Annotated in this window: 49 protein-coding genes and 2 tRNA genes (2 of these 51 running past the window's edge); 33 read left to right on the plus strand and 18 right to left on the minus strand. The window is 32.9% G+C overall.

Translation table 11 applies throughout. The features are described from left to right. A protein-coding gene (locus tag ABD730_RS01100) for a T9SS type B sorting domain-containing protein (protein WP_344711968.1) crosses the window boundary here: on the plus strand, positions 1-2,637 show its 3' portion. The gene continues 2,361 nt to the left of window position 1, outside the view; 2,637 of the gene's 4,998 nt are visible here — the last part of the coding sequence; its start codon lies off the left edge, out of view; the stop codon is at positions 2,635-2,637. A gap of 6 nt (positions 2,638-2,643) precedes the next feature. After that, positions 2,644-3,660, plus strand: a complete 1,017-nt coding sequence (locus tag ABD730_RS01105) for a PorP/SprF family type IX secretion system membrane protein (protein WP_215928322.1) — start codon at positions 2,644-2,646, stop codon at positions 3,658-3,660. A 61-nt stretch (positions 3,661-3,721) separates the two neighbouring features. Here ABD730_RS01105 and ABD730_RS01110 read toward each other — a convergent pair whose 3' ends face one another. Next, positions 3,722-4,888 carry a VWA domain-containing protein gene (locus ABD730_RS01110; protein WP_344711971.1) on the minus strand — a complete coding sequence of 389 codons (1,167 nt, stop codon included), beginning with the start codon at positions 4,886-4,888 and terminating at the stop codon, positions 3,722-3,724. A 5-nt stretch (positions 4,889-4,893) separates the two neighbouring features. Beyond that, entirely contained in the window at positions 4,894-5,925 is a 1,032-nt protein-coding gene (locus tag ABD730_RS01115; RefSeq protein WP_344711973.1) for an SIMPL domain-containing protein, read from the minus strand. A 214-nt stretch (positions 5,926-6,139) separates the two neighbouring features. On the opposite strand from ABD730_RS01115, the gene ABD730_RS01120 reads away from it, so the two are divergent. After that, on the plus strand, positions 6,140-8,308 hold the full coding sequence (locus ABD730_RS01120; protein ID WP_344711975.1) for a tetratricopeptide repeat-containing sensor histidine kinase: 2,169 nt from the start codon (positions 6,140-6,142) through the stop codon (positions 8,306-8,308). A gap of 81 nt (positions 8,309-8,389) precedes the next feature. Continuing rightward, complete coding sequence (locus ABD730_RS01125; protein WP_334467903.1) at positions 8,390-9,124, plus strand: LytR/AlgR family response regulator transcription factor; 735 nt, start codon at positions 8,390-8,392, stop codon at positions 9,122-9,124. Between the two features lie 86 nt (positions 9,125-9,210). Here the strand turns inward: ABD730_RS01125 and ABD730_RS01130 are convergent, their stop codons facing one another. Next, positions 9,211-10,002, minus strand: coding sequence for a DUF2797 domain-containing protein (locus ABD730_RS01130; protein WP_215928329.1), 792 nt, complete (start codon positions 10,000-10,002; stop codon positions 9,211-9,213). A 53-nt stretch (positions 10,003-10,055) separates the two neighbouring features. On the opposite strand from ABD730_RS01130, the gene ABD730_RS01135 reads away from it, so the two are divergent. Then, the gene (locus ABD730_RS01135; protein WP_334467900.1) at positions 10,056-11,573 is read left to right on the plus strand and encodes a GH3 auxin-responsive promoter family protein; all 1,518 of its coding nucleotides are present in this window, start codon (positions 10,056-10,058) and stop codon (positions 11,571-11,573) included. 282 nt (positions 11,574-11,855) lie between these two features. Here ABD730_RS01135 and clpX read toward each other — a convergent pair whose 3' ends face one another. From clpX to ABD730_RS01165, 6 genes are all read right to left on the minus strand, one after another. Beyond that, on the minus strand, positions 11,856-13,085 hold the full coding sequence (clpX, locus tag ABD730_RS01140; protein ID WP_215928333.1) for an ATP-dependent Clp protease ATP-binding subunit ClpX: 1,230 nt from the start codon (positions 13,083-13,085) through the stop codon (positions 11,856-11,858). A 76-nt stretch (positions 13,086-13,161) separates the two neighbouring features. Then, positions 13,162-13,836: a ClpP family protease gene (locus ABD730_RS01145; protein WP_215928340.1), complete on the minus strand. Its 675-nt coding sequence runs from the start codon at positions 13,834-13,836 to the stop codon at positions 13,162-13,164. Positions 13,837-14,045: 209 nt separating this feature from the next. Next, entirely contained in the window at positions 14,046-15,368 is a 1,323-nt protein-coding gene (gene tig / locus ABD730_RS01150) for a trigger factor (RefSeq protein WP_215928342.1), read from the minus strand. A 79-nt stretch (positions 15,369-15,447) separates the two neighbouring features. Continuing rightward, entirely contained in the window at positions 15,448-15,795 is a 348-nt protein-coding gene (locus ABD730_RS01155) for a phage holin family protein (protein ID WP_334467896.1), read from the minus strand. Positions 15,796-15,820: 25 nt separating this feature from the next. After that, positions 15,821-16,585 (minus strand): alpha/beta fold hydrolase, encoded by a 765-nt coding sequence (locus ABD730_RS01160; RefSeq protein WP_344711981.1) that lies wholly within the window; start codon positions 16,583-16,585, stop codon positions 15,821-15,823. 46 nt (positions 16,586-16,631) lie between these two features. Beyond that, positions 16,632-17,345, minus strand: coding sequence for a pyridoxine 5'-phosphate synthase (locus tag ABD730_RS01165; RefSeq protein WP_215928348.1), 714 nt, complete (start codon positions 17,343-17,345; stop codon positions 16,632-16,634). A 247-nt stretch (positions 17,346-17,592) separates the two neighbouring features. Between ABD730_RS01165 and ABD730_RS01170 the strand changes: the two genes are divergently transcribed. The 9 genes from ABD730_RS01170 (at position 17,593) to ABD730_RS01210 (ending at position 26,305) form a co-directional block, all read left to right on the plus strand. Continuing rightward, on the plus strand, positions 17,593-18,249 hold the full coding sequence (locus ABD730_RS01170) for a CBS domain-containing protein (protein ID WP_334467890.1): 657 nt from the start codon (positions 17,593-17,595) through the stop codon (positions 18,247-18,249). A gap of 2 nt (positions 18,250-18,251) precedes the next feature. Then, entirely contained in the window at positions 18,252-19,130 is an 879-nt protein-coding gene (locus tag ABD730_RS01175) for an NAD kinase (RefSeq protein WP_334467888.1), read from the plus strand. 110 nt (positions 19,131-19,240) lie between these two features. Further along, on the plus strand, positions 19,241-19,930 hold the full coding sequence (porG, locus tag ABD730_RS01180; protein WP_344711986.1) for a type IX secretion system protein PorG: 690 nt from the start codon (positions 19,241-19,243) through the stop codon (positions 19,928-19,930). Beyond that, positions 19,931-20,671, plus strand: coding sequence for an undecaprenyl pyrophosphate synthase (gene uppS / locus ABD730_RS01185; RefSeq protein ID WP_215928354.1), 741 nt, complete (start codon positions 19,931-19,933; stop codon positions 20,669-20,671). Further along, positions 20,643-23,267, plus strand: a complete 2,625-nt coding sequence (gene bamA / locus ABD730_RS01190) for an outer membrane protein assembly factor BamA (protein ID WP_344711988.1) — start codon at positions 20,643-20,645, stop codon at positions 23,265-23,267. Before uppS ends, bamA begins: the two co-directional genes overlap by 29 nt. Before the next feature lie 153 nt (positions 23,268-23,420). Further along, on the plus strand, positions 23,421-24,530 hold the full coding sequence (locus ABD730_RS01195) for an OmpH/Skp family outer membrane protein (RefSeq protein ID WP_334467880.1): 1,110 nt from the start codon (positions 23,421-23,423) through the stop codon (positions 24,528-24,530). Between the two features lie 46 nt (positions 24,531-24,576). After that, positions 24,577-25,077: an OmpH/Skp family outer membrane protein gene (locus tag ABD730_RS01200; protein ID WP_334467878.1), complete on the plus strand. Its 501-nt coding sequence runs from the start codon at positions 24,577-24,579 to the stop codon at positions 25,075-25,077. A gap of 67 nt (positions 25,078-25,144) precedes the next feature. Further along, on the plus strand, positions 25,145-25,924 hold the full coding sequence (gene murI / locus ABD730_RS01205; protein ID WP_344711991.1) for a glutamate racemase: 780 nt from the start codon (positions 25,145-25,147) through the stop codon (positions 25,922-25,924). 33 nt (positions 25,925-25,957) lie between these two features. Next, positions 25,958-26,305: a GTPase gene (locus tag ABD730_RS01210; protein ID WP_344711993.1), complete on the plus strand. Its 348-nt coding sequence runs from the start codon at positions 25,958-25,960 to the stop codon at positions 26,303-26,305. A 36-nt stretch (positions 26,306-26,341) separates the two neighbouring features. On the opposite strand, the gene ABD730_RS01215 is transcribed toward ABD730_RS01210, so the two are convergent. From ABD730_RS01215 to ABD730_RS01235, 5 genes are all read right to left on the minus strand, one after another. Beyond that, positions 26,342-26,857: a gamma carbonic anhydrase family protein gene (locus ABD730_RS01215; RefSeq protein WP_344711995.1), complete on the minus strand. Its 516-nt coding sequence runs from the start codon at positions 26,855-26,857 to the stop codon at positions 26,342-26,344. A 129-nt stretch (positions 26,858-26,986) separates the two neighbouring features. Beyond that, a complete protein-coding gene (rpsU, locus tag ABD730_RS01220; protein ID WP_195871527.1) occupies positions 26,987-27,181 on the minus strand; it encodes a 30S ribosomal protein S21 in 195 nt (64 codons plus the stop codon). 101 nt (positions 27,182-27,282) lie between these two features. After that, positions 27,283-28,146 carry a sigma-70 family RNA polymerase sigma factor gene (locus ABD730_RS01225; RefSeq protein WP_215928363.1) on the minus strand — a complete coding sequence of 288 codons (864 nt, stop codon included), beginning with the start codon at positions 28,144-28,146 and terminating at the stop codon, positions 27,283-27,285. Between the two features lie 115 nt (positions 28,147-28,261). After that, on the minus strand, positions 28,262-30,922 hold the full coding sequence (locus tag ABD730_RS01230; RefSeq protein ID WP_344712001.1) for an AsmA-like C-terminal region-containing protein: 2,661 nt from the start codon (positions 30,920-30,922) through the stop codon (positions 28,262-28,264). Positions 30,923-31,032: 110 nt separating this feature from the next. After that, entirely contained in the window at positions 31,033-31,737 is a 705-nt protein-coding gene (locus ABD730_RS01235; protein WP_334467866.1) for a queuosine precursor transporter, read from the minus strand. 71 nt (positions 31,738-31,808) lie between these two features. On the opposite strand from ABD730_RS01235, the gene folK reads away from it, so the two are divergent. Further along, positions 31,809-32,957 (plus strand): 2-amino-4-hydroxy-6-hydroxymethyldihydropteridine diphosphokinase, encoded by a 1,149-nt coding sequence (folK, locus tag ABD730_RS01240; protein WP_344712004.1) that lies wholly within the window; start codon positions 31,809-31,811, stop codon positions 32,955-32,957. A 51-nt stretch (positions 32,958-33,008) separates the two neighbouring features. Here folK and ABD730_RS01245 read toward each other — a convergent pair whose 3' ends face one another. Continuing rightward, complete coding sequence (locus tag ABD730_RS01245; protein ID WP_344712318.1) at positions 33,009-33,623, minus strand: class I SAM-dependent methyltransferase; 615 nt, start codon at positions 33,621-33,623, stop codon at positions 33,009-33,011. A 39-nt stretch (positions 33,624-33,662) separates the two neighbouring features. Further along, complete coding sequence (locus tag ABD730_RS01250; RefSeq protein WP_334467862.1) at positions 33,663-34,199, minus strand: RNA methyltransferase; 537 nt, start codon at positions 34,197-34,199, stop codon at positions 33,663-33,665. A 312-nt stretch (positions 34,200-34,511) separates the two neighbouring features. On the opposite strand from ABD730_RS01250, the gene mutS reads away from it, so the two are divergent. The 4 genes from mutS to ABD730_RS01270 all read left to right on the plus strand — a co-directional run bounded on the left by mutS (position 34,512) and on the right by ABD730_RS01270 (position 38,568). Continuing rightward, a complete protein-coding gene (gene mutS, locus ABD730_RS01255) occupies positions 34,512-37,124 on the plus strand; it encodes a DNA mismatch repair protein MutS (RefSeq protein ID WP_344712006.1) in 2,613 nt (870 codons plus the stop codon). Positions 37,125-37,219: 95 nt separating this feature from the next. After that, positions 37,220-37,291: transfer RNA gene (locus tag ABD730_RS01260), tRNA-Gly, on the plus strand. A gap of 46 nt (positions 37,292-37,337) precedes the next feature. After that, positions 37,338-37,421, plus strand: a tRNA-Leu gene (locus ABD730_RS01265). A gap of 142 nt (positions 37,422-37,563) precedes the next feature. After that, complete coding sequence (locus tag ABD730_RS01270; RefSeq protein WP_334467859.1) at positions 37,564-38,568, plus strand: LacI family DNA-binding transcriptional regulator; 1,005 nt, start codon at positions 37,564-37,566, stop codon at positions 38,566-38,568. Between the two features lie 66 nt (positions 38,569-38,634). Here ABD730_RS01270 and ABD730_RS01275 read toward each other — a convergent pair whose 3' ends face one another. Beyond that, on the minus strand, positions 38,635-39,081 hold the full coding sequence (locus ABD730_RS01275) for a hypothetical protein (RefSeq protein ID WP_334467857.1): 447 nt from the start codon (positions 39,079-39,081) through the stop codon (positions 38,635-38,637). Between the two features lie 351 nt (positions 39,082-39,432). Here ABD730_RS01275 and ABD730_RS01280 point away from each other — a divergent pair, with 351 nt between their 5' ends. The 10 genes from ABD730_RS01280 to ABD730_RS01325 all read left to right on the plus strand — a co-directional run bounded on the left by ABD730_RS01280 (position 39,433) and on the right by ABD730_RS01325 (position 52,627). Beyond that, complete coding sequence (locus ABD730_RS01280) at positions 39,433-40,020, plus strand: RNA polymerase sigma factor (protein ID WP_344712008.1); 588 nt, start codon at positions 39,433-39,435, stop codon at positions 40,018-40,020. 117 nt (positions 40,021-40,137) lie between these two features. After that, the gene (locus tag ABD730_RS01285) at positions 40,138-41,196 is read left to right on the plus strand and encodes a FecR family protein (protein WP_334467852.1); all 1,059 of its coding nucleotides are present in this window, start codon (positions 40,138-40,140) and stop codon (positions 41,194-41,196) included. A gap of 120 nt (positions 41,197-41,316) precedes the next feature. After that, entirely contained in the window at positions 41,317-44,616 is a 3,300-nt protein-coding gene (locus ABD730_RS01290) for a TonB-dependent receptor (RefSeq protein WP_344712010.1), read from the plus strand. A 3-nt stretch (positions 44,617-44,619) separates the two neighbouring features. After that, complete coding sequence (locus tag ABD730_RS01295; protein ID WP_344712012.1) at positions 44,620-45,948, plus strand: RagB/SusD family nutrient uptake outer membrane protein; 1,329 nt, start codon at positions 44,620-44,622, stop codon at positions 45,946-45,948. Positions 45,949-45,978: 30 nt separating this feature from the next. After that, complete coding sequence (locus ABD730_RS01300) at positions 45,979-47,325, plus strand: PKD domain-containing protein (RefSeq protein WP_344712013.1); 1,347 nt, start codon at positions 45,979-45,981, stop codon at positions 47,323-47,325. A gap of 12 nt (positions 47,326-47,337) precedes the next feature. Further along, positions 47,338-48,471: a PKD domain-containing protein gene (locus tag ABD730_RS01305; protein WP_334467844.1), complete on the plus strand. Its 1,134-nt coding sequence runs from the start codon at positions 47,338-47,340 to the stop codon at positions 48,469-48,471. A gap of 1 nt (position 48,472) precedes the next feature. Further along, complete coding sequence (locus ABD730_RS01310) at positions 48,473-49,318, plus strand: cyanophycinase (RefSeq protein ID WP_334467842.1); 846 nt, start codon at positions 48,473-48,475, stop codon at positions 49,316-49,318. Positions 49,319-49,320: 2 nt separating this feature from the next. Beyond that, positions 49,321-50,643 carry a M20/M25/M40 family metallo-hydrolase gene (locus ABD730_RS01315; protein WP_344712015.1) on the plus strand — a complete coding sequence of 441 codons (1,323 nt, stop codon included), beginning with the start codon at positions 49,321-49,323 and terminating at the stop codon, positions 50,641-50,643. Positions 50,644-50,706: 63 nt separating this feature from the next. Next, complete coding sequence (locus tag ABD730_RS01320) at positions 50,707-51,996, plus strand: T9SS type A sorting domain-containing protein (protein WP_334467838.1); 1,290 nt, start codon at positions 50,707-50,709, stop codon at positions 51,994-51,996. A gap of 28 nt (positions 51,997-52,024) precedes the next feature. Further along, positions 52,025-52,627 carry an alpha-ketoglutarate-dependent dioxygenase AlkB family protein gene (locus ABD730_RS01325; RefSeq protein ID WP_344712320.1) on the plus strand — a complete coding sequence of 201 codons (603 nt, stop codon included), beginning with the start codon at positions 52,025-52,027 and terminating at the stop codon, positions 52,625-52,627. On the opposite strand, the gene ABD730_RS01330 is transcribed toward ABD730_RS01325, so the two are convergent. Continuing rightward, positions 52,628-53,866 (minus strand): 3-deoxy-D-manno-octulosonic acid transferase, encoded by a 1,239-nt coding sequence (locus ABD730_RS01330; protein ID WP_344712018.1) that lies wholly within the window; start codon positions 53,864-53,866, stop codon positions 52,628-52,630. Positions 53,867-53,989: 123 nt separating this feature from the next. On the opposite strand from ABD730_RS01330, the gene ABD730_RS01335 reads away from it, so the two are divergent. The 4 genes from ABD730_RS01335 to ABD730_RS01350 all read left to right on the plus strand — a co-directional run. Next, positions 53,990-55,138, plus strand: coding sequence for a DegT/DnrJ/EryC1/StrS family aminotransferase (locus ABD730_RS01335; RefSeq protein ID WP_334467832.1), 1,149 nt, complete (start codon positions 53,990-53,992; stop codon positions 55,136-55,138). A gap of 1 nt (position 55,139) precedes the next feature. After that, a complete protein-coding gene (gene galE / locus ABD730_RS01340; protein WP_215928405.1) occupies positions 55,140-56,159 on the plus strand; it encodes a UDP-glucose 4-epimerase GalE in 1,020 nt (339 codons plus the stop codon). A gap of 2 nt (positions 56,160-56,161) precedes the next feature. Then, a complete protein-coding gene (locus tag ABD730_RS01345; RefSeq protein WP_344712021.1) occupies positions 56,162-57,439 on the plus strand; it encodes a metal-dependent hydrolase family protein in 1,278 nt (425 codons plus the stop codon). 189 nt (positions 57,440-57,628) lie between these two features. Then, positions 57,629-57,671, plus strand: the 5' portion of a protein-coding gene (locus tag ABD730_RS01350; RefSeq protein WP_334467826.1) for a hypothetical protein. The gene runs 149 nt beyond the window's last position; 43 of the gene's 192 nt are visible here — the first part of the coding sequence; its start codon is at positions 57,629-57,631; the stop codon falls past the right edge of the window.

The raw sequence follows: 57,671 nt of genomic DNA on the forward strand, positions 1-57,671 counted from the left end.
TTTGTAAGAGCTCAAAACGATATTACGGGTTGTTACAATACGGTAACCGTAACCCTAAGAGTTAACCCAATACCATCACCAGAAGCATCACCAGACCCAATAGAGGTTTGTGACGAAGACAATGATGGATTTGCTGAGTTTGATTTAGAGATTCGTACCGTAGAAATCACTAACGGAGAATCGGATGTTGTAATTACTTATCACGAAACTCAGACCGATGCGGAAATGGGGGATAATCCAATTACGGGATTATACACAAACATCGTTGCAAACAATCAAATCATTTATGTGCGTTCAGAGAACACTATAACAGGTTGTTATAGTCTCACAGAAAACACACTAGAGCTTATTGTACATCCAGCACCAGAAGTGCCAATAGATATAGCACCTTATATCATATGCGATAGCGATAACGATGGTTTAGCCCAGTTTGATCTTACAACAAAGGATGCCGAAATTCTTAACGGTCAAGACCCAACTGCAGTAGTGTTAACGTATCATGTAAGTGCAGCAAATGCAGAAGACGGTAGTAACCCAATTATCAATGTTGGTAACTATACCAATAATGGTAATCCACAAGTTATTTATGTACGCTTATATGATCCAATTACAGAATGTTTCGATACAGGAATGTTTGAATTGAATGTAGCATTACCACCAGAGGCTATACAGCCAACACAGTTAAATGCCTGTGATGATTTAGGAGAAGTACCAGGTGATGAGATCACGGAATTTGACCTTACCTTAAAAGATGCAGAAATCACAGGCGGTAATGCGAGCTGGTCAGTTGCGTATTACGAAACGGCAGCAGATGCACAAGCTCAGGAAAATGTTATTCCAGACCCAACACAATACACCAATACGGCAATAAATGGATTAGCAGCCAATCCACAGACGCTTTATGCTGTAGTAACCGATACGGATACAGGTTGTGTAGATTTTGTGACTTTAACCATAAGAGTATTACCAAACCCAACGCCAACAGCGAGCGATTTATTACCAAACTTAGAGTTGTGTGATGATGTTAATACAGGAGACGGCTTAGAAGTGTTTGATTTAACAGAAAACGAAACACTAATACGTAACGGAGAAGCAGGAGTAAGTATAACGTACCATGAGACTGCAGAAGATGCCGATTCAGGAACCAACCCAATTCCAGATCCAACACAGTATACTAATACAAGTACACCAGAACAAGAGATCTATGTAAGGATGACTAAGGATGCTACCGGTTGTTATGCCTTAGTAGACTTTACGATTGTAGTGCATCCATTACCATCAGTAGTTGCTGTAACAGACTTTATACAATGTGAATTGAATACAGACGGATTTGATAACTTTGATTTAACAACTAAAGATGCAGAAATCTTAAACGGACAAGATGCCACACAATTTACAGTGAGCTATCATGAAAGTCTATTAGATGCAGAATTAGGAATGAATGGTATTGTAAGTCTATATCCTAACCTTAGTAACCCACAACAAATCTTTGTAACCATTACTAATACTATTACAGGTTGTTCAATCAGTACACAAAGTTTTAATATTGAAGTGCAAGAAGCGGCACAGGCCAATCCAGATATGGAAGCAATTCTTTTTGAAGCGTGTGATGATAATATGGAAACGGATGGGGATACGACAAACGATAGTAGACAGTTTGATTTGACATTTCAAGATGCAGAGGTCTTAGATGGTCAAGATCCTTTAAATTATATTGTAACGTATTACGCGACAGAAGAGGATGCTAATAATAAGGTGAATCCATTACCAACGTTGTATGAAAATGTCGTTAATCCACAAGTTATTTATGCAAGAGTAGATAATGACACACCAGATGTAGCAGGAGATGACACTTCTATATGTTATGCTATAGCCGAGGTGACTTTACAAGTTAATCCATTACCAGAGTTTGGTTTTAATCAGAGTTATACCTTATGTTTAAATACCAATGGGTCAGAAGTCTTAGATCCATTAGTCTTAGATACAGGCTTATCAGCCACAGCATATAGTTTTGAGTGGAGTTATAATGGTACGGCAATCGTAGGGGAAACAGGACCAAGTATAATGCCAACCCAAGGAGGAACTTATAGTGTAAAGGTAATTAATGACAGTACGTTTTGTGAGAGTGAATTAAGTACAGAGGTTATAGTAAGTGAGCCACCAGCACTGGTTATCGATTTACTAACACAAGCATTTGCAGAAAATCATGTTTTACAAGCTACGGCAAGTGGAAGTGGAGATTATGAATACAGTTTAGATGGAGGAGCATGGCAAGATGAGGGGCTTTTCACTAATGTATCTGCAGGCCAACATCATATTACGGCAAGAGACAAAAATGGTTGTGGTTTAACAACAGAACCAAAGTTTGTTATTGACTATCCATTGTATTTTACACCTAATGGAGATGGTAAAAATGAAACTTGGAACATCGAAGGTATTGGAAGTAGTGCAAAAATTTATATATTTGACCGTTACGGAAAATTATTAAAACAATTGAGTCCAGATGGAAACGGTTGGAACGGAACGTTTAATGGTAATGCTATGCCAACGAGTGACTACTGGTTTACAGTAGAATACAACGAACCAATAACTAATGAACGTAAAGAATATAAAGCCCATTTTACCTTGAAACGATAAAAAATTATGAAATTAAAAAAGTATTGTTTAGTAGCATTTATAGCTTTTTTGGCAAATTTTAGTTTTGCCCAAGAGGGAATTCCTATTTATTCGGATTATTTAACGGATAATTATTATTTAATTCACCCCTCTATGGCTGGTGTTGCTAATTGTGCCAAAATAAGGCTAACAGCAAGGCAACAATGGTTTGGTGTTGATGATGCACCAAGTGTTCAAACATTAAGTATGAATGGAAGATTAGGTGATTCTCCTGTTGCGATTGGAGGAATTCTTTTTAATGACGCAAATGGTTACCACTCAACAGTTGGTGGTTATGCAACATTTGCTTATCATTTAATGTTTTCAAGAAATGAGATTGACTTAAATATGTTGTCATTTGGTTTAAGTGCTGGATTTCTTCAGTATAAATTAGATGAAACAAGTTGGTTAGTTCCAGGTGAGCCTTTAGATGATGCTGTTGGATATATAGTACAAAGTGATACTAACTTTAATATTGACTTCGGTTTTTCTTATCATTTTATAGATTTTTATGCCCATTTTACAGCTAAAAATATTTTAGATAATGAAGGTATTAACTGGAATCGTATAAGTGGTTTCGAATTTAAAAATCTAAGAACTTATTTACTTTCTTCAGGTTATACTTTCAGTAAGTTTGGTAGTGAGTGGAGTTATGAGCCTTCTTTAATGTATATGTATAGAGATGCGACAAAAGAATCATCTATTGATATCAATGCTAAAGTTTATAAAGAAATGGATTTTGGTAAAGTTTGGGGTGGTTTATCTTATAGAAGAAGTTTAGATGGTGCAGAATTTCAAGATGGATCTGGTGTTAGTAACCAAAAGCTACAGTACATTACTCCATTTTTAGGAATTGATTATAACAATTTTGTGTTTGCTTATACGTATTCTTATCAAGCAAATACTGTAAACTTTAATACAGGTGGTTTTCATCAATTAACTCTTGGTTTCAATTTTAATTGTAGAAGAGAGAAATATGAATGTAACTGTCCTGCGGTAAATTAATAGTATATTTTTTATATATAAAAAAGGCTCAATGTAAATTGAGCCTTTTTCTTTTTACTTATTATTCCCATTTATAATTTTTCTTTTCGGCTTGAGTTTTTAATGCTTTTATCATAGCCGTTTCTAAATTGTTTGTAGCATCATTACTTTGTTGTGTAACAAAATTCCGACGTTTTATATTTAATGCAACAATTTGATCTTGAAGTTTGTTACGCTCTTTAGATTTCTTTTCAATAAAGGACTTAATTTCAGATTCAGATTTCCCTTGTAATTCTTTTGGTAGTTGTTTGTTATCTAGCGCTTCATAAGAAAAATCTTTTTCTTTTTCGGCATCTACCAAATCCCAAGAGCTGTTTTTGTACAGACGAGAACTTTTACTAACGGTTCTGCTCACTGCATTTGCTTTATTATAGCTTCTTGCATTTGAATCTTGTTCTGCTTGCATTTCCATTTTGGCTCTACCAGCACTTCCATAAGCAATATAGGTTTGATTTAATTTTTCATTGAGTTCTAAAATTTCGTCATCGTAAGGTGAAGCAATATGAATAGTTGCTTCATTATGATTAATTGCCATATAATTTCCATGTGTTAAATCGGCTCCATCTTTCCATTTGGTTGAAATCCCTTGGTTATAATCGCCACAGAAAATAGTATTGACGGTTACATCATTATTGTGTGCGAGCTTTGATGCCTCTTTATAACTTACATTTCCTTGTGAATACGGCTCGTTTCCTGCAATGAAAATAAGCTTTAGATCATTATTACTACTTCCCCATTCTAATTGATTGAGCGCAGTTTCAATTACTTTTCCGCAGTACTCATTACCTCCATTTGTAGTTAATGAAAATAATGATTTTGAAATTTCATCCAAATCATCACTAAAAGCAATAACTTGTCTTAAATAACCTTCTTCTACGTTAAGGTTATCGTTGCCGTATTCGTAAAGTGCGATTTTAAGATTAGGACTTTTATCTTCACACTTAGCATAGGATAATTCATTTACAATCTTCCAAAGTTGTGCTTTGGCTTGGTCTATTAAACCATCCATACTATTGCTGGTGTCTAATAATAAAGCGACTTTAATTTCTGGGTTTTTATTTTTTGAAGTTGTTTTAATTACTATTTCAGAGATTGCTAAATCTTGAGTTCTATTTTTTGAATTTGCATTGCAAGCCAAAAGTGATACTAAGCTCACAGCAAGGATTAAAGTTTTAAATGGAGTTTTCATATGTTTTATTTTTTAGTGTTTAGTTCTTTAACATCAATAGTGCCGTTTGGAGAAATTACATAATACTTATGGTCTATTTTTGTTTCTACCTTAGGGGTTTCTTTTTTCTCTTTAGGTTTAGGGGTAAAAACAAGTTTTATATTCATACCTATTTGAACAACAGGTTCTAAAATAGAAGGATTAATAACCACATCGTAATTTTCGTAAGTCAAGGGCTGGTAATAGTATGAGGTTTGTTTTTTTGCTGTTGTAATACCTTTATTTTTATCTAAAGCTTCAACAGAAACGCTATTGTAAGCTTGGTAGCTTTGGTAGAAATCTTTTGGGAAATAACAATATTTATCATCTGCAATTGCTACATCATAAGTCGCCATGTCAAAGCCTAAAGCTTGATAATAATTTTTTTTCTCATCGATAAGTTTTAATAATTCATCTTGAAGGTTTTTATAAACCTCCTGAATGTTGTCAATGTAATAATCAACCTTAACTAAATTATAAACTTCGCTTTGCGCACAGGCTTCTAAAATAGATTCAAATTGATTGGTTTTTGTAAATTGAATGTGAATATTTTGTTGTAATTCAAAGCCTTTAGGAACTTCGGTATATGTTTTACTGAATAATTTTTTTGTGACTTCGACTTCGTAAATAGGAATGAACGAAATGACATCAATAGCTATATTTTTTTGAGTAATGCCTTTAGCATTTAAACGATATTTAATACTGTCTATACGTTCTTTCATTAATTGGTTTGTCTTTTCTGCAGAAGGTCCCATTTGAGAGAGGTTAAAAATGGCAGTATATGTTGTGGCACTAGCATTTTGTAATGCTTTTACATCTACTGTTAATACATTGCTTGGGTAAAGTGTTTGGTTTATTTGTTGCTGAACCGCTGGATTGTAGATTTTGGCATTTCCAGAGCTTAAAATATTTTGTCTCGAAATGTCGCTTGTAATTTCATTATAATTCCCTCTGTGTTGTGCAGAAATAGTAATGCTACTTATGAGCAAAAGCACTAATCCTAAATTGATTGTTTTCATGTTTAATATTGTTTTTTGATTTATGGGTAAAGCTCTGTCTAAAAAACAGTGCTAAAAAACAAGAATGCGTAAAGAGGGCTTTTGGCTGAGTAAAACCGACGACCTATTTAGTAGCCTAGGCTTTTTATTAGTAAAAAAGGTCTCACTTCTAAACGGTCCATTTTTTGAAACCAAATAAAGTATGTAAGTTTAGTCCAACAAATAAATTGTGTAAGTGAAAATATCTAGAACATATTGTTTTCTATTATTGTTTTGCCTAGTAGGATTTTTATCCTTTGGACAGCAAAATGAAACAAGCAAAAGAACTAATGAGGCTGTGTTTTCCATTAGAGGCTCAGTCTATGAAAAAAGTTCACATACACCTTATCGTGACGTTGAGATATTAGTGAATGGCGGGAAATACACAAGAACTAATTTTGATGGAACATTTAATGTAATGGCCAAGATTGGTGATGAGTTAATTATTAGCCATAAAGATTTTGAAACCATATATTATACCATAAAGTCCAACGAACGTATTACGATTGAAGTTATAGATTCTAAACAGTCTGGCTTACGTTCTAAGCTTAAAGGGGATTTTAAACGCTTTAATCAAATGATTGATTCTGCAGATGCCTATCTCAAAAAAGATGCAGAAAAGAGTATTAAGTTTATTGGTAATGCCTTAAATGTAGATATTAATACAGAACAAAGTGCAGAAGCGTATGAGTTGTTAGGAGATATATATAGACATTGGAAACAGTTTGATTTGGCAATTTCTGCGTATAAAATTAGTCTTCAAAATGCAAAGACATCTTCTGCTCAGTTAAAATTAGCAAAGTCTTATCTTGATAATGATGATTTTACAACAAGTCTTTCTACATATAAAACGATGGATCAAAAATCGTTACCTAATTATGATAGGGTAGTTTGGTTTGAAGGTGTTGGTGATGCTTATGTAAAAATTAAGGATTATACTAAAGCTATTACGGCTTACGAAGATGGATTAGAGGTGGCTAACAAACACCTAATAGCACCAAAAGTTACCGACTTAAATTCTAAAATAGCACAGGTTTATAGTATTCAAGGACAGACGAATAAGGCAAAAAGTTACTTTAGTAATTCTTTAAAATTAGCAGAAAAAGAGAATAAAAAAAGGGCTGTTGAAGAGCAAGTGAAAGTGGCCGAATTTAATAGTGATAATGCAGATTACGAAAGTGAAATTGTATTAAGGAAATTGGCTATAGAAGGGATAAAAGACATTGAAAATGATTCAGTTATAAGTAATGAAAGCCCTATTACTTCTCAAAAGCAAAATTATAAAATTGGTAATGCGTATTTGTTAAGTAATGATTTAACTAAAGCTATACCATATTTAGAAAAAAGTAGGGAAGAGGCTGGCGAAAAAGGCGATTTAGATGTAAAATTAGATGCAACTCGTAAGCTATCTGAAGTTAATGCTAGATTAGGAAATACTGAAAAAACGATAGCTTATAATGACGAGTATAAAGATGTTGTAGATGAATTATACGCTAAAAAAATTCAGAAAATTTCCCAAGCAGCGCGTTTTAGCCGAAATATTGCTGAACAACAAAATAGAATAACATCTTTAGAAAGTGATCGCGCCTTATCTAAGAGTACTTACGAGTTAACGCAAGAACGAAACAAGAGTCAACAACTCATTATTTATTCGTTAATAGGTGGTTTGGTATTACTTTTAATTACAGGTTTTTTAATGTTTAAATATATAAAGCAACAACGCTTAGCAAATAATTTGTTGGCCTTAAAATCGTTACGAAGTCAAATGAATCCGCATTTTATTTTTAATGCGTTAAACTCTGTGAATACCTTTATAGCAACAAATGATGAACGTACTGCTAATAAATATTTGTCAGATTTCTCACAATTAATGCGTGCGGTTTTGGAGAATAGTGAAGAGGATTTTATTCCATTGAAAAAAGAAATAGAATTATTGAATTTATACACCAAGTTAGAGCATTTTAGGTTTCAAGATAAATTTGATTATGCTATAGATGTCGATGAAACCATAGATGTTGAAGAATTCCAGATTCCACCAATGCTATTACAACCGTACATCGAAAATGCGGTATGGCATGGTTTGCGCTATAAAAAAGATAAAGGGCATTTGCATATTCATATTCAGCCAAAATCTAAAGACGAAATAACCATCACTATTTCAGATGATGGAATTGGAAGGGAGCGTTCTAAAACTTTGAAAACAGACCATCAGAAAAAGCAAAATTCTAAAGGAATGACTAACATTAAAAAACGTGTTGCCATTTTAAATGAAATGTATAAAGATAAAGTAGATGTAACGATTGCTGATTTTCAAGAATTGGAAGATGCAGGAACAAAAGTAGTCGTAACCTTAAAAAAGGATTAAAATGTCACATTGAATACAGTCAAAGTGCATTATTTAATAGAAGTATAATTAAAAAGATTACTGCTTTCGCAGGAAATGAATATGAAATTAAACGCCATAATAGTAGAAGACGAAGAAAATAGCAGATTAATTCTAAGGAATTATTTGACGAAGTATTGTCCTAATATTTCAATCCTAGGTGAAGCTGCTAATGTTGAAGAAGCCTTAGTGTTAATTAGAAATAATGATTTAGACGTAGTGTTCTTAGATGTAGAAATGCCTTATGGTAATGCCTTTGATTTATTAGATAAAGTTGGAGATGTTAATTTTGAAACCATATTTGTAACCGCTTATAACCATTATGCCATTGATGCGTTAAATGCACATGCGTCTTATTATTTAATGAAACCCATTTCTATTGATGAGTTGATAAAGGCTGTAGATTATGTAACAGAAATTAGAACAAAGGAAGATGCATTGCAAGATCAAGTTTTAGTGCCAAAAACGAATGTTGTGAGTGGTAAAATTACCATTCCACAACAAGATGGCTTCGAAGTTATAGAAACAGCAGACATTATGTATTGTAAAGCTGATGATAACTACACCGAAATATATCTAAACAATAACAAGAAGAAACTTGTGAGTAAAACTTTAAAGTATATTGAAGAAAGTTTAAAAGACTCCAATTTTGCTAGAGTCCACAAAAGTTACTTAGTCAACGTCAATGAAATAGTGAAATATGTAAAAGGCAAAGGCGGAAGTGTGGTCTTAAGTAATGGTAAAGAGATTATGGTATCAGCTTCAAAGAAGTCTGACTTGTTGTCTTATTTTAAGTAACCAATCCCTTTGGAAAAAGGAAGCTCATGAATCAAAATATAATCAGGTTTTTAAGATTTTCGATTGGGCTCAAACTGACAGTGTTTTTAAACCGTTAATTCTACAACCGACCCTTCGTTAGCTCTTACATTAAAAACCGTATTATCTTCAAAAATGAAATATTGTCCTTTAATACCAACTAATTTTCCAGAATAATTTGGAGTTTTACTTAGATTAAGGCTTTTAGGTTTTAAAGGGTATTGTTCTACAGGAAAATGTATGTGTGTTTCAGAATTGTTTTCAATAAAATAGGGTTGTGCTTCTTCAGGAATGTATGGTTTTAATTTTTGTCTCCATGCTAACAAATCTTCATCTTTAATATCATTTTTTAGCATAGTTCGCCAATTGGTCTTATCAGCAACATGATCTTTTAAAGCAACTTCAGTAATGCCTGCTAAATAGCGGTTGGGTACTTCTACAATTTCAACAGCTTCATGAGCGCCTTGGTCAATCCAACGTGTTGGTACTTGACTTTTTCTAGTTACTCCAACTTTTACGTTACTAGAATTGGCTAAATATACAATATGTGGTTGCAATTGCACTTTTTTCTCGTAGTCTAAATCTCTATCTTCTTTGTCTAAATGTGCTGTACTTAATTCTGGTCGCATTATCCAATCTCCTGCAAGTGGTTTGTCAAAAAAGCAAGTTTTACAAAAGCCTTGGCGGTAAATAGGCCTGTCTAATCCACAGCTTAAACATTGATGTCCAACAAGTTTTATGTCAATGGTTTTGTTTAATAATTGATTCACGTGAATAAAATCATGTTTAAAGACCAAATAGTATTGAATTGGCTCTAAAAATTCAGTTTGCATTTTTGTGAGGACTCCTGTGTAAACCATGAAAGAATTTTAGTATTTTTAGCATTCATTTATCTCGTAAAGATAGCCAATCTATGCCAATTCCTATTGTAAATTCTATAGCTTCATGGTTTTTGAAAAAACGATTCCATCAAATTGAACTGTTTTTAAAATACCCAAACGAAGTACAGAATGAATTGCTTTTTAGCTTGTTAAAAGTAGCAAAAGACACAGAAATTGGTAGAAAATATGACTTTGATTCTATAAAAACGTATAGAGAATTTAACGAACGTATACCAATTGTAAATTACGAAGAGTTTCAACCTTTAATAGAACGTTCGCGTAATGGCGAACAAAATATTTTCTGGCCTAGACCTATAAAATGGTTTGCTAAGTCTAGCGGAACGACTAACGCAAAAAGTAAATTTATTCCTGTAAGTCTCGAATCTTTAGAAGATTGCCATTATGCAGCAAGCAAAGATTTATTATGTATGTATTTAAATAATAATGAAGATGCACAGTTGTTTACAGGTAAAAGCTTAAGATTAGGTGGTAGTAAAGAATTATACAAAGAGAACGGCACTGTATTTGGAGATTTAAGTGCTATTCTTATAGATAATATGCCGTTTTGGGCAGAATTTAGCAGTACACCTAGTAATAGAGTGTCGCTAATGAGCGAATGGGAGACTAAGATGCAGGCTATAGTTGAAGAAACTATAGAGGAAAATGTAACAAGTCTTGCAGGTGTACCATCTTGGATGCTAGTTTTACTTAATAATGTACTAGATAAAACAGGAAAGGACAGTCTTTTTGATATTTGGCCTAATCTAGAAGTTTACTTTCATGGTGGAGTAAATTTTAATCCTTATGTAGAACAGTACAAGGCTATTTTACCTTCTAATAAATTTAGATATTACGAAATATATAATGCCTCTGAAGGCTTTTTTGCTATTCAAGATCAAAACAGTTCTAGTGATTTATTGTTGATGCTAGATTATGGTATTTTTTATGAGTTTATTCCAATGGACGCCTATGGTACCGAAGCACAAATCGTGATTCCGTTGAGTGATGTACAATTAAATACTAATTATGCTGTGGTTATTACAACTAATGCAGGATTGTGGAGATACAAAATTGGAGATACGATTCGATTTGTAAGTCTGAGTCCGCATAGAATTAAAGTGACAGGCAGAACTAAACATCATATCAATGCTTTTGGTGAAGAATTAATTATAGAGAATGCCGAAGAAGCTTTTAAAAGTGTATGCAAACGTACATCAGCAGAAATAGTAGATTATACTGCTGCACCAATTTTTATGGAAGGTAAAGAAAAAGGTGCACATGAGTGGATTATTGAGTTTAAAACTCCGCCTAAAAACATGTCTTATTTTGAAGAGTTATTTGACAATGCTTTAAAAGCTTTAAACTCTGATTATGAGGCTAAGCGTTTTAATAACATGACGTTAAATAAACCAACCATTCATAGTGCAAGACCCAATTTGTTTTATGATTGGTTAAAAGAAAATGATAAACTTGGTGGCCAACATAAAGTCCCTCGATTATCTAATAATAGAGTTTATTTAGAAGAATTATTACATCTCAATACCCAATAAATTGGCTTTGGTGCCCATAAAATAAGCACAACAACGGTTTATCCTGAAAAAAAACACAAAAAAACGGTATAACGAAAATTACTTGTGTTTTACCTAATAATTAAAGCGAACACGCCTTACTTTGAGTGTGGCTTATATCTTAGCTAAAAATTAATGTGCTATTAACTTTTACAATCCCTTAACATATATTGCTAGCAATATTATATTAATCAATCCCGAACTAAAAAAACCACAATTTCAATATTAGAAATTGTGGTTTTTTATTTTAAAAGTAATACTAACTTAAGATACGGCCTTCAACTTCTTTAATGTTGATTTGTTTAATCTATCCTCAGCATAAGCCTTAGTTATGTTTAATTTTGTTTCACCAGAACCAGGCAATTCAAACATCGCTTCAGTTAAGATTTCTTCGCAAAGCGATCTTAAACCACGAGCTCCGAGTTTGTATTCAATAGCTTTTCCTACAATATAATCTAAAGCGCCATCTGTAATGGTAAAATTAACATCATCCATTTCAAACAGTTTTTTGTATTGTTTAATAATGGCATTTTTAGGTTCTGTTAAGATTGCTCTTAAGGTTTTAGCATCTAAAGGATCCATGTAAGTTAATACAGGTAAACGACCAATTATTTCAGGAATTAATCCAAAATCTTTTAAATCCTTAGGTATAATATATTGTAAAATGTTATCCTTATCAACACTTTCTTTATTTATAGAACTATAACCAATAGCTTGCATGTTTAAACGTTTGGTAATAACACGTTCAATACCATCGAATGCTCCACCAGCAATAAATAAAATGTTTTCGGTATCTACTTCAATAAATTTTTGATCTGGATGCTTACGACCTCCTTTTGGAGGTACATTAACTACAGTACCTTCTAAAAGTTTTAATAAAGCTTGTTGTACGCCTTCTCCAGATACATCTCTAGTAATTGATGGATTATCGCTTTTACGAGCAATCTTATCAATTTCGTCAATAAAAACGATGCCGCGTTGTGCTTTTTCAAGATTGTAATCTGCAGCTTGTAATAAACGTGTTAAAATGCTCTCCACATCTTCACCTACATAACCAGCTTCTGTTAACACTGTTGCATCAACAATTGCAAGAGGTACATTTAGCATTTTAGCAATAGTCTTTGCCATTAATGTTTTTCCTGTACCTGTTTGCCCAACCATTATGATATTACTTTTTTGTATTTCAATATCATCTTCTGTTGGTGCTTGTAATAAACGTTTATAGTGATTATAAACTGCAACAGACATTACACGTTTGGTGTTTTCTTGTCCAATAATATATTCATCTAAAAAGCCCTTAATTTCTTTAGGCTTTCTTAGCATTAATTCTGCACTTAATTCAGAATTACCAGTTTGTTTGGATTCTTCTATTACAATACCATGTGCTTGCTCAATACAACGATCACAGATGTGTGCATCTAAACCTGCAATAAGTAAGCTGGTTTCTGGCTTTTTCCTACCACAAAATGAACATTCTAATTCTTCCTTTGCCATCTTCAATGTTTTTAATTCTTGCTAAAGCAAGAATCTTAAATTTTACGTTTAATTAATTAGTCGAAAGTAGTTATAATTACTTTCGTTCTAAAATTTCATCAATCATTCCGTAGTCTAAAGCTTCTTGAGAGCGCATCCAGTAATCTCTATCAGAATCTTTTTCCACTTGTTCAATAGATTTTCCAGAATGTTTAGCAATTACGGCATATAATTCTTCTTTAACTCTAATGGTTTCTTTTAAAGCAATTTGCATATCGCTTAATTGACCTTGAGTTCCGCTACTTACTTGGTGAATCATTACACGAGAATGCTTTAATGCAGAACGTTTTCCTTTTTCTCCAGCACATAATAATACCGCTGCCATTGAAGCCGCAATTCCTGTACATATAGTTGCTACATCTGGTTTTACAAATTGCATTGTGTCATAAATACCTAAGCCTGCATATACAGAACCTCCTGGTGAATTGATATAAATTTGAATATCCTTTGAGGCATCAGTACTTTGTAAAAATAGTAACTGTGCTTGGATTATATTGGCTACTTGGTCGTTAACACCTGTGCCTAAAAATATAATACGATCCATCATTAAACGCGAGAATACATCAAAAACAGCGATGTTCATCTGACGTTCTTCAATAATATTAGGCGTCATGTTAGAAGGGTACATGCTCTCGATAATCTTAGAGTAGTAATTGCTATTAATACCTTGGTCTTTTATTGCAAATTTTTCAAATTCTTTTCCGTAATCCATATGAATTTTAATTCTTTTAATTAATGTTTTTTCAATAAAGCACTGCTACTGTGCTCAGTGTGATATTAGTTTTTTATGAAAAATATATTCCAAAAAAAAGCGTAAAATTTTTACATTTTACGCCTTAAAGATACTAATAATTTTTAGGTTACCGTTTTAACGTTAACCACATTTTAAGGTTTTAAGGCTAAGCCTTAATATTTTTAAAATTAGCTATAGAATTCTTTTACAAAATCATCATAAGTGATGTCTTTGGTTTTAATATTAGCTTCAGTTTTGTATAAGTTTAATAACTTCTGACTCATTAATTGCTCAGACATACGCTTTACTTCGTCTTGGTTTCCTAAGATACGAGCTGCAATGTCTTCTAATTCTTTATCTGAAGGATTCATTTGACCAAACTGAGCCATCTGACCTTTAATCATTTCCATAGCATAAGACTTTAATTCTTCAAACTGAACTTGTAGCTTGTGCTCTGTGATTAATTTACCTTCAATAAGTTGGTAGCGCATGCTTTTTTCAGACTTTTCGTATTCTTCTTTAGCTTGCTCTTCAGTCATTTCTTCTTCACCTGCAGTTTGCATCCATTTTTGTAAGAAGCTTGCTGGTAAATCGAATTTTGTGTTTTCGATTAAGTTTTCGGTAACATCATTTAGCAATTTCTGATCACCTTGTTGTGCAAATTGCTTTTCTGAATCTTCCTTTATCTTATCTTTTAATTCTGTTACTGATGTTACAACTCCTTTTCCGAATAATTTATCAAATAACTCTTGATCTAAATCTGCTAATTCACGTTCGTTAATTTCAGTGATTGTAAAATTCACATCAATATCTAAACCATGAGCATCATCGTGAGATACCTTTAAGAAGGTCATTAAGTCATGATCATCGTTAAATAATCCTTTTGTTTTTAGTGAAATAACATCGCCAACTTTTGCTCCCATAAATTTCTTAGGATTTGTTTTTCCTTTCAATTTATCTAAAGTAAGCATTGTAGAATTATCGATTTCTTTTTCTTCGTTTGTAAACGTTCCTGTAATTTCAGAATCTTTTGTTACTTCGCTTTGAGAAACAATTTTACCATATTGCTTTTGGATGTTTTCAACTTGATCGTTGATCATCTTGTCATCTGCCACAATATTATAATGCGTTATTGCTTTCTTACTTTTTAGATTTACATCGAATTCTGGTGCTAAACCTAATTCAAATTCAAAAGTAAATGCCTCAGCATCCCAATCTAAATCGTCTTGAGCTTTTGGTAACGGGTTACCTAATACATCTAATTTTTCTTCAACTAAATACTTACCTAGAGCATCTTGTAATAATTTATTTACTTCATCTACTAAAACCGCTTTACCATATTGCTTCTTTACCATTCCCATTGGTACGTGACCTTTTCTAAAACCAGGAATGTTTGCAGACTTACGGTAATCTACTAATATTTTTTCTACTTTATCGCTGTAATCTTCTTTGGCGATATCAACTTTTACAACTGCATTTAATGCGTCGATGTTTTCTCTTGTAATATTCATTTTCTTGAAACTAAAATTGGGCTGCAAAAATACAATATTTTTTACAACCCAACAATAGTTTTAAGCGTTTGTATATCAGCTACTTTTTGTCGTCTTTTAAAAAGGATTGTAGCAATGATTGTAAGATAGATAGCAGAATACTAAATAATATGGCTGTCCAAAAACTTGAGACACTAAATCCGTCTACAAGTTTATCTGCTAATAGAATGATGAGGGCATTGATGACTAATAAAAAAACACCCAAAGTCATAATGGTAATTGGTAAGGTAAGGATAACTAAAAAAGGTTTTACCAGCAAATTAAGAATTGATAAAACTACAGCGACAATAATAGCCCCAACATAACCATCTACATGGACTCCATTGAGTATGTTAGCCAAAACAAAAACAGCTAAGGCGTTTAGTAAAAGTCTAATCAGTAAATTCATAATTTCAATATTTAATTAAGTTTACCTAAGATACAAAATTCATCACAGCTTTGTAAAACTCTTTAGGGTTTTCTGCGTGTAACCAGTGTCCGGCGTTAGAGATTGTTGTAATTTTAGAATTTGGAAAATGGCGATGAATTATAGTTTCATCTGCTTCTCCAATATATTCTGAGCGATCACCTCTCAAAAACAACGTGTCTTTTTGAAAGGTTGCATGTATAGGAAGTGCTTCTCCTACCTCAGAAACGTTTGCTTTTAAAACGTCTAAATTAATACGTAAACCTAATTGTCCTTTTTCTATCCAGTATAAATTTTTGAGTAGAAACATACGAGTTCCAACTTCGTGAACATAATTACTTAATGCTTTGTCTGCTTCGCCTCTGGTTTTGAGTTCTGAAAAGTTTAATTGACTTAAGCCTTCTAAAATGGCATCATGATGTACAGGGTAATAACGTGGAGAGATATCAGCGACAATAAGGTTGTTTACTAACTCAGGGTATTTAGTAGCAAAAAGCATTGCTGTTTTTCCACCCATAGAATGGCCTAATAAAACAACCTCTTTTAGGTTGTTGGTTTTGCAATAGGTTTTTAAATCTTCAGCCATTACGTCGTAATCAAATTCTTCAGAATGAAAGCTACGACCATGATTACGTTGGTCTACAAGATGAACTTCAAAATTAGCTTCAGAAAATTGTTTGGCTAGGGTTTTCCAATTGTCACCCATTCCTAAAAATCCGTGTAGAATTATAAATGGTTTTCCTTCTCCTATTATATTTGAGTGTAAATTCATGTTTTTGAGTTTGAAGTTTCTTTAAACGTCGTGTTTTTAGCTTATTTTATTTCAGTTTTTCTAAATACATCCCAATAACATTTTCAATACCTAAGTATAGACTTTCGGCAATTAAAGCGTGTCCAATAGAAACTTCCAGCAAACCCGTTATGTTTTCTTTAAAGAATTTAATATTATCTAAAGATAAATCATGTCCTGCGTTAATACCAAGTTGCATGGTATTTGCTAAACCAGCACATTCCATATAAGGGTTTATGGCGTCTTTGTTTCCTAAGCTATATTGATGAGCAAAAGCTTCAGTGTAAAGTTCTATACGGTCAGTTCCGGTTGCTTTTGCACCTTCTATTTGGTGTAAATCAGGATCTACAAATATGGATGTTCTGATGCCGTTACTTTTAAATTCCTTAATTACTTCAATTAAAAAATCTTTATGTTTTATAGTATCCCAACCTGCATTAGAGGTAATTGCATCTACAGAATCAGGTACCAAGGTAACTTGTGTTGGCTTAATTTTTAATACCATATCTATAAATTTGGGGATAGGATTCCCTTCAATATTATATTCTGTGTAAACTTCTGGTTTCAGGTCGTAGGCATCTTGGTAGCGAATATGTCTTTCATCTGGTCTTGGGTGAATGGTAACACCTTCAGCTCCAAAACGCTGTACGTCTTTTGCAAACTGAACGACATTTGGTACATCACCTCCACGACTATTTCTTAGCGTAGCTATTTTATTTATATTAACACTTAATTTGGTCATTTTATTAGATTTTCTATTACAAAAATACAGAACTCAACCTTACTTTTTGGTTTAACCGAAAAGTTTCAGCTCTGTGGTAAAGTATTTTTTTTTGATTATGGTTTAGTTGCGAGTATAAAAAATGTAAAGTTATAATGTAAAATGGTAATTTTGTAAATTGAAGAAAAAGTAAAGCTAAGCTCTAAAAATGAGCACAAGCTTTTTGTGGTTATTTTTGATTAATTTGCAACTTATTTAATATTGTATAATGGAGCTTCAAGATTTTGTAATAAATGATATAAAACCGTTGAGTATTACTGATAAAGTAAGCGATTTAAAATTGCTTTTTAATCAGTTAACATATTCACATATTCCTATTCATAAAGATGGTGTGTATATGGGATGTGTTTCAGAAACTGACGCGCATTGTTTTGAAGGTGCTAATTCTATTAGTGACTGTAATTATGCTATAGAAGGTTTTTTTGTAAGGCCAACGACTATTTGGTTAGATGTGCTCGAAGCGTTTGCACAAAACGATTCTAATATTATGCCCATCTTAGATCAAAACAATAAATATCTTGGTTATTATGAGTTAAATGATATCATTCATTTGTTTAATGAAACACCTTTCTTTGCAGAGCCAGGCGGTATTTTAATTGTTGAAAAAGGAATTAACGATTATTCGTTTAGTGAAATCAGTCAGATTGTAGAGTCTAACAACGCTAAATTACTAGGCGCTTTTATTTCTAAAATGGATAGCGATTTAGTGAGGATAACGGTAAAAATTGGTAACGCTAGTATTAATGACGTTATTCATACTTTTAGACGTTATAGTTATAATATTATTTCAGGTCATGAAGAGGATTCTTATATCGAAAGTTTAAAAGATCGCTCGCAATATCTCGATAAATACCTAAATATGTAATTATGAAGGTAGCAATTTACGGGCAGAATTATGTAAAAGAAACAACTCAAGAAACAGTTCAGCAGCTTTTTAATTTTTTGTTATTAAAACATGCCACTGTTTTTTTTGAAAGTGAATTTTTAACAACTCAAAATACAGCCATTCAGAATAGTTCAGAAGTTAAAACATTTGACGAATTAGATACGAGTTATGATTTATTAATAAGTGTAGGAGGTGATGGTACTATATTAAGAGCTGTAACTTATGTGAGAGATTTAGGTATTCCTATAGTGGGAATTAATACAGGACGTTTGGGGTTTTTAGCAACGATACAAGTTGAAGATATTCAAACAGCTTTATCAGAAATATTTAGTGGTGATTATAAAATTTCTGAACGTTCATTATTAAGTGTCACAACTGATCCAGGACATAATGATGTCGTTAATACAAGTTTTGCACTTAACGAAATTGCATTAAGTCGAAAAAATACAACATCTATGATTACCGTTGAAACACATCTTAACGGTGAATATTTAACCTCATATTGGGCAGATGGACTCATATTATCTACGCCCACAGGTTCTACAGGATATTCTTTAAGTTGTGGTGGGCCAGTAATTGCTCCTGATGCAAATAATTTTGTGTTAACTCCAATAGCACCACATAATTTAAGCGCACGTCCTTTGGTTATTCCAGACAATACAACAGTAACCTTAAAAGTTAGCGGTAGAGAAGATCAGTTTTTAATGTCGTTAGATTCAAGGATTGTAACATTATCTAATACCACAACAGTTACTGTAAAAAAAGCAGATTTTGTTGTAAAAATGGTAGAACTACTAGACGAAACCTTTTTGGCAACACTCCGAAAAAAGTTGCTTTGGGGAGAAGATCGACGTAACTAAAGCTAAATAATACAATAAATACCTCTTTAAATTGTTAATGAGTAAGACAATTTGCATCAAATTGTTACACACAAATCTTAATTGTTATATTTGCAAACTTTGAAAAATTTATGAGGTATATTTTTCTAATTATTTTAAGTACTTTTATTATTAATAAGGCTGATGCTCAAATCTATGAGGTTGGTATATTTGCTGGTGGAAGTAATTTTATTGGAGATGTTGGTGCAACAGATTATATTTCGCCAAATCAACCTGCTTTTGGTATTGTTGCAAGATGGAATAGAAGTCCAAGGCATTCGTTTAGAGCTTCTTTAATATTTTCAGACTTAAAAGGGGTTGATGGAGAATCTGACGATCCTAGACGAAAACAACGTGGTTATCAGTTTGATACAAGTATATTGGAAATTTCAGCAGGAATGGAATTTACATTTTTAGATTTCGACTTACATTCGAGTGGTATGAAAGGTACACCATATTTGTATTCGGGTATTTCTCTAGCGAATCATGATAATTATTATTTTACTCCAACAGGTGAGTATATATCAGAAGGCACAAGTAGTTGGGCGGTAGGAATTCCTATGGCTTTGGGATATAAAACAAACATAGCATATCACCTTGTTTTGGCGGCAGAAATTGGTGCACGTTATACTTTTTCGGATGAGTTAGATGGAAGTGTTCCAGATTCTGTAGATAGAGAAGTATTTAGTTTTGGAAATACGAATAACACAGATTGGTATATGTTTACAGGAATTACATTAACTTACACCTTTGGAAGAAGACCATGCTATTGCAATTTTTAAATGAGTTTAAAAGATCAAATAAATAAAGAAAAGTTACCTAAACATGTTGCTATTATTATGGATGGCAACGGTCGTTGGGCAAAACAAAAAGGAATGTTACGCGCTATTGGTCATGAAAATGGGACAAAGTCAGTAAGACAAACCGTTGAAGCAAGTGCAGAGATAGGAATTAAAAACCTAACACTTTATGCTTTTTCTACAGAAAATTGGAACAGACCAAAGTTAGAAGTACAAACCTTAATGAAGCTTTTAGTAAAATCTTTAAAAAAGGAAATTAAAACACTTCAAGACAATAGTATAAAACTCTGTGCAATTGGTTGTTTGAGCGATTTACCTAAAAAAGCGCATCAAGAACTATTAGATGTTATAGAAAAGACAAAGGATAATAAAAATATGACATTAACTTTAGCATTAAGCTATGGTTCTCGTGAAGAAATTGTTAATGTTATTAAAGAATTGTCAGTTAAAGTTAAAAATAATATAATTTCTGCTGAAAGTATTGATGAATCCATTATAAATAAGCATCTTTACACGCAAAATTTACCAGACGTAGACCTGCTTATTCGCACAAGTGGAGAACAACGTATTAGTAATTTTTTGCTTTGGCAAATAGCCTATGCAGAATTATATTTTACAGATATTTTGTGGCCAGATTTTAGAAAAGAAGATCTATATGAGGCACTCATAAATTATCAAAATAGAGAACGAAGATTTGGAAAAACAAGCGAACAACTTACCTAATAAGACAGTATTGAAGTCATTTATTAAATTTATATGTACTGTATTACTATTTACAGTTTCATTTACCAGTAATGCTCAGGTTGAAGAAGGAGAAACCTATTTAATCAAAGAAATAATTGTTACAGGAAACACTAATTTTAGTGCACAAACTATAATTGCTTATTCTAAACTTAGAAAGGATGAAGAGGTACAAGTTGGTGGAGAGAAAATAGCTAATGCTGTTAAAACATTATGGAAATCTAATTTGTTTAGCAGTATAGATATCTATGTTACAAATATAGAAGGCAATACAGCAAACTTAGAAATTCATCTTAGTGATTTACCAGAACTTAAGGATATTACCGTTGAAGGTGTAAGAAAAGGAAAAAAGGAAGAGGTTATTGAAGAGAATAAGCTTAAGCCAGGTCTGAAAGTAACAGAAAACCTTATTGCTACAACTAGAAATTACCTTACCAATAAATATAAGAAAAAAGGATTTTTAAATACTAAAATAAAAATTAGTACGTCACAAGTTATTGACTCTGTAGAGAAAGAGCGTGTTAATATGCGCATTGATATAGACAGAGGCGAAAAAGTAAAAATTAAAACAATTAATTTTGAAGGTAATGAAATAATGGCCGATAAAAAGCTTCGTAGAGCAATGAAAAATACGAAGAAAAAGAATTTTATTCGACTTTTAAAACGTTCAAAATATATTGAAGATAATTTTAGAGAAGATCTTATAAGTGTAGTAGATTACTATAAAGAAAATGGTTATAGAGATGCTAGGATTATATCTGATTCTATTACCTATTTAGATAAGAAAAATATAGCTCTTAATATTAAAGTAGAAGAAGGTGAAAAATACACTTTTGGAAAAATTACTTTTGTAGGTAACACAGTATATACAGATCAGTATTTATCTAGTCTTCTTGGAATAAAAGAAGGAGATACATATAATGGAGTAGAGTTAAGAGAGCGTATTGCAGACGAAACTAATCCAGATGCTAATGACATAACCAATGCTTATCAGAATTATGGTTATATGTTCTCTACAATAAACCCTGTTGAAGTTAGTGCAGAAGGAAATGTAATAGATATGGAAATCCGTATCTCTGAAGGTAAACCAGCGTATTTTAATAATGTTACTGTAATTGGTAATGATGTTACAAACGACCATGTGGTTTATAGAGAATTAAGAACACGTCCTGGTATGCTTTACAGAAAAGCAGATATTATTAGAACCATTAGAGAGCTTGGACAATTAGGGTATTTTGACGCACAACAAATTTCACCAAATGTTAAAAATCCAAACCCTGTAGATGGTACCTTAGATATAGAGTATTCTGTTGTAGAGCAAGGATCTAGTCAGATACAGTTACAAGGTGGTTATGGTGGAGGAGGCTTCATCGGTACTTTAGGCTTATCGTTTAATAACTTTTCAATAAAGGATATCTTTAAGAAAGACGCTTATAAACCAGTACCAAGAGGTGATGGTCAGAGTTTAGCATTAAGACTTCAAGCAAGTCAGTTTTTTCAAACGTATAGCTTTTCATTTAGTGAGCCTTGGTTTGGTGGTAAAAAACCATTTCAAATGTCATCATCGCTTTCGCATTCAAGACAATTTTTATATGATTCGTCAACAGGAAATGCAGATAAAAGTAAACGTTTTAATATAACAGGATTAACCTTTGGTCTTTCAACAAGATTGTCAAAGCCAGATGATTACTTTTTGTTATCACAAGCCATAAGTTATCAGCATTATGATCTTCAGAATTACAACACCGGTTTATTTACTTTTGGTGATGGTACTTCTAATAACTTATCTTATACTATTGGATTAAGTAGAAACAACCTTTATAACGATCCAATTTTCCCAACGGGAGGTTCTAATTTTTCAGTATCAGCTAAGTTTTCATTCCCTTATTCATTAGTTAATGGTGTAGATTATGATGCTTTACAGGACGAAAGAGCAGAACAAAACGAAATAATTAGTGATTATCAATCAAATCCAAACCCTAGTTTACAAGAAACTACTTTATATAATAACGCCGCAGAAAGAATAGGTGAAATTGACCAAGAGCGTTTTAAATGGTTAGAGTTTTATAAAATTAAATTTAAAGCAGATTGGTATCAGGCTTTAACTAAAAAATTAATATTACGACCAAGTGTAGAGTTTGGGTTCCTTGGAGCTTATAATAATGCACGTGGTGTAATTCCTTTTGAGCGTTTCTTTGTTGGTGGTGATGGTTTAGGTAATTTTTCATTAGATGGAAGGGAAGTTGTGCAATTACGTGGTTATCCAAACCAGTCGTTATCATCAGAAGATGGAGGTTCAATCTATAATAAATTTTCTTTAGAATTAAGATATCCTATCACTTTAGGTGCACAAGCTAAAATTTATGCATTATCATTTTTAGAAGCAGGTTCATCTGTAAATGACTTTAAAGATTTTGATCCATTTAACCTTCAAAGATCTGCCGGTTTTGGACTGCGAATTTTTATGCCAGCCTTTGGTTTACTTGGGATAGACTTTGGTCATGCCTTTGATGAATCTCCATATGGAGCAACAGTCAAAAAATGGGAAACACACTTTATTATTGGGCAGCAATTTTAAGTTTGGCACGATATTTTCTAATAGCTAAACAAGGATTTCATCATGGTGTTAAAATTTTTAAGAATATATTTCGTTAAATTTGATGATTAGTAATACTAAAATGATAACACATTTGGTTTTACAAGTAAAATGTCTCAAAATACAAAAACAAAAATGATGAAATTTAAAGTTCTTTTTTTACTAGCAACAATAAGCCTGTTGAGCTTTACTGCAAATGCCCAGCGTGGAGTAAGAATAGGTTATATAGATACAGAATACATTTTACAAAACGTACCTGAATACCAACAAGCCTCTACGCAGTTAGATAAAAAGGTGAAAGATTGGAAATCTGAAATAGAAACAAAATTAAGAGCCATAGAACAAAAGAAATCAGAGCTTGATAATGAACGTGTCCTTTTAACTAAAGAATTATACGATGAGCGTTTTGAGGATATTTCTTTTGAAGAAGCTGAAATTTTAGATTATCAACAAAAGCGTTTTGGACCAGATGGAGATTTAATGATTCAAAAGCGTCAGTTAATAGAACCTATACAAGATCAAATTTTTGCAGCAGTGCAAGATATCGCAGAAACTGGAAAGTATGATTTTGTATTTGATAAATCAGCAGATGTTGTGATGTTGTATTCTGCAGAACGTTATGATATTAGTGAGCGTGTACTGCAAACAATTACAAGAACATCTAAAAGATCACAAGCTAAAAATAAAAAAGAGCGCAAGGCATTAGAAGATGAAGCGGTTGTGCCAGTTGTAGGAGGAGGAGACAAGGATGCTCGTCAACAAGCATTAGAGGATCGTAAAGCTAAACGTGAAGAAGAATTGGCAGCTAAACGTGCAGAACGTGAGAAAGCAGCAGAGGATAGAAAAAAAGCACAAGAAGCATTACGCGACGCTAAAAAGAAAGAGGCAGAAGAGCGCCGTCAAAAGGCCATAGAAGCAAGAAATAATAAATCTGCTTCTACTTCTGATAAAGCTACAGCAAAAGATTCTACAGCAAGTGCGAGACCAATTGTAAAAACAGATAGTACAAAAGCTAAAGGTGCTGTTAAAAAAGACTCAATAAGCTCTAAAAAGCCTAAAACAGCTGCGGAAATAGCAGAAGCACAACGCCTTAATAAAATAAAAGAAAGAGAAGCACGTCAGAAAGCTTTAGCAGATAGAAAAAATAAAATTTTAGAAGAACGTAAAAAAGCACGTGAAGAGCGAGAAAGACAAGTAAAAAGACTAGATTCTATCGCTAAATCCAAGAAAAACGGAGACAACTAGAAGTAAACAATTAATAATTTATAACACACAAATACAATTTAGAAAAATGAAACATTTAAAAACTTTATTATTTGCATCGGTACTTTTTATAGGAGCTACAAGTCTTACAGCTGCTCAAAGTCAAATTGCTCATATTAATAAGCAAGAATTAATTAAATCTATGCCAGCTTATACCCAAGCACAAATAGATATTGAAAAGATGGGTAAAACTTATGAAGCTGAAATTCAAAATTCACTTAAAGAGTTAGATAAAAAATTAAAGCAATATACAGCAGAAGAGCCTACAAAGACTAATGAAGAGAATCAAGCACGTATGCAAGAGGTTGAAGGTATCAAGCAGAGCTTAGGAGAATACCAACAACAAGCTCAAAAAAGCTTACAAGAAAAAGAATTTAATCTTTTAAAGCCTATCGTTGAAAAAGCAGACAATGCGATTAAAGCTGTGGCTAAAGCACAAGGATTTCAATATGTTGTAGATTCTGCAATGTTAATTGTAGCAGATGGTAAAGACCTTATGGCAGATGTTAAAAAACAATTAGGAATGTAATCCTAATTAAAAAAAATAAACATTTAGAAAGTCGCTTATTAATAAGCGACTTTTTATTTTTGTATACATGAGTAAAAAAAGCATTGGTATATTTGATTCGGGTATTGGAGGTACATCTATCTTCAAGGAGATTTATACGCTTTTACCAAATGAAAATTACATCTATTTAGCCGATAGTAAAAATGCACCTTACGGGAATAAAACAAGCCAAGACATTCTCAAGCTAAGTATTAAAAATACCGAATATCTTATAAGTAAAGGTTGTAAAATCATTATTGTGGCTTGTAATACAGCTACAACAAATGCCATCTCTTATCTAAGAAAAAACTACAGCATTCCTTTTATTGGTATAGAACCGGCAATAAAACCAGCAGCTCTAAATACTAAAACTAAGGTCATAGGTATTTTAGCAACAAAAGGAACTTTAAGTAGTCAGCTTTTTCACCAAACAACAGATTTATATACTAATGGAATAAAAGTGATTGAGCAAGTAGGTGAAGGTATTGTGCCATTAATAGAATCGGGTAAGCTAGACTCGATTGAAATGCAGGTATTGCTAGAGGCCTATTTAAAACCGATGTTAGAGCAAAATATTGATTACTTGGTTCTAGGCTGCACACATTATCCGTACCTTATTCCTATGCTCTCTAAAATGCTTCCAGAGCACATAAAAATTATTGATTCGGGTTTGGCGGTAGCAAAACAGACACAAACAATTTTATCGGATAAAAACTTATTAAACAATTCTGAGTTAAATCCAGCGATACAGTTATTTTCTAACGGTAATGTGGCAGTTTTAAATTCAATTTTAAACCAACAATTTAATGCGACTTATTTAGATTTTTAGTAAGGTTTCCTTTTTAAAGTATACTAATCTATTATGAAATTACTATTTGTTTATAATGCTAAATCAGGGGCGTTAAATGCATTGTTTGATGCAGGACATAAGCTTTTTAGTCCTTCAACCTATAAATGTAGTTTGTGTGCTTTGACACATGATGCATTTACAGAAAATACAATTTGGAAGAACTTTAGGTCAGAAAATCATTTTAAAATGGAATTTTATCATAAAGATGAGTTTGAAGCAAAATTTCCTAGTGTAAAAATGATGTATCCAACCATTCTTAAGTTAGAAGGTCATGAGCTAACAACGGTTTTAAATCCAGATGTCTTAAAAGAGATTTCAAATGTTGAAGGCTTAATTGAACGCTTAAAACGAGAGGTTTAATATAGATAAGGTGTTCAGCTTTTTAGACGCTCAAAATTACTCCTTAAACCAACTTGAATATTCTACATAGTTATTAGCGATTCTATCAATTTCATCTGAAATTAATTCTTTGCTAATGTCCTTTACTTTTTTTGCAGGTACTCCAGCATAGATGCTTCCAGATTCTACAATGGTATTTTTAGTTAATACAGCACCTGCAGCGACAATACTATTGCTTTCAACAATACAATCGTCCATAATAATACTTCCCATACCAATAAGCACATTATCTTTTATAGTACAACCATGCACTATGGCATTATGACCTATAGATACATTATTACCAATGGTTGTTGGTGATTTTTTATATGTTGCATGAATCACTGCACCATCTTGTATATTTACCTTGTTGCCCATTTTTATAAAATGTACATCACCTCGGATTACGGCGTTAAACCATACGCTACATTCTTTTCCCATAGAAACTTCTCCAACAATAGTTGCATTTTCTGCTACGTAGCAATCTTTTGGAATTTGTGGATGTTTTCCTTTAACAGGTTTTATAATTGGCATAATTTAGTTTTATATTATAAGTTATAAAGGCTTTAAGATAAAATGAAAAATTAAGATATGCAGGATTTATTGCATAAAAAAAGAGCAGCATTATGCTACTCTTTAATATTATCTTATAGAAATATATATCTATATATCTTCAGCGTCTCTCAAACCTTGAATGTATTCAGCTTTCTGAATCTCTCTTCTTCTTTTTACAGAAGGTTTAGTGAAATAACGAGATTCTCTAAGGTTTTGCATAATTTGCACATTTCTGTGTTTACGCTTGTAACGCTTAAGTGCACGTTCTATATTTTCTCCTTCTTTGATTTCGATTTTAATCATTTATCGATATATTTTTGTTAACTAATTCTTGCAAATGGTCGGCAAATATATGCTAACTATTTGAAAATAAAAAATTAATTCAACGTTTTAGATATTTATTTTTAACCTAGGTATGTTTTTAAGATTTTACTCTTACTTGCATGTCTTAATCTTCTAATACCTTTTTCCCTGATTTGTCTTACACGTTCACGTGTTAAATCGTAAATACTTCCAATTTCTTCAAGGGTCATTGGTGGTTGATCTCCGATTCCAAAATTTAAACGAATCACATCACTTTCCTTTTGAGTTAGTGTTTCTAGAGCACGTTCAACTTCTGTGTTTAAAGACTCTTTCATTAAATCTCTATCAGGTCTTGGTGATTCACCAGAACTTACGACATCATATAAACTAAATGTTTCTCCATCTTTTAATGGAGCATCCATTGAGAGGTGACGACCAGAGTTTTTCATAGATTGCTTTACTTCACGAACACTAATATCCAATTCGCGGGCAACTTCTTCTGCATTTGGTGGCCTTTGGTGAAGCTGTTCTAAATGAGAGAAAGCTTTATTAATCTTATTAATTGTGCCAATTTTATTTAATGGTAATCTTACAATACGCGATTGCTCTGCTAATGCTTGTAATATCGCTTGTCTAATCCACCATACAGCATAAGAAATAAATTTAAAACCTCTTGTTTCATCAAAACGCTTTGCGGCTTTTACTAAACCAGCATTACCTTCATTAATTAAATCTGGTAATTTTAAACCTTGATTTTGGTATTGTTTAGCAACTGAAACCACAAACCTAAGATTGGCTGTCGTTAATTTGTCTAAAGCTGCTTGATCACCTTTTTTTATAAGCTGTGCTAATTCCACTTCTTCATCAGCAGTAATCAACGGAATTTTACTTATATCTTGTAAATATTTATCTAAAGATTTGTCTTCTCTGTTGGTAACCTGCTTGGTGATTTTTAACTGCCTCATATATCCTTTTAAAATTTAGTGAACCTTCAATGTAATCTAATAATTAAGAATTCCAAACAATTAGGTTATTATTAACAGGTTTTAACGAAAAATAGCTATTTTAACCGTTGAACGGTTAATTTTTGGTTGAATCTGTCGCTTTTTTGTTACTTGTTTTTTTCTTTCCGCCTAATAGTCCACCCAAAATATTACCTACTCCTTCTTTAACTTTGTCTTCAGTAGATGACTTTGTTGTATCTTCTTTTGTTGATGTAGAATCGGTTTTTGTAGGCGTTGAGTTTCCTCCTAAAAGGCCACCTAATAAATCTGTAACCTTATCTTTTCCTTTTCCTATTAATTTTTGTTTTTCAATTTCAATTAATTGATTGGTTAAGTTGGTAACACCAGATGTTAAATCGGTTTTAATATTAGGGCTTGCAAATGTGCCACCAATACTAGCTGTTATTGGAACCGTTAGATTATTGACTTCATTGTCATTAATTTTTCCAATCAAACGATTGACTTCACTTCCTAAATATTTAGCTGGTACTTGTAAAACAGCACTGTAGTTCATTGTATTTGAAAAGCTATGAGAACCAGAGACTTCAATAGGAATGTCTTTATAATTAATAGTGAATGGTTTTACAGAAACTTGTCCGTTTTCAAAACTTAAATTCGTTTTAATGTCTTTTAAATCTAGTTTGTTAAAATCAATAAAATCTAATTTGCTATCTAAGCTTGTTAGTAAAGGACTATTGCTTGTATCTACTTTATCTGTTAAAATTTCAGCCAAAGCATTACCAGACATTGTTGTTAAATCTGGAGAGAAGCTTTCGTCTAAAAAACCGCTAATATCAATGGTAGAATTTAATTTTCCTTGCAATACATTAGCAATTGGTGCCAAGGCTTTTAGCATTTCTAAATCTTTGAAGGATTGTGATATGTCAAAGTTTTGCATGCCTAATTTCATATCAAAACTTGGCTTTGCAGATTTAGTAGATACATTACCAGAAATCCCTAATTGACCGTTAAAAATATCTGTGGTCATATTTTTTAAATTCGCATTTTGGTCTTTAATTAATAGTTGCCCTTTTACGTTTTTTAGATTTAGATTGTCATAAATTACTGTTTTAGCATTGGCTGTAATAGTGCAATCTAAAAATGCAGGAATTTTAAGAGATTCTGTTTCAGAGGTTGTTTTATTAGAGGTTTCACTAGCTGTTTCATCTTCTACCATAAAATCTGAAATGGCAAACGTATTAGAATTAACATTAAAGTTACCTTCTAATTTTTTATCGCTTAAAAGAAAACCTAGTAAATTGGTAATAGTTCCTGTAGCTGAAAAATCACTCTGTCCCGTTAAAGCATCAAAACTATTTAAGCTTACAGTTCCTGGTTTAAACGTTAAATCTGCTTTATTGATTTGTATCGGATTTACAATGTCCTCAGAAGAAAATACAAAATTAGATAACGAAACGCTACCAACATTTTTAATGCGTTGGTAAGCATTTGTTTCAATGGCGTTCATATCAAAAGAAGTGCTGACATTTCCTTTTAAGATACCGCTAAGTTCATTCTCTAATTCAATAGGGTAAGCTTTAGTGATGTTTGCTAAATTTAAAACGCCATCTAATTTGGCAGCAACCAATATGTTTTTTGTGAGGTTTTTAATAGAAGCTTCAGATTTAAATACATCTTCATCAATTTGAAAATTCAGTTTATTAATGTTTACAAATGTGTCGTCTATATTACCTGTTGTGTTTTTTACCGAAGCGTCAATCGCAATATTTCGGACGCTTTTGGGGAGGTCAGGAAATTTAAATGATGCATTACTGGAATTTAAATTAATATCTAAGGTTGGTATTGTTTCTTCTGAAACTAATCCTTTAACAATTCCGTTTACGGTAAAATTCCCAGTAGTGCTTACGTTTTCAATATCCTTAGCATAAGCTTTAGGAATAACAGCTAAAAAATCTTTGAAGGATGCTTCAGGGTTTTTAAACGTAATGTCAATTTGTTGTCCAGCTTCAACCAACTGCACAAAACCATCAAATTCTAAGGGTAAGGCATTGATGTAGGCTTTGTTTTCTTTGAAGGTGTATTTCTGTTGTTCTAAATCTAAATCGATGAGTGCGTCTAGCTTAATGCTATTATTGCTTAAGTATTCAGTGCTGTCCATAGCAAAGGTGACATTAGCTTCTGTGTTTGTGTCTAGTTCCGACTTGCCTCCAGAAAATATACCTGTTCCTTTATGGTTAATTTCTGTAAGGTAAAATGCCATATTAGATGTGTCATCAATATAGGTAAAAGCACTGTTGTTAAGTTCGTAGTTGTCAATATCAAAACTAAAACCGCTTGAAGCTTCGGTGTCTACAGGTGCCGCATCTGTTTCATTTTCCTTTACAATGTCATAATTTACAGCACCAGTTTTATTAGTTTTTAAAATAAGAAGTAGCTCGTTGGCTATTATTTCATTAACCTCTAGAGGTTCTTCCGTGCCTTTCAATAATTGCATAACTCCCATTTCAAAAGACAATGATTTTGCTGTAGCTAAGGTTTCTCCTTCAAAAGGAGCGCGGTTGGTGATTTTTAAATTGTCTACACTAATTTCGGCTTTAGGAAAACTACTGATAAGGCTTAGGCTAATATCGTCAAAAGTTAGTTCGGCATTTAAGTTTTCATCAGCATAGTTTTGAACAATGGCATCTATTTTAGACTCTAAGACAAAAGGTATTGCAATAAGAATCGCAATAAAAAGTAGTAAAATGATTCCGACAATTTTGAGGACTTTCTTCATAATTAGTATTTGTAAGTTTTAAATAGCTTCTTTAGTTATATACGCAAAATTCCGTATAAAAGTTGCTAATTTCGGTAAGTTTAAGAAGATTTTAATGTTTTGTTTAGCGGTTATAATAAATTTATTTCCTCATTTACCTTTAGCTTAAAACGCTTTCTGAATAAATAGACGCCTAAATATAAAAAAGGCGTGTCTAATAATGCGATTAATACTTTGAAAATAAAGCCGCTAATGAGTAATCCTGGAAAATTTGCCCAATCTATAATGCCAAATGAACAGAGTAAAAACACAATAGTAAAGGTGTCTATAAATTGAGAAAACCATGTCGAGAAATTATTACGTAACCAAAGGTGTTTGCCTTTGGTTAATCGTTTCCAGAAATGATAGATTTGAATATCTACAAACTGAGCAAATAAATAGGTCACCATACTAGCAAAAACAGCAAGCGACGTGTTCCCAAAGACTTTGTTAAACATGGTGTCATTAACATAAGACCAATTTGTAGCAGGTACACTTGACGCTGTATAGATAATTAATAAGGAAAATAGTGAAGCAAAAATACCAACCACCACAATGTCGTTAGCACGTTTTTTACCATAAATCTCACTAATTAAATCTGTAATTAAAAATGTAATGGGATAGGGTAAAATACCAACAGAAATCTCAAATAATTTAGAACCAAAAATCTCAACATCAAAAGGATGCCAATAAAAGAATTTTTGAAATATTAGGTTTGAAACGACGAGCGAAGTGATAAAAAGTCCTCCAAGTAAGAAGTAGATACGTTGGGCTAAAAGCTTGTCTTTTAATGACATTAAAAATGGTTAATAAATAGTTTAGGTAAAGCTAAAGTAATAAAATTTGTTTTAGTTATTTTGTTGCTTCGATGAAACCAACCAAAACCATCCATATAGCATTAGGGAGTAACAAAGGCAATAAATTGCAGTATTTGCAATCTGCTATTGATGCTATTTTTGAACGTATTGGTGCGGTTAAAAAGATTTCTAAAGTATATAAAACGCCAGCTTTTGGTTTTGAAGGTGACGATTTTTTTAATGCCTGTATTACGGTTGAAACAGAATTAAGGCCTAAGAGCGTCTTAAAATTATTACAAGAGATTGAACTTAAGTTGGGTAGAGCTGCTAAAACTACCAGTGGTTATGAATCTCGCGAAATAGATTTAGATATTCTGTTTTTTGAAGACGAAATTCTTGAAGAAAAAAACTTAATCATTCCGCATCCACAATTACAACATCGTACATTTGTTTTACAGCCACTGCTTGATATCGCTAAAGATTTTAAGCATCCGGTTTTAAATACTTCAATCGAAGCATTATTAGGTCAGTGTGTAGATAATTCAGAGATAGAACACGTTAATATTTGGCTAAAGAATCCAAGGAAAGTTTACACCTTTAATAATTATAATTATTTAGCAATTGAAGGTAATATTGGAGCCGGAAAAACAAGTTTGGCTAATAAAATTTCTAAAGACTTTAATGCTAAACTAATATTAGAGCGTTTTGCTGATAATCCGTTTTTACCAAAATTCTACAAAGAGCCAGAACGTTATGCCTTTACCTTGGAAATGTCTTTTTTGGCAGACCGTTATCAACAAATTAGTGATGATTTATCACAATTAGATTTGTTTAAGGATTTTATGGTTAGTGATTATGATGTAAATAAGTCGCTTATTTTCTCTAAAGTAACCTTGCCAGAAGATGAATTCCGTTTATATCGTAAATTGTTTTATCAAGTTTACAAAGATATTGCAAAGCCCGATTTGTACGTTTACTTATATCAAAATACTGAACGTTTACAGGCTAATATTAAAAAACGAGGCCGTAATTACGAAAAGGATATCAAAGACGATTATCTAGAAAAAATAAATACAGGTTATCTTGAGTTTTTAAAAAGTCAACCTGATATGAATGTGAAAATCATTGATGTTTCAGATAAGGATTTTGTTAAGCATCGTGCGGATTATTTGTGGTTGTTGGGAGAGATTAATGAGTCTTCAGTAAGCAGCAAGCAGTAAGTAGTAGGCCGTTGGTTCTGTTGTTCTTAGTTTTGTTTGGTGTGGAACTTCTTATAGTCTATAAAGCGTAGTCTTAATTATACCTTTATTGTTATCTAAAGTAATTTGTGAAAGTTTTTGTGCTTCAACAATTTTCAAATTAAAAGGAGCTTCCAGTAGATTAACACCACTATTTTTTTTAATCCTAATACCTTGTCCTGAAATAATATCTATGTTAGGTGTAAAATTTCCAACGGGTAAGTGTTCTGTCAGAATCAGATATTTATAATGTGAGAGTTTTTTAATGATTTTTTGAATTTCAGTATTAGATAAGTGTTGTAACACCTGTCTTAAAATAACACAGTCGGTTTTTGGTAATTCATCTTCAACAATATTAAGGCAATGAAATTCTAAATTTTCGGCTTTAAATAGGGTTTTGTTTCTTTCAATTAAATTTTCAACGATATCAATTCCAATATACTTTTTAGTATAATTAATGAGTTGCTTTCCAGTATTAAAATCACCACAACCTAAATCGCAAACAGAAAGAGAGTTGTTATGCGATTTTAAAAACGTAGAAACACTATGAAGGTAAGGTTCAACAATTTTAATGTTATGAGAGCCATCACCTGAGTAAAAGTCAAAGTCTTTTCCACCCCAAAGATGCAGGTCATAGACTTGCTGCATGGCATCTTTTGTGGGCCAAGGTGTTTTTGGTTTCAATTATTACAGCGCTTTTAATTTACTGAACACATCCCAAATTACAACACCACAACTCACCGAAATATTTAAGGAGTGCTTGGTGCCATATTGCGGAATTTCAATCACCAGATCACTAGCGTCAACTACGTTTTGGTCAACACCTTTTACTTCATTACCAAATACAAAGGCATATTTTTCATTAGGTTGAGGTTTAAAATCATTGAGCATAGTTGCGTTTTCGGCTTGTTCAATAGAACAGATGTTTACGTTTTCTGCTTTTAATTTTTCAATAACATCTATAGTGTGTTCTGCATATGCCCAATCTACAGTTTCAGTACTTCCTAAAGCAGTTTTTCTAATGTCGTTATGCGGAGGCTGTGCGGTGATGCCACAGAGATAAATTTTCTCAATTAAAAAAGCATCGCTAGTTCTAAATACAGAACCGATATTGTTAAGACTTCTAATATTATCTAAAATAATAATGATAGGCGTCTTTTTAGCGTCTTTAAATTCTGAAACGTCTAGTCTATCTAATTCTTCGTTTTTTAGTTTTCTTTTCAACTGTACTTAATTTTTTTAATTAAATTTTGAAACACCCCTAAAGTCCCCTCACCTCAAGGGGACAGTCTCACTGTTGCGGTTAAAAAAATCTGAAAGATATTTTTAACAATTGTCCCCTTGAGGGGTGTTTTTTTATTCTACGAGACCAATAAAGTTTTTAAAACCAGCTAGGTCAGTTGGCACTCCGTTATCAACACTTGTAAATAACTTCTAGTTTTTGAGCTTCAATAAACCTCAAAATATAAGTAATTTAGCAAACTTGCAATTCTGAAATAATTCAGTACAAAAGTATAATTTAAAACGCGATTACCATTGGCTAAAAAGGCAAAAAAAGTAACACCATTAATGAAACAGTATAATGCCATCAAGGTTAAATATCCTGATGCACTTTTACTGTTTAGAGTAGGCGATTTTTACGAAACTTTTGGTAGTGACGCTGTAAAAGCATCAAAGATTTTAGATATTATTTTAACCAAACGTGGTGCAGGCAGCGAAAGCGAAACAGAATTAGCTGGTTTTCCACATCATTCTTTAAATACGTATTTGCCAAAATTAGTTAAGGCAGGAGAGCGTGTTGCAATTTGCGACCAATTAGAAGATCCAAAACAAACTAAGACCATTGTAAAACGAGGAGTTACAGAGTTGGTGACGCCAGGTGTAGCCTTTAATGATGATATTCTACATTCTAAGTCTAATAACTTTTTAGCAGCCGTTTATTTTGAAAAACAACGTATAGGTATATCGTTTTTAGATATTTCAACAGGAGAGTTTTTAACCTCTCAAGGTAATGCGGAATACATTGATAAGCTACTTCAGAATTTTAATCCAAGTGAGGTTTTAATTTCAAAACAAAGTCGAAAAGTATTTTCTGAAACCTTTGGAAACGATTTTCATACCTTTTATTTGGAAGATTGGGTGTTTCAAGCCGATTATGCCAATGAAACATTAACCAAACATTTTAATACGAAGACCTTAAAAGGATTTGGTATTGAAGATTTGTATGAAGGGATTATTGCTTCAGGCGTTGTACTTCATTATTTAAGTGAAACACGTCATAATAAGTTAGAGCATATTGCAACCATTTCTAGAATTGCAACAGATGATTATGTCTGGATGGATAAATTTACCATTAGAAATTTAGAGTTGTATAATTCTACTAATGCCAATGCGGTGACGTTAATCAATATTATTGATAAAACGATTTCGGCAATGGGAGGACGAACCTTAAAACGTTGGTTGGCATTGCCTTTAAAACATGCTGAAAAAATAAAGCAACGCCACGAAGTGGTGAAGTATTTGTTAGAAAATGAAACCGTACTTCAAGATATTCAAGGTCAAATAAAGCATATAGGAGATATTGAACGTCTTATTTCAAAAATAGCAACGACTAAAGTGAGTCCGCGGGAAGTAATTCAGCTAAAAAATTCTTTGGATGCTATTGTGCCTATTAAATCGGTTGCTGAAACTTGTGAGAACGAAGCTTTAAAGGTATTAGGAGATAATTTACATCGCTGCGATTTATTACGTGAAAAAATAAAGGAGACTTTAAACGAAGAGGCACCAGTAAACATTTTAAAAGGAAGTTCAATTGCTGCAGGTTTTTCTGAAGAGTTAGATGAGCTGAGAGGTTTATCTCAATCAGGAAAAACCTATTTAGATAATATGCTGAAGCGCGAAAGTGAGCGTACAGGAATTACCTCTTTAAAAATAGCGTCAAACAATGTTTTTGGCTATTATATTGAAGTTAGAAATTCGCATAAAGATAAAGTTCCAGAAGAATGGATTCGTAAGCAAACCTTAGTGAATGCGGAACGTTACATTACAGAAGAGCTTAAAGAATACGAGGCAAAGATTTTAGGCGCAGAAGAACGCATCTTGGCTATTGAACAACAATTATTTGCCGATTTAGTAACGTGGATGCATCAATTTATTATTTCGGTGCAGCAAAATGCGCAACTTATTGGGCAATTAGACTGTTTATGTGGTTTTGCAAGTTTAGCTAAGTCTAATAAATATGTGTACCCACAAATTGATGACAGCTACGATTTAGAGATAAAAGATGGTCGTCATCCAGTTATTGAAAAGCAATTGCCAATAGGTGAGCCATATATTGCTAATGATTTATTTTTAGATAGAGCGTCGCAACAAATCATTATGATTACGGGGCCTAATATGTCGGGTAAATCGGCTATTTTAAGGCAAACGGCTTTAATTGTGTTATTAGCGCAAATAGGAAGTTTTGTGCCAGCAGGTGAAGCTAGAATTGGTTTGGTAGATAAGATTTTTACGCGCGTAGGAGCTAGTGATAATATTTCAATGGGAGAATCTACCTTTATGGTAGAAATGAATGAAACGGCTTCTATTCTGAATAATATTTCGGATCGTAGTTTGGTGTTGTTAGATGAAATAGGAAGAGGAACAAGTACCTATGATGGTATTTCTATCGCTTGGGCTATTAGCGAATACTTACATGAGCATCCATCTAAGCCTAAAACACTTTTTGCAACGCATTATCACGAGTTAAATGAAATGACAGAAACGTTTGGTCGCATTAAAAATTTCAACGTTGCAGTAAAAGAATTAGAAGACAATGTACTTTTTGTTAGAAAATTGGTTGAAGGAGGAAGCGAACATAGTTTTGGAATTCATGTGGCAAAAATGGCAGGAATGCCTCAACAAGTCATTAGACGTGCCAATAAAATTTTATCTAAATTAGAGAAGTCACACTCAAGTGAAGAGCTCACGGATAAGGTAAAAAGTATTAAAGACGATTTGCAATTAAGTTTCTTTAATCTCGATGATCCTCTTTTAGTGGAGATTAAGGATGAAATTTTGCATACAGATATTGATACATTAACACCTGTTGAAGCTTTAATGAAACTCAATGAAATTAAGCGAATGTTGCTAAAGAAAAAGCAAGCGTAAAAAAAAATAAAAAATTTTCAAAAAAGGCTTTGCATTTAGAATTTAAATTTTAAATTTGCATCCGCTTTTGAAGCGAAAAAGTTCATTTAAAAATTGCGAAAGTAGCTCAGGGGTAGAGCATCACCTTGCCAAGGTGGAGGTCGTGGGTTCAAATCCCATCTTTCGCTCTGATGATATAAAAATACCAATTTGATTACAGTCTGTAATCAAGATGCTGAAGTGGTGGAATTGGTAGACACGTTGGACTTAAAATCCAATGTCCATTAGGACGTACGGGTTCAAGTCCCGTCTTCAGTACAGATGAAAAGTCGAAACGAAAGTTTCGACTTTTTTTGTTTTAAAAAATAGCCAAAAACAATCTTGATTTGCCTCTATTGCAAAATAAATTTTGAAAAAGAGTATTTTGGTTATACCTTTTTCTTTTAAAATAGAACTATTTATGACAACACTCAAAGAATTAGCCGCACTTTTAAATATTTCCGTATCTACGGTTTCAAAGGCGTTAAATGATAGTCATGAAATTAGTGAAAAAACAAGAATACGTGTTAAGGAATTAGCAACGAAACTTAATTATAAGCCCAATAGAATAGCACAACAGCTTAAAAATAATACATCTAAAACTATAGGTGTAATACTTCCAACAGTTACAAATCCTTTTTTTGCTGAAGTTTTACATGGTATTGAAATGGCAGCAACAAATAATAATTATGATATTATCGTTTGTCTTTCTAATGAAACCTTACATAAAGAAAAACGAAGCCTTAGCTTATTGTCTAATGGAAGTGTTGATGGATTTATAATTGCTGTAGCAAGAGAAAGTCAAGTAAAAAATCAGACAGATCATATAGAAGCTATTATAAAAAGTAAGATTCCTGTTTTAATGTTTGATCGGGTGGTTAATGGTATTGAGTGTAATAAGGTAATTGTAGATGATTTTCAATCGGTATATGAAGCTACTAAACATTTAATAGTTAACGAAAAACGTAAGAACATTCTTTTGGTTAGTAATATTGAAGAACTTAGTGTTGGTCAGCTCAGAATAAGTGGGTACTCAAAAGCTTTAGAGGATTATAAGTTAACACCTAATATTTTAAAGTTAGATAACGCCGTTGATATTGAGGTTGAAAAGAAAATATATGCATATTTAAAGGACAATACATCTATAGATGCTATTCTGTCTATAGATCATATTACTGGGATTGTAGCAATTAATATGGCTAAAAGATTGGGGAAAGAAATTCCAAAAGATTTATCTGTAGTGGGATTTGGTTATGATCATACCCAGTTATTATCAAGTCCTAAAATTTCAATTATTCACCAAAAAGCACATAAAATTGGAGAAATGTCTACTAAGTTGTTAATAGATAGCGTTAAAGATCAAACTCTTAAAACGCAGACTATTGTTGTTCCAAGCGAACTTAAATTAAGCGAGTCTACAAAGTAAATTTTAAAATAAGGCACAAAAAAAGCCTGATTTTTATCAGGCTCTTCTTATGGGTTTAAAAGGATATTAGTTTCCTTTAACTTTATCTGCAGCTTTGTTTACAGCATCAGTACCAGTCTTTTTAGCTTTGTCAACTGCATTTGCACCAGCTTCTTTAGCACCATCAACGGCATCTTTAGCAGCATCTTTAACGTTGTCAACAGCATCACCAGCAGCATCTTTTGCGCTATCTACTGCATTACCTGCGGCATCTGTCGCGTTGTCTACTGCATCACCTGCAGCGTCTGTAGCGTCGTTCACGCCATCTTCTATAGCATCACCGGCATCTTCTAAAGCGTCACCAGCATCATCAACAGCATCTTCAATTGCGTCACCAGCATCTTCTAATGCATCTCCTGTAGCGTCAGCAGCGTTTTCTACTGCATCTTCAGCCTTATCAGCAGTTTCTCTACAAGATGTAAATGACAATCCTAATACAGCAACAAGTGCTAAACTTAATACAACTTTTTTCATTTTAATAGTTTTAGTGTTAATTTATGTTAATGCACGAAAATAGCAATTTAAGCGAATTAATAATATAATTTGCCGATTTTTTCGACGCGCATCTGTGCTATATACGTTTAGATTATTGGTTTTGGACTTTTTTTAGATAAATTTTTACAAATTTGTGTGACAGAACTCTTCCGTTAGTTGATATTTTAATAATTTTTTATTTGTACTTCTTTAAAATAGAATACCTTCAATGTTTTAGAGTTTAAGTTGTCAATAGGAAATGGCAGTTATTGTAAAATCTTTGATTTATAATTGAAACTTTATAATTTTAATGAAAACACAACTTTTTAACCCAATAAAGCTTACTTAATATTGAAATTAAATAAAGATACCGACCTTATATTGTGGGCACAGCTTAAAGATGGTGATATTGATGCTCTAGGAGGTTTGTACGACTTGTTTATTGATGAGTTATTTAGTTATGGTGTGCAGTTTTGTGCAGATAGGACTGTTGTAATGGATAGTATTCACGATGTGTTTTTAAATCTTTATAAGTACAGAAAAAAGTTAGCCAATACAGATCAGGTAAAGTATTATTTATTTAGATCGTTAAAAAATCAAATTATAAGTTCTTTAAAAGGAGAGCTTTTAGATCAGGCTTTTATGTTTAATGATGATGTGTATATCAATAAATATTCAAACTCTATTGAAGAAGAAATTATAGAAACAGAATTTAATAACGAGCAAACCTATAAATTATCTAAAGCTATAAATTCACTTAGTAAAAAACAACGTAAAGGCTTGTTTCTAAGATTTACAGAAGAACGCGATTACGAAGAGATTGCTCAAATTATGAATGTTTCAGTTCAAACTTCACGAACCTTAGTGTATAGAGCAATTAAAACGCTAAGAAAGAATATGTTAGTTGGGGTGTTTTGTATTCTTAAAACATTTTTTTAAAATTTCTTATATTTTTTTGTCTATGGATTGCCTATTCTCTACTTATTAAGGTAAAGAAGCTATAAATATTTATATAAACTCAAAGATAGCTTTAGCCTCAATAAGTCGTACAAGAGAATGAAAGATAATAAATCTAATATCAATTTTAGTCAGATTTCTAAGGAAGAGAAATCTAAATTAAAGCACAGAATAGAACGTTCTGTGTACACTTATGCTCAAAAAAGGCGTATAAAAAAGTATGCCTTTCGATTTGCAGCTGCGTCAATACTATTGCTAGTTTCTATAGGAATTTTTAATCATCAAAATCAAACGGATTCACCAATTGAAAGTTTCGTTAATTCTTCAACAAGTGATCATCAGACCAATGAAGTACAACTGATATTAAACGACAATAAAAACATTGAAATAACAGATGAAAATTTAGAAATAATCTATTCTAATAATGGTGAAAATGTAGCTATCGGAAAATCAAAATCTGTAAATCAAAAACTTGAAGAATCAAAAGAAATGGTCTTCAATACTCTAATTGTGCCTTACGGAAAACGCTCAGAAATTGTATTGTCTGACGGCACTAAAGTGTGGATTAACTCTGGTTCTAAATTAATATTTCCTGCAACATTTTTAAAGGGAAATAGAGAGGTGTACCTTGAAGGAGAAGCAATTTTTGATGTAACACATAATAAGCATCAACCTTTTATTGTAAAATCAAAAAATCAAGATATTGAAGTTTTAGGAACCGTTTTTAACGTGAGTAATTATGACGATGATGATGCTGTTTTTACCATACTTAAAAGTGGAAGTATAAATCTTCATTATAAGAATACTAATTTGTTGTCTTCTCAAAGTGAATTAAAAATTACACCAAATACACTGGCTACCTATCATAAAGAAGCAAAAACGATTCATACTGAAACAGTAGATGTCGAAACTTATTTTTCTTGGCGAGATGGTGTTTTTATCTTTAAAAATGATGCTTTAAAAACGATAATGAAAAAGCTGTCGCGTTATTACAATGTTGAAATTTCTATCACTGATAAAGACTTAGCGAACCAAACATTTTCGGGATATTTAGATGTGAATCAAGATTTAGAACATGTAATGCAAATCATTAAAGAAGCAGAATCTTCTCAATTCAATTATCAATTAACAACCAATAAAAAACTAATTATTAACTAAAAACCAAACGATTTGAAGTAAAACCGAACCAAAAAAACTAGAAGATGCGCCAACATCCTCTAGCTAAAAAAAATCAATACAACTGTATTAAACAGCAATATTAACCACTAAAACAAAATTATGAATAAAAACGAGAACCTTTATGCTTTGCGAAGCGTAAAATCTTTAAGATACAATTTGGTAAATATTATGAGAGTCTTTCTACTATTAATAACCATTGGTCTGAGTTCTGCTTTTGCAAATACTACAATTGCACAGACAAAAATAGATGTAAACGTAAAGAACGTAACGTTAGAGGAACTATTTAGGGATATACAGAGTAAAAGTGAATTTATATTTTTTTACAAAGACAATGTTCTAAAATATAATGTGACCTTAAATGTGAAAAATACATCTGTTACTACCATTTTAGATTCAGCACTTAAAGGTACCAATCTTACTTATAAAGTAAACGACAGACAAATAGTTGTTAAGGAAAATCTTAGTAGCTTAGACCAAGGACGTCACATAAAAACAAACCAACAAGAAAAAACCATTACAGGTAAAGTTCTTGACGATACTGGTAATCCTTTAATGGGCGCTACAGTTCAAGTCAAAGGCACAAATATTGGTGTTGCTACAGATTTTGATGGTCATTTTAGCTTAACAGTTTCAGAAAACACAACAACTATTGTGATTTCGTATTTAGGTTTTGCTACTCAAGAAATTGATATTACCGATAAAACCACAGTTGAGGTAAAAATGATAGCAGATAGTGCTGCCTTAGATGAGATTGTTATTATTGGCTATGGTTCAGAACAAAAATCATTATTGAGTGATGCCGTGTCTTCTATTAAATCCAGTTCAGTTAAGGATTTACCAATTCCTTCTGTAGATGGTCTTCTTCAAGGTCAGGCCGCAGGTGTACAAGTGCAACAAAATTCAGGAACACCAGGCGGAGAAATGTCGGTAAGAATTCGTGGATTAAGTTCAATTAGTGGCTCTAATCAACCACTTTATATTATTGATGGTATTCCCGTAACTTCAGGAGATTTTGGTCGTATTGGTTATTCTGGTCAAGGGGCAAGTGCGCTTTCAGATTTAAACCCAAGTGATATTGAATCTATAAGTGTTTTAAAAGATGCGTCTGCAACTGCTATTTACGGAGCTAGAGGGTCTAATGGTATTGTATTAATTACTACAAAACGTGGTAAGGAACAAAAATCTGTAGTTAGTGTTAATGTATATTCTGGTGTGCAACAAGCATGGAATAAATTAGATATGTTAAACGCTAGAGAATGGATGGAATACAGAAACGATTTGGCTGGAACAACTGTTTTTACTCCAGAAGATATAGCTAATAACACTATAGATACCGATTGGCAAGACGTTATTTTTAGAACAGCTTCTATTAATAGTTATGAAGCTTCTGCAAGAGGAGGTTCCGAAAAAACACAATATTTTATTAGCGGAACATATTTAGAACAGGAAGGCATTTTAATAGGAACAGATTATCAACGTGTTAATGCACGTGTTAATGTCGATCATCAATTGTCAGATAAAGTTAAAATAGGAACAAGTATAGGTTTAACACATGCTAAAACAAATCGAGTTGAAAGCGATCAAACCTTACATGGTCCATTACCAAACGGTATTTCTACTCCTGCCATTTATTCGGTTTATAACGAAGATGGTTCTTACAACCAAAGTGGACCTTATTCTAATGCCGTGTCAATTGCAAACGAAGCCATCAATCAAAATTTTTCATACAGAACAAACTCTAATGTGTATTTAGATTGGGATATTATTGAAGATTTAACTTTTACCACAAAATGGGGAGTAGATTTTTTAAATTTTAGAGAACATGCTTATGAATCTACAAAAACAGTTCAAGGAGCAAAGTATAATGGCTTAGGATTTGAAACGTATTCTAATGTGTCTAACATTGTATCAAATAACCTTTTAAAATATAAAAAGAAATTTAATAAACATAAATTAGAAGCTTTGGTTGGTTATTCATTTGAAAAATACCAATACAGATCATCTTTTATTCGAGGTCAAGATTTTGCCGATGATAATTTAGAATATATTAGTTCGGCAGCAACAATTGTATCCGCTACAGCTAATGCGTCAGACGAAGGTATAAGATCGTATTTAGGGCGATTAAATTATAATTACGATGATAAATATATTGCTTCTATTACAGGTCGTTTTGATACTTCTACAAAATTTGGTGAGAATAACAGAACCGGATTTTTCCCTGCAGCTTCATTAGCGTGGAGAGTAATTCAAGAAGATTTTTTACAAGATCAAGATCTTATTTCAGATTTAAAATTAAGAGTGAGTTATGGACTTACAGGAAACGATGATATCAGTCCGTTTTTATTCTCAGAGCTATACGGAAACACCTCTTATGACGGTCAGCCAGCAATTTACCCAAGCAATATTCCTAACCCAGATTTAAAATGGGAAAGTACAGCACAATTTAATGTTGGTATTAATGTAGGTTTGTTTGAAGACAGAATTACATTAACTGCCGATTACTACAATAAACAGACCAACGATTTATTATTAAGTAGACCTTTACCATCAAGTTCAGGGTTTTCTTCAATAACCGAAAATGTAGGTAAAGTAGAAAATAAAGGTATTGAGTTATCTATAGCAACACAAAATTTTATTGGAGAAGATTTTACATGGAATACGCAATTCAATATTTCAGGTAACAGAAATAAAGTGTTAGAGCTTTATAACAATCAACCAATTGATGATATTGGTCGAGGTGGAAATAGAATTATGGAAGGGCAGCCTATTGGTATTTTCTATAGTTATAAGTCTTTAGGTGTAGATCCTTCAACAGGAGATATTGTTTATGCAGATACTAATTTTGATGGTGAGATTACTTCAGATGACAGAACAATTGTAGGTAATCCGCATCCCGATTTTATTTATGGTATAACCAATACATTCACTTATAAAGGTTTTGATGCTTCAATATTCTTACAAGGATCTTATGGAAACGATGTGTTTAATGGTTCTAGATTATTCTTAGAGTCTTTACAAGGTGGAGATAATCAAGTTGCAGATATAACAAGGCGTTGGCAGCAACCAGGTGATATTACTGATATTCCTAGAGCAACAACAGATCCTATTGCATCTGCACAGAACAAACGTGTGTCGTCTCGATTTATTGAAGACGGTTCTTATTTAAGAGTAAAAAACGTAACCATTGGATATACGTTAGACAAAAGCATTATGGAAAAAACCATGTTTTCTAGTCTACGAGTATATGCAAGTGCACAAAATTTATTCACGTTTACCAATTATTCTGGCTTAGATCCAGAAGTGAATTATAGAGGTGATGATAACTCTGTTATAGGAACAGATTTCTTTACCTATCCACAAGCGCAAGTATTCACATTAGGTGTTAATTTAAAATTTTAAATCATGAAGAAGATCATTTATATAACCTTAATTTTAGTTACAGCTTTATCGTGTGAGGTGCTAGAGGTAAAACCTCAAAACTCGGTACCAGCAGAAGATGCCTTTAAAACAAAAGAAGATATAGATAAAGGTATTTTAGGAGCTTATGCGTCGTTTCAAAGTCTAAGTTATTACGGAAGAACGTTTAGTATATTTTCAGATTTAGCTTCAGATAATTTATCGCACCCAATTGATGCTACAGCAACAGAATATGCAGAAGTTGATAACAACAGCATTTTGCCAGAAAATGGATCTGTAGATGGCATTTGGAGTATTGCTTATGATGGCATTAACGTTGCAAACAACGTGATTGATAAAGTCCCATCTATTGCAAACATGACAGAAGAAGAAAAGAATGTCGCTTTAGCCGAATTGTATTTTATTAGAGCTTTAAATCATTTCAATTTATTAAATTATTTTGGAGGAGTTCCTATTAAAGTCACACCAACGGTTGGTACAGGAAATTTAGATGTACCAAGAAATAGTGTCGAAGAAGTTTATAGTCAAATTATAAACGATCTTATTTTCGCTTCAGATTACCTACCCCCTGCTACTAATAAAGTAAGAGCATCTAAATATGCAGCAAAAGCCTTATTGGCAAAAGTATATTTATATAAAAAAGATTATCCTCAGGCTAAAACATTAGCTTCAGAAGTTATTGCAGACGGAGGTTATACGCTTTTACCTAATTATAGCGACATTTTCGCCGATGATGAATCGGCAGAGTCTATTTTCGAAATTTCATTTTCACAGTTGGAAAGAAACCGTATTTCAGAATATAATTTTCCAACAGCGCTTAACGGAAGACGAGAGGTAGAGCCATCTCAAGATTTATTAGATGCTTATGAAGCAAATGACGAAAGATTTAATGCCAGTTTAGCTTTTGAAGGAGATCAAGCATATGCCATAAAATACGATGATTTAAGCTTGGGAGCAGATAACTTTATTGTTTTAAGACTAGCAGATATGTATTTGGTAAGAGCGGAAGCAGAAGCCAATTTACCAAGTCCAATAGTTTCAGCAATACAATCGGATATTAACGACATACGATTACGAGCCAATTTACAACCAACATCAGAATCTGGGATTCCACAATTACAGCGAATCATTGAAAAAGAAAGACGTATAGAGTTTGCTTTTGAAGGGCAACGTTGGTTCGATTTGGTAAGAACAGATCGCGCCATAGCTGTTTTACCAAATGTGACTAGTACAAATCAAACACTTTTTCCAATTCCTACAGACGAAATACAAACTAATAACCATTCTGGAATGGTTCAAAATCCAGGATATTAAAAACTATCGATCATGATTAAAATAAATTTTATGAAAACTAATTTTTTAAGCTACATTTTTATAGCCGTTTTATCGTTTACATTTTTTACTTGTGAAGAAGATGATCCATTACCACCACAATCGCAAGCAGAGTTTACAGCTAGCGCAACCGAAGTTGCCGTTGGTGAAGAAATACAGTTTACCAACAATTCGCAAAATGCTACTGCTTATGCGTGGAGTTTTGGAGATGGTACAACGTCTAATCAAGTTTCGCCTAGAAAATCATACGATACTAGTAATGTCTTTTTAGTAAGTTTAGTATCTACAGGAGCTGGAGGTTCTACAATTTCTAATATGGAAATTACAGTAACACCTGCCGCATCTTTTATGGTTGAAGATGAAGAAAACCTTACAGCAACGATTCCTGTACAATTCACTAACACGTCTATTAGTGCAGATAGTTACTCTTGGTCGTTTGGAGATGCAGATAATTCAACATCTACAGAAGAAAATCCATTGTTTGCATTTCCGTCAGCTGGTACATTTACGGTAAGTTTAACTGCAAGTTCAGCGTATGGTTCGCAAACGGTGACAAAAGAAGTTGTAATTGGTGAAGCTCCAGAAAGCCCAGCCGAACTATATTATATGGCAATCGGAGATGAGTATATAAGAAAACTTATTTTAGATGGTCAAGGAACGGTTGAAGATGTGTACAATGCCGTTGGAAAAGGTGGTGTTGGCATGGCTTACGATGCCGTTAATGAAAAATTATACTTCAGTGATTTTGATACAACTCCTTTTGGAAATATATGGAGAATGAATCTTGATGGTTCTGGTATCGAAGCTATTGCATCAAATATTGACGATCCTTACGCCATCGCATTAGATGTTGCAGGAAATAAAATTTATTGGGTAGATGATGCTGGTAATGTATCCAAAGCAAATTTAGATGGTTCTAGTGCAGAAATTGGATTCTTCTCAATGACAGGAGTGTCTTGGAGAGCAATTTCTTTAGATGTTGAGAATAACAAAATGTACGTGTATGATGCTAATATTGAAGAGATCTACGAAGTTAATTTAGATGGCACAGATCCAAATGTTATTATCACAGGCAATTATGGCTACGCTATTTTAGTAGACACCGTAAACGACAAGATTTATTTTGATGATCAAAATGAAGAATTATTAAAAGTAGCCAATTTAGATGGTACCAATATTCAAACAATTGATGACGGAGGTTCTAGAATCTACGGTATGCAAATCGATCATGAAGCAGGTAAATTATATTGGTCTGGTCGTGATTCTGGGGAATTATACTCTGCTAATTTAGATGGTACAGATAAGGTCGTTTTAAGAACAGGAATTTCAAGTCCTAGAGGAATTGCATTAATAAAATAAAACTTTAAAATAATGAAGAACTTAATTTATATAGTGGCTCTACTGCTTACCGTTGGGATGTTTCAGTCGTGTTCCGATGATGATTATCCTGTGCCACCAGCAAGTACAGTGCCTGAGTATAGTTATACCATAGATAACGACGAGTTTGCTCCTGCAACCGTAACATTTACCAATAATTCTATTGTACCAGAAACCGTAGGTTCTGTAACCTATTATTGGAATTTTGGTGATGGACAATCCACTTCAGAAGAAAATCCAACACATCTATATACAGAGCCAGGAGCTTATAACGTGAATTTAGTTGTTGCAACTTCTGAATCCTTAGAAATAAATGAAATCACAAAAACCATTGTCATCAGAGACCCAAGTGCAACAGGAGTGCCTATTTATTTTACAGATGGAGCTCAAGTTTATGAAGGTTTAATTAATTCGCAAGCACCAATTTTCACACCATTAAGTGGAGTTGCGGCACAATCGTCTTATGGGATGGTAATGGATAAAGTAAATCATAAGCTCTATATAAGTGATTATGGAGCAGATAAAATTTACAGATCTAATTTAGATGGTAGCGATTTTGAAGAGTTTAGAGTCGGAGTTGATTCGCCTAATGGAATGGCGATTGATTACCAAGACAACCAATTATATTGGGATACTAGCTCAGGAATTCAAAGAGGTAATATTGATGATTCTGATGTGAATCAGGTTGAAGATTTTGTTACAGGACAAACTAATGATCCCGATGGGCTTTCTATAGATTTAGTGAATAGAAAACTGTATTGGATTAACTACAATGGAGGTGTTTGGGTTAAGAATTTAGATGGTACAGGAGAGGCTGAATTAATACCAGCTATAGAAGGAGGAAGTATTTTAGTTGTTGGTGATAAAATTTTCTATGATGAATATGTTGCTTCTGGTGACATTAGATTAAAATCAGCAAATTTAGATGGTACTGGAATTTCAACTTTAGCAGTTAATATTGGTCGCGTTGTTTACGGAATTGGTTACGATGCCAATGACAATAAAATTTATTGGGGAGATCGTGCTACAGATGTCATGATGCGTGCTAATTTAGATGGTTCTAGCCCTGAAGCATGGTTTACACATTCAGCTGATACTAGAGGAATTGTTATAGGAGAATTGGAGTGATATGATGTTAAAAAGAATAGTACTGCTTAGTCTATTTTTAGGGTTTACAATTCAAAGTTGTGCTCAAAATTTAGATGCAAAAGGAAAGCTATTTATCATAGGTGGTGGTTCAAGACCAGCATCTATGGTAGATCGTATTGTTAAAGAATCAGGAATAGATAAGGAAGGCTACGGTATTGTGTTACCAATGTCTAGTTCTATACCAGATTCTTCAGCATATTATGCAACTAATCAATTTTATAAGTTAGGAGTTAATAATGTTTATGGTTTAAATTTTGTTAAAGACGAAGTGTTAACCGTTTCAAAATTAGATTCCATCCGAAACGCAAAATTGATTTATATTTCTGGGGGCGATCAAAATAAATTTATGGATATCGTTCAAGGTACAGCAATTGAAGTTTTAATTCACGAAGCTTATGAAAACGGATCTTTAATTGCAGGTACAAGTGCAGGAGCTGCCGTCATGAGTGAAATGATGATTACAGGAAGCGAGCTTAAACATCCAGATTATTCTTCTACCTTTAGAAATATTGAATCTGAGAATATCGAAATAAAATCAGGATTAGGATTAATAACCAACATTATTGTCGATCAGCATTTTGTAAAACGAAGTCGATATAATCGTTTATTAAGTGCGGTGATTGAATATCCGGAAATAGCCGGAATTGGTATTGATGAATCCACAGCAATTTTAATATCTGGAAAAACGATGGAAGTGGTTGGTGAATCTCAGGTCGTCGTTTTTACAAATCCAGATAAATCAAAAACCACATTTAATGATAAACTTGGCGCTCATGGCCTTATAATGAACTTATATTTACCAGGAGAAACTTTCAAAATAGATTAAACATGATTTTAAAATCCAATTATAAAAATTCACTTTTCATTGCCGTCTTATGCGTTTCGCTTTTAGGTTTTTCTCAAAATAATAGAAAAGAGAAAAACATTATAAAAGCGGTAGATAAACATACGGAAAACGCTATTACGTTAATTAAAAAATCGGTAAACATTAATAGTGGCACCATGAATTTTGAAGGTGTAAAAGAAGTGGGAAAACTCTATCAAAAGGAATTAGATAAATTAGGGTTTAAAACCAAATTGACTAATGGTGATGCTTATGGTAGAGCAGGACATTTAATTGCGACAAGAAAAGGAAAAAAAGGCCCAAAATTTTTAATGATAGGTCATTTAGATACTGTTTTTGAATTATATAGCCCTTTTCAAGACTACACCATGCTTAACGATTCTATCATGAAAGGACCAGGCGTTGCCGATATGAAAGGTGGTGATGTTATCATCATTTTAGCCATGCAAGCACTACACGACGCTGGACTTTTAGACGATATGTCTATAGAAATTGTAATGACAGGCGACGAAGAAAAGAGTGGTGACCCTTTAGAATTGTCTAAAAAAGCTTTAATCGATGCCGCAAAACGCGCAGATATTGCTTTAGGCTTTGAAAATGGCGATAACAACCCAAAGACAATAGTGGTTTCAAGAAGAGGTTCTGCAGATTGGCAACTCAAAGTAACAGGAAACCCTGCGCATTCTTCTCAAATTTTTACAGATGCTATTGGTTCAGGTGCTATTTATGAAACATCTAGAATTTTAAATGAATTTTACGTTCAGTTAGCCAAAGAAAAAGATTTAACCTTCAACCCAGGATTTATCATAGGAGGTACAGCATTACAACCCGATGAAGATGGAACGGGAGGACATGCTTTTGGGAAATCTAATGTGGTATCTCAAGAGGCTATTGTTCGTGGCGACTTAAGAGCCGTATCATTAGATCAACTGATTAAAGCTAAAGCCACAATGAAAAAGATAGTTTCTGAAAATTACCCAAAAACGAAGGCCGAATTAACCTTTTCAGCAGGTGCATATCCACCATTAACCAAAACAGATGGAAATGTGAAGTTGTTAGAATATTATAATACCGTAAGCGAAGATTTAGGTTTTGGATCTGTCACAGCTGTAAATCCAAGAAATGCTGGTGCTGCAGATATTTCGTTTACTTCAGAATATGTAGATATGGCAATTGATGGTTTAGGGCTTACAGGAGGTGGAGACGACCACACAATTAATGAAACCGGAGATTTAAATACGGTAGCAACACAAGCAAAAATAACTGCAGTTTTGATGCACAGGTTAGTGAATTCTAAATTGAAATAGGTATTAGGCATGAAGTATTAGGTTGAAAGCATTCATTTTAAGAAGAATATTAAATAAGAACACATGAAAAAAATTACCCTATTATGTTTGTTGAGTTTACAAATTGGATTTGCTCAAGATTATACAGAATATCATACAGGAAGTAATGCAGATGCTATTACTAATCATGAAGCAGGAGTTTGTTTAATGGGTGGGGCTGTAGAACAAGAAGATGCTATGATTTGGTTTTTAAATAAAGCAGACGGAGGAGATGTTGTAGTCCTTAGAGCATCAGGAAGCGATGGTTATAACGATTATTTTTATACGGATTTAGCATCAGATTTAAATTCACCAATTAATTCAGTAACCACATTTGTTATCAATAACGTTGCTGGCGCTACAGATCCTTATGTGTTACAAAAAGTAGCTAATGCAGAAGCCATTTGGTTTGCTGGTGGAGATCAATACGATTATGTCAGTTATTTTAAGGATAATGCTATGGAAGATGCGCTAAATACCTTTGTAAATACCAAACAAGGAGTCATTGGTGGTACTAGTGCTGGTTTGGCTATTTTAGGAGGTAACTATTTTTCAGCACAATACGGAACCTTGTCTAGTGAAGTCGCTTTAAGTAATCCATACCATCCAAGAGTCGCTATTGGTGAAAATGATTTTTTAGATATACCAAATTTGAATAATCTGATTACAGATTCGCATTACGACAGCCCAGACCGAAGAGCAAGACATAGTGTAATGTTGGCCAGAATTGCAACAGATAATGGCACACGTTCTTTTGGAATAGGCTGTAATGAATATACCGCAGTGTGTGTTGAACCAGATGGTAAAGCATACGTGTATGGAGAGTATCCTGCTTACGATGAGTATGTTTATTTTTTACAAGCTAATTGTACCACAGATTTTGAGCCAGAAACTTGCGTGTCGGGTTCGCCTTTAACCTGGAATAGAGGAGGAGAAGCCATCAAAGTTTACAAAGTCCCAGGAACAGAAACAGGCGTGAATTATTTTGATCTCTCAGATTGGGAAACAGGCAGTGGAGGAGAATGGAGAAATTGGTCTATAGATAATGGTGTCTTTACATCAGTAGCTGGTACTAATCCCCAATGTTCTTTATCTGTTTCAGAATTTGAAATGGCAAAAATTAAAGTATATCCTAATCCGTTTGTAGATACCATTCAAATAGAATCTGATGTTGTCTTAAAATCAGTTCAACTTATTGATATTTTAGGAAATACAATTCCCGTAAAATTACAGTCCGATATGACTATTAATGTGACATCATTAAGTTCTGGAATATATTTTATACAATTGAAGAGCGATGCAGCTACTCAAGTTGTAAGACTTGTGAAGAAATAGAAAGCTTGAGGTGAATTTATTTGTAATAATGGACTTGTTTAATTCTGAAATAGATGCTAATCTTTTACCATTTGATGGAGAAGTTAATTATTACGGCTCCATAATGACTGTTGAAACAGCACAAGAATATTACAAAAAATTACTGGAACATATTGATTGGGAGAATGATAAAGCGATCATTTTTGGAAAACTAATTATTACGAAACGAAAAGTAGCTTGGTATGGAGATGAACCATTTAGTTATACCTATTCTAAAACTACAAAATCGGCATTACCTTGGAATAAAGAGCTCTTAGAACTCAAGCAAATGGTAGAAGCCAAAACAGGAGAAACTTTTAATTCATGCTTACTTAATTTGTACCACAGTGGAGAAGAAGGTATGGCTTGGCATAGTGATGGTGAAAAGGATTTAAAAAAGAATGGAGCCATTGCGTCCTTAAGTTTTGGTGCAGAACGTAAATTTTTATTTAAACATAAAGCGACTAAGCAAAACGTTTCTGTTCAGTTAGAAAAAGGCAGTTTGTTGGTGATGAAAGGATCTACTCAAACCCATTGGTTACATCGCTTACCTCCAACTAAAAAAGTAAAAACACCAAGGATTAATTTAACGTTTAGAACTATAGAATATTAATTAAGATTCTAAATAAGCCATAATTTTTACAACAGCACCAATATTAGAATCAATATAAGATTTAGTAATCTCACCTTGCTTTTTTCTCAATATAGCATCAGTAATTAAAGCGCTTAAAGAAGCGTTAAAGGCTGAAGAACTCGCCAAACTAGTAACTCCTCCTAAATTAATAAGTTCTTTAGCTTCAGGAAACTTGTCGTAGTTCTTTCCAATAAGAATTGGAATACCAAAAACAGCAGGTTCTAGTATATTATGCAAACCAGTTGTTCCTGCGCCTCCACCAACATAAGCCATATCTGCATAGCTATAAGCTTTGCTTAAATACCCAATGGTGTCTAAAACAAAGACTTTATAATGGGCTAAATTTTGATGTTCAGTTAATTCTGAATAACAAATGGTTTTTACGTTTAATTGTGATTTTAAAGAAGCCACATAACTAGGCTTTATATTATGTGGAGCAATTACAAACTTTACATCTGCATTAGTATTAGAATTTAAGAAATCCATATATAATTTATCATCATCTGGCCAAGAGCTTCCAAAAACCACACATAATTTGTCGTTTTTAAATTCTTCAATAAAAGACACTGTATTGTCAACTTTTAATTGATTTGAAACCCTATCAAATCGTGTGTCGCCAGAAACAGAAACAGCATTATACCCAATACGATGAAGTAATGTTTTAGAGTTTTCGTCTTGTGTAAAAATATGATTGAACGCAAACAGCGCAGACTTTGCATAACTGCCATACCATTTAAAAAAAATGTGATCTTTTCTAAATACAGCAGAAATTAAAATCGCTTTTAGGTCACGTTTTTTAATTTCATGTAAAAAATTAGGCCATATTTCATATTTTACAAATAGTGTGTAATCGGGATTTACTAAATCTAAAAAACGTTTGGCATTTGCTTTGGAGTCAAGCGGAAGGTAAACTACAACATCGGCAATTTTTGCATTTTTTCTAACGTCATAACCAGAAGGCGAAAAGAAAGACAATACGACTTTGTGGTCAGGATGCTTAGCTTTTAAAGCTTCAAAAACAGGTAAACCTTGTTCATATTCGCCAAGAGAAGCACAATGAAACCAAAAGGTTTTGTCTTCTGGTGTAATGGTTTTTTTAAGTTTTGAAAAGGTGTTTTTTCTGCCAATAACTCCCTGTTTCAATTTAGAATTGAATAATGAAGCAATTGTAATAACAAAATTTGCTAAGTAAATTCCTATGGAATAGAGTCCTTTCAAAAAAAAGATTTGTGCTAAAATACATTTCTTTCAATTAAAAGCATTGGCTCAGCCATTACAATTTTGTATTTTCGCTTAGAGCCTTTGGCTTTTTTTATTATACACTAAAATGTAGTCTTTAGAATGAAAAAAATACAAATGGTTGACCTTCAGAGTCAATACGCAAAAATAAAAGATGTTGTAGATCCATCGATAGCAGAAGTGATGGAAAGTGCTGCATTTATCAATGGACCTAAAGTACATCAATTTCAAAAAAATCTTGAAGATTACTTAGGAGTTAGAAATGTTATTCCTTGTGCTAATGGTACAGATGCTTTGCAAATCGCCATGATGGGTTTAGGCTTGCAGCCTGGAGATGAGGTGATAACAGCCGATTTTACGTTCGCAGCCACTGTTGAGGTTATTGCATTATTACAATTAACTCCAGTTTTAGTAGATGTGAATCCCATAACGTTTAATATTGATGTCGCTGCGATTGAAAAAGCAATTACACCAAAAACTAAGGCTATTGTGCCAGTTCATTTATTTGGACTTCCGGCAGAAATGGATGCCATTATGGAATTAGCGAAAGCACATAACTTATACGTCATTGAAGATAATGCGCAAGCTATTGGCGCAAGTTATACACATAGCGATGGTAGTAAAACCAAAGCAGGAGCTATAGGGCATGTAGCTTCTACGTCGTTTTTTCCATCTAAAAACTTAGGTTGTTATGGAGATGGTGGCGCCATTTTTACTAATGATGATGATTTGGCTCATAAAATTAGAGGTATCGTAAATCATGGAATGTACGAAAGGTATCATCATGATGTGGTTGGTGTAAATTCACGTTTAGATTCTATTCAAGCCGCTGTTTTAGATGCTAAATTACCGCATTTAGATAGCTACAATACAGCCAGACGAAACACAGCAAGAAAATATAATGAAGCTTTTAAAGATCATCCTAATATTGTAACTCCAACAGGTTTAGAGCATGGAGATAGTAGTGATGATCATGTTTTTCATCAATATACACTTAATTTAAAAGGAGTAGATAGAGATGCTCTTGTAGCACACTTACAATCAAAAAATATTCCATGTGGAGTGTATTATCCAATTCCGTTGCACAGACAAAAAGCGTATATGGATGAGCGTTATAACGAATCAGATTTTCCAGTTACCAATGCCTTAATCCAATCTGTGATTTCACTTCCAATGCATACAGAACTTGATGATGAACAAATTGAATTTATCACGAGTACAGTTTTAAATTTTATACAGACAAATAAATAATATGAAGATTTTAGTAACAGGCGGTTTAGGTTTTATTGGGTCGCATACCGTTGTTGAATTACAAAACGAAGGCTACGAAGTCGTAATTATAGATAATTTATCCAATTCTTCAATTGAAGTTTTAGATGGTATCACTGCTATTACGAATAAAAAGCCACATTTTGAAAAATTAGATTTAAGAGTAAAACAAGACGTACAAGACTTTTTTAAACGTCATAATGATGTTGTTGGAGTCATTCACTTTGCCGCAAGTAAAGCGGTTGGAGAAAGTGTCGCTGAACCTTTAATGTATTATGAAAATAATATTACAACTTTGGTTTATATGCTTCAGGAATTAAGTGGTTTAAATACTAAGAATTTCATTTTTAGTTCATCATGTACGGTTTATGGTCAAGCAGATGAATTGCCAATTACTGAAAATGCACCTGTTAAAGTTGCAGAATCTCCTTATGGAAATACAAAACAAATAGGTGAAGAAATTATTAGAGATGTCTGTAAAGTAAATGGAGATGTTAATGCTATTGCTTTACGTTATTTTAATCCTATCGGAGCGCATCCTTCAACAGAAATAGGGGAATTACCTATTGGAGTGCCGCAAAATCTAGTGCCTTTTATTACGCAAACGGGAATTGGTATACGAGAACAATTATCTGTTTTTGGAGGAGATTACCCAACGTCAGATGGTACTTGTGTTAGAGATTATATTCACGTGGTAGATTTAGCAAAAGCGCATGTACTGGCTTTACAGCGATTATTGAATCATAAAAACGATTCTAATTTTGAGTTTTTTAACTTAGGAACAGGAAAAGGAAGTACAGTTTTAGAGGCTGTTCAGTCTTTTGAACGCGTTTCTGGGAAATCTTTAAATTATAAAATTGTAGATAGACGCGAAGGAGATGTCATTTCGGCTTATGCTGAAACGTCCAAAGCCAATAAGGTTTTAGGTTGGAAAACCGAATTGACCTTAGACGACGCAATGGATTCTGCTTGGAAATGGGAACAAAAAATAAGAACTAAATAATTATGAAAACTTTACTTGGGATTTTAGTATTGCTCTGTACAGTAACACTTACGGCACAGAACACGTATTTACACTGTGGAAAATTGATAGATACAAAATCAGGTAAAGTACATAAGAAGAAAACTATTGTTGTTTCTGGCGATAAAATAATTTCGGTTGAAAATGGCTATATAAATCCAACAAGTGTAAAAGATATCACAGTAGATTTAAAGTCTAAAACGGTCATGCCAGGCTTAATAGATATGCATGTTCATATTGAAGGCGAAACGAGTCCAAAAGCTTATCTTAATAAATATACCTTGAATGATGCAGATGTAGCTTTTAATTCTACAAATTATGCAAAAGTCACCTTAATGAGTGGTTTTACAACGGTTAGAGATTTAGGAGGTTCTGGAGTAAATATAGCATTAAGAAATGCTATAAACGCAGGAAAAGTTGTTGGTCCAAGAATTTTTACAGCAGGTAAATCATTAGCAACGACAGGTGGTCATGCCGACCCAACAAACGGATCTAGTAAAAATCTTATGGGTGATCCTGGTCCAAAGGAAGGTGTGGTTAATGGTGTCGAGGATGCGAAGAAAGCAGTAAGACAGCGGTATAAAAACGGAGCAGACTTAATTAAAATAACAGCAACAGGCGGTGTTTTGAGTATGGCTAAAAGTGGACAAAATCCACAATTTACTGTCGAAGAAATAAAAGCAATTTGTGAAACAGCCAAAGATTATGGCTTTCATGTAGCTGCACATGCACATGGAGATGAAGGGATGCAACGTGCCATTTTAGGCGGAGTAAAAACGATTGAGCATGGTACTTTAATGAGTGATGAAACTATGGAGCTTATGAAGAAGCACAATGTTTATTTAGTGCCAACCATTACAGCAGGTAAGTTTGTGTCTGATAAAGCAAAGATTTCGGGTTATTATCCTGAAATTATTGTTCCTAAAGCTTTAAATATTGGACCAAAAATTCAAGATATGTTTGGTAGAGCTTATAAATCAGGTGTGGGAATTGCCTTTGGTACTGACGCTGCTGTATTTTATCATGGTGATAATGTTAAAGAGTTTGGATATATGGTTGAAGCAGGAATGCCTGCAATTGAAGCGCTTCAAAGTGCAACAGTTACCAATGCTATGTTGTTACAAATGGAAGATAAAATTGGACAAATTAAACCTAATTATTTAGCAGATATTATTGCTGTAAACGACGATCCAACAATCACAATTTCTACCATGGAAAACGTCACTTTTGTAATGAAAAACGGCATTATTTACAAAAAATAGCCCATTTTAAGCGAAATTTTGATTATTGAATGTGTAACCCTTAAGCTACAACGATGCGAATATGTTAATTGTTGTAGTGTCTGATTTTCAATATGATAATATCAAAAGGAGTTAACCCTGTTTTAACATTCATTTCTTGGAGTTGGTCATCAATCTTCGTTGCTTTGCAGTGAATGATAATTGAACAACATGAAATTGATTAGTATTAAAAGAGAGACCAAAACAGAAGGTC

Source organism: Winogradskyella damuponensis (assembly GCF_039538385.1).
GTDB lineage: Bacteria > Bacteroidota > Bacteroidia > Flavobacteriales > Flavobacteriaceae > Winogradskyella > Winogradskyella damuponensis.

Coding starts and splice junctions, on each gene's coding strand:
- ABD730_RS01105 (WP_215928322.1), top strand. CDS start 2,644: ATGAAATTAAAAAAGTATTGTTTAGTAGCATTTATAGCTTTTTTGGCA.
- ABD730_RS01110 (WP_344711971.1), bottom strand. CDS start 4,888: ATGAAAACTCCATTTAAAACTTTAATCCTTGCTGTGAGCTTAGTATCA.
- ABD730_RS01115 (WP_344711973.1), bottom strand. CDS start 5,925: ATGAAAACAATCAATTTAGGATTAGTGCTTTTGCTCATAAGTAGCATT.
- ABD730_RS01125 (WP_334467903.1), top strand. CDS start 8,390: ATGAAATTAAACGCCATAATAGTAGAAGACGAAGAAAATAGCAGATTA.
- ABD730_RS01130 (WP_215928329.1), bottom strand. CDS start 10,002: ATGGTTTACACAGGAGTCCTCACAAAAATGCAAACTGAATTTTTAGAG.
- ABD730_RS01135 (WP_334467900.1), top strand. CDS start 10,056: ATGCCAATTCCTATTGTAAATTCTATAGCTTCATGGTTTTTGAAAAAA.
- clpX (WP_215928333.1), bottom strand. CDS start 13,085: ATGGCAAAGGAAGAATTAGAATGTTCATTTTGTGGTAGGAAAAAGCCA.
- ABD730_RS01145 (WP_215928340.1), bottom strand. CDS start 13,836: ATGGATTACGGAAAAGAATTTGAAAAATTTGCAATAAAAGACCAAGGT.
- tig (WP_215928342.1), bottom strand. CDS start 15,368: ATGAATATTACAAGAGAAAACATCGACGCATTAAATGCAGTTGTAAAA.
- ABD730_RS01155 (WP_334467896.1), bottom strand. CDS start 15,795: ATGAATTTACTGATTAGACTTTTACTAAACGCCTTAGCTGTTTTTGTT.
- ABD730_RS01160 (WP_344711981.1), bottom strand. CDS start 16,585: ATGAATTTACACTCAAATATAATAGGAGAAGGAAAACCATTTATAATT.
- ABD730_RS01165 (WP_215928348.1), bottom strand. CDS start 17,345: ATGACCAAATTAAGTGTTAATATAAATAAAATAGCTACGCTAAGAAAT.
- ABD730_RS01170 (WP_334467890.1), top strand. CDS start 17,593: ATGGAGCTTCAAGATTTTGTAATAAATGATATAAAACCGTTGAGTATT.
- ABD730_RS01175 (WP_334467888.1), top strand. CDS start 18,252: ATGAAGGTAGCAATTTACGGGCAGAATTATGTAAAAGAAACAACTCAA.
- porG (WP_344711986.1), top strand. CDS start 19,241: ATGAGGTATATTTTTCTAATTATTTTAAGTACTTTTATTATTAATAAG.
- uppS (WP_215928354.1), top strand. CDS start 19,931: ATGAGTTTAAAAGATCAAATAAATAAAGAAAAGTTACCTAAACATGTT.
- ABD730_RS01195 (WP_334467880.1), top strand. CDS start 23,421: ATGATGAAATTTAAAGTTCTTTTTTTACTAGCAACAATAAGCCTGTTG.
- ABD730_RS01200 (WP_334467878.1), top strand. CDS start 24,577: ATGAAACATTTAAAAACTTTATTATTTGCATCGGTACTTTTTATAGGA.
- murI (WP_344711991.1), top strand. CDS start 25,145: ATGAGTAAAAAAAGCATTGGTATATTTGATTCGGGTATTGGAGGTACA.
- ABD730_RS01210 (WP_344711993.1), top strand. CDS start 25,958: ATGAAATTACTATTTGTTTATAATGCTAAATCAGGGGCGTTAAATGCA.
- ABD730_RS01215 (WP_344711995.1), bottom strand. CDS start 26,857: ATGCCAATTATAAAACCTGTTAAAGGAAAACATCCACAAATTCCAAAA.
- rpsU (WP_195871527.1), bottom strand. CDS start 27,181: ATGATTAAAATCGAAATCAAAGAAGGAGAAAATATAGAACGTGCACTT.
- ABD730_RS01225 (WP_215928363.1), bottom strand. CDS start 28,146: ATGAGGCAGTTAAAAATCACCAAGCAGGTTACCAACAGAGAAGACAAA.
- ABD730_RS01230 (WP_344712001.1), bottom strand. CDS start 30,922: ATGAAGAAAGTCCTCAAAATTGTCGGAATCATTTTACTACTTTTTATT.
- ABD730_RS01235 (WP_334467866.1), bottom strand. CDS start 31,737: ATGTCATTAAAAGACAAGCTTTTAGCCCAACGTATCTACTTCTTACTT.
- folK (WP_344712004.1), top strand. CDS start 31,809: ATGAAACCAACCAAAACCATCCATATAGCATTAGGGAGTAACAAAGGC.
- ABD730_RS01245 (WP_344712318.1), bottom strand. CDS start 33,623: ATGCAGCAAGTCTATGACCTGCATCTTTGGGGTGGAAAAGACTTTGAC.
- ABD730_RS01270 (WP_334467859.1), top strand. CDS start 37,564: ATGACAACACTCAAAGAATTAGCCGCACTTTTAAATATTTCCGTATCT.
- ABD730_RS01275 (WP_334467857.1), bottom strand. CDS start 39,081: ATGAAAAAAGTTGTATTAAGTTTAGCACTTGTTGCTGTATTAGGATTG.
- ABD730_RS01285 (WP_334467852.1), top strand. CDS start 40,138: ATGAAAGATAATAAATCTAATATCAATTTTAGTCAGATTTCTAAGGAA.
- ABD730_RS01290 (WP_344712010.1), top strand. CDS start 41,317: ATGAATAAAAACGAGAACCTTTATGCTTTGCGAAGCGTAAAATCTTTA.
- ABD730_RS01295 (WP_344712012.1), top strand. CDS start 44,620: ATGAAGAAGATCATTTATATAACCTTAATTTTAGTTACAGCTTTATCG.
- ABD730_RS01300 (WP_344712013.1), top strand. CDS start 45,979: ATGAAAACTAATTTTTTAAGCTACATTTTTATAGCCGTTTTATCGTTT.
- ABD730_RS01305 (WP_334467844.1), top strand. CDS start 47,338: ATGAAGAACTTAATTTATATAGTGGCTCTACTGCTTACCGTTGGGATG.
- ABD730_RS01310 (WP_334467842.1), top strand. CDS start 48,473: ATGATGTTAAAAAGAATAGTACTGCTTAGTCTATTTTTAGGGTTTACA.
- ABD730_RS01315 (WP_344712015.1), top strand. CDS start 49,321: ATGATTTTAAAATCCAATTATAAAAATTCACTTTTCATTGCCGTCTTA.
- ABD730_RS01320 (WP_334467838.1), top strand. CDS start 50,707: ATGAAAAAAATTACCCTATTATGTTTGTTGAGTTTACAAATTGGATTT.
- ABD730_RS01325 (WP_344712320.1), top strand. CDS start 52,025: ATGGACTTGTTTAATTCTGAAATAGATGCTAATCTTTTACCATTTGAT.
- ABD730_RS01335 (WP_334467832.1), top strand. CDS start 53,990: ATGAAAAAAATACAAATGGTTGACCTTCAGAGTCAATACGCAAAAATA.
- galE (WP_215928405.1), top strand. CDS start 55,140: ATGAAGATTTTAGTAACAGGCGGTTTAGGTTTTATTGGGTCGCATACC.
- ABD730_RS01345 (WP_344712021.1), top strand. CDS start 56,162: ATGAAAACTTTACTTGGGATTTTAGTATTGCTCTGTACAGTAACACTT.